The organism is Caulobacter sp. GW821-FHT05F04 (assembly GCF_059419665.1).
Window position 1 is genome coordinate 282,217 of the sequence record NZ_JBWKSF010000006.1, and the last position, 54,094, is coordinate 336,310.

Genomic DNA, 54,094 nt, shown 5'->3' on the forward strand with positions numbered 1-54,094 from the left:
GCCGCCGCGGCCGGCGTGAAGGTCAGCGAGATCGGCGAGTTCGTGGAAGGCGAGGGGGTCTCGGCCTACTACAAGGGTCGCGACGTTACACCTTCGCGCCTGGGCTGGCTGCACGGCTGATCCCGCCCGAGGCCCCTGCAAGGAGCCGGTTAGGTCAATATCAAGCCCTGTCGGTTATGGATGATGGCCATGATCGATCTTGCCACACCCTCGCGCCGTATCCTGCTCGCGGCCGCCTTCGCCGCCCCCTTCGCCATCGGGGCCGCGCCGGCCTTCGCCAATAGCGGCAAGAAGGAGAAGAAGGAGGGCGAGGGCCAGGCGCTCGACCCGACGTACAAGCTGGGCTCGATGACCATTCCGATCATCGCCAACGGCCGGATCGTCAACTACGTCTTCGTCGCCATGACCCTGAAGCTGAAGGAGGGCGCCGACGCCGCGGCCCTGAAGGACCAGGAGCCGATGCTGCGCGATGCGATCGTACGCGCCGCCTACAAGACTCCGTTCACGCGCGCCGACACCTGGAAGGAGGTCGACGGTCCGCGCCTGACCAGCTTCGTTCTGAGCCAATGCGGCGTACTGATGGGCAAGGGCAAGGTCGCCTCGGTCGAGATCGTCAAGCAGATCCCCCGCCAGCAGCTGATGCCGCCCAAATCCAGCGCCGCCAAGCCGGTCGGCCAGGGCGAACTGCACCCCTGATTCCATGCCCCGCGCCAAGCTTTGCCGCTGCAAAGGCTTGCGCCGACGCGGGTTGCGCGCCCCCCGACCATCTGACAGTCTCTTTCGGATGACGCCGTTCGGCTGTCATTTTGGGAGCATCGAGGGGGCACGAGGCCAAAGGCCCGCCCGTCGATCCGGGCGGCGGTTTGACGTGCGTCATTACCTCCAGCCGCCGGGACCGGCATCCCCCTCGTGATTGGAAGCGCGAAGGGGCGAAGAACCTAATGAGTCTTTGGCTTTATCTGGCCATCGGGGCCGGGCTGCTGGCGGTGCTGTACGGCGCCGTGCAGACGGCCAGTCTGATGCGGGCGTCGCCCGGCAATGCGAGGATGCAGGAGATCGCCGCGGCGATCCAGGAAGGGGCGCAAGCCTACCTGCGTCGGCAGTACCTCACTATCTCGGTCGTTGGCGCGGTCATTCTCGTCGCCGTCTACCTGCTGATCGGCCAGTGGGCCGCTCTGGGCTTCCTCGTCGGCTCCGTGCTTTCGGGCGCGGCCGGCTTCGCGGGCATGCTGATCTCGGTCCGCGCCAACGTCCGCACGGCCCAGGCCGCTTCCGAGGGGCTGGCCAGGGGGCTGTCGCTGGCCTTCACCTCCGGCGCCATCACCGGCATGCTGGTGGCTGGCTTCGCTCTGCTGGGCGTGGCGGGCTACTACTGGGTGCTGACGGGCCCGCTGGGCCTGGAACCAACCGGCCGCGGCGTCGTCGACGCCCTGGTCGCCCTGGGCTTCGGCGCCTCGTTGATCTCGATCTTCGCCCGTCTGGGCGGCGGCATCTTCACCAAGGGCGCCGACGTGGGCGGCGATCTGGTGGGCAAGGTGGAAGCCGGCATCCCGGAGGATGACCCCCGCAACGCCGCCACCATCGCCGACAACGTCGGCGACAATGTCGGCGACTGCGCCGGCATGGCCGCCGACCTGTTCGAGACCTATGCGGTGACCACGGTCGCCACCATGGTCCTGGCCGCCATCTTCTTCCGTGGCACGGAAGCCGTGGGCGCCATGATGCTGCTGCCGCTGGCCATCTGCGCGGTCTGCATCGTCACCTCGATCATCGGCGCGTTCTTCGTTCGCCTGGGCAAGAGCCAGAACATCATGGGGGCCCTCTACAAGGGCCTGATCGTGACGGGCCTGCTGTCGATCCCGGCCGTCTGGTACGTGCTGCACGACTTGATCCCGGCTCCGGTCGTGACGGCCGCGCGCACCTATACCGCCGATGGCCTGTTCTATTGCGGCTTGGTCGGTCTGGCGGTCACCGCCGCCATCGTCATGATCACCGAGTACTACACGGGCACCAACTTCCGCCCGGTGAAGTCGGTGGCGCAGGCGTCGGTCTCGGGTCACGGCACGAACGTGATCCAGGGTCTGGCCATGTCGCTGGAATCCACGGCCCTGCCGGCCCTGACCATCATCGTCGGCATCCTGGTGACCTATAATCTGGCGGGTCTGTTCGGCATCGCCATCGCCACCACGACCATGCTGTCGCTGGCCGGCTTCATCGTCGCCCTGGACGCCTTCGGTCCGGTCACCGACAACGCCGGCGGCATCGCCGAGATGGCGGGCCTGCCGCCGGAAGTCCGCGTCACCACCGACGCGCTGGACGCCGTGGGCAACACCACCAAGGCCGTGACCAAGGGCTACGCCATCGGTTCGGCCGGACTGGGCGCCCTGGTGCTGTTCGCCGCCTATACCGAGGACCTGAAGTTCTTCTCGGCCAATGCGACGCCGGGCAGCTTCTTCGACGGCATGGGGCCGGTGACCTTCGACCTGTCGAACCCCTATGTCGTGGTCGGCCTGCTGTTCGGCGGCCTGCTGCCGTTCCTGTTCGGCGGCATGGCGATGACCGCCGTCGGTCGCGCGGCCGAGTCGGTCGTCGCCGAGGTGCGTCGTCAGTTCCGCGAGAACCCGGGCATCATGACCGGCGAGGTCAAGCCCGAGTACGGCAAGGCCGTGGACATCCTGACCAAGGCGGCCATCCGCGAGATGATCGTGCCCAGCCTGCTGCCGGTCGTCTCGCCGGTGGTGCTGTTCTTCGTGATCAAGGCCATCGCCGGCAAGGTCGACGCGTTCGCCTCGTTGGGCGCCATGCTGATGGGCGTGATCGTCACCGGCCTGTTCGTCGCCATCTCGATGACCAGCGGCGGCGGCGCCTGGGACAACGCCAAGAAGGTCATCGAAGAAGGCTTCACCGACAAGAATGGCGTCCTGCACACCAAGGGCGGCGACACCCACAAGGCCGCCGTCACCGGCGACACCGTCGGCGACCCCTACAAGGACACCTCGGGTCCGGCCGTGAACCCGATGATCAAGATCACCAACATCGTGGCCCTGCTGCTGCTGGCGGTGCTGGCCCACGGCTAATCTTTCGAGAGCAGCCTGAAACTGGAACGCCCCGGAGTTTCCTCCGGGGCGTTTTTGTCTTCGGGGCCTGCCGTCGAGGACCTCAGTACACGTCCTCGGGGTCCATCTGGGACAGGGCGTCCGTGATCTCGTCCGGCTGGCCTCCCCGGCGTTCGACGCCGGAGAATTCATGGTCGATCCGGCGACGCCGACAGGGGCCGAAATACTCGCTGGCCCGCACGAACGGTCTGGGGTTGTTCACGATCTCGTTGATCCGGTGCATGACCCCGCGCGCGGTTAGTGGCTTGGCCAGGAACTCGGTGACGCCGGCCATGCGCGCGGCGGTCAGCGTGCGCTGGGTGGCGTGGCCGGTCATCATGATGATCGGCACGTACGGATTGGGGCTGGCGCTCGATGTGCGGATCCAGCGGATGAAGGCCAGGCCGTCGACCGGATGCATCATCAGGTCGGTGAAGACGATGTCGATCTCTTGCGTCTGAAAGATCTTGAGCGCGTCGAGGCCATCGCCGGCCTCGCGGATCCTGCGAACGCCGGCGGCCTTCAGGATTTCGGCCACGAGCTTGCGCATGTTCGCGTTGTCGTCGACCAGAAGCACCGATACGTCACGAAGGTCCATGCCTTCCACAGTGCGTCTCCCACCGTCGTCGAGAATTCGCCACGCCACGACTTGGGTGGCTTGAGTCGAGTGTGACCCGTTTTGGGTTTATGAAGTGTTTAGGGGTGAGTATTCTATCCGAATTGGGACGGTGAATATCGAATTCACAGTAAATCGGAGAAATTTACTTTACCGTGTCGGGCGGCGGCGCGGGGTTCGGCGTCTGGCGCGCGAAAAAGCCGCCCACCTTGCAGTGGACGGCTTTCTTGATCTGTCGAGCTGTCGACTTACTCTGGAGCGCTTTCCGATCCGACTGGATCGGTGAACTGCTCCAGTTTCCTGCTCTTACGCATTTTTTCGACGGCGAGCCGGCGGCCACTCCGTCGGAAAATGCCCTAGCGACCGCCGGGGCGCTGGCCCGGGGCCTCGTCGTCCTGCGGGAGCATGCCGCCGCGACCGACGTTGCCGAGCAGCTGTTCGAGGATGGTCATCTCGCGGCCGCGGGTCGGAGTCTCACGGCCGTTGTAGGCGATGACCTTGCCGTCCTTCAGCGTATAGGTGTTCACCGAGGCGACCTTTTCGTCGGCCTGGTTGAATTTGATGGCTACGACGTCGCGCTTGATCACGCGCGGCATGTAGAAGGCCACACGGTCGGTCGTCTGCGAGATGTAGTACCAGGTGTTGTTGTCGAAGGTCGAAACCGCCGACGGCGAACCCAGCTTTTCCATCAGGGTCGACTTGCTGTCCTCGCCGACCTTCATGTCGGCGGGCTTGGCCTCGATGGCCTGAAAGCCGGAGTAGCTGGTCAGCGGCGTACAGGCGGACGTGGCGATCGCCAGGCCCAGAATGGCGGCGGCGAAAACGGCGGGGCGAGACATCAAGGCTCCGAACCGGAAAAATGCAGACTTTGACCTATCGCCCGCGGGAGCTTAGTTCAATGCCCGCGTGAAAGCGGACCCCGCGTCTAGCGGGATGTCGCGGCGAAATCGAGGCGTTTCATGTTTCTGGATCGGTGGCTCAAGCCCAGGCCCGCCAAGGCGGCGGGAGCCAAGCTCTATGCGGGCGCGGTGGCTCAGGCGCGGTCCGCGATCTTTTATCGTGACTTCGGCGTCCGCGACTCGATGGAAGGCCGCTTTGAACTCTTCAGCCTGCATGTGATCTTCCTGATCGAGCGACTGAAGGGGCAGGGCGACGCGGCGGCGGAGACCTCGCAGGCGGTTTTCGACTCGTATGTGAAGGGTCTGGACGACGCCTTCCGCGAGATCGGCGTGTCGGACACGGCGGTCGGCAAGAAGATGAAGAAGCTGGCCGGTGCCTTCTACGGCCGTCTGAAGGCCTATGACGAAGCCGTCGCCACCCTGCCGGATCTCGCGGGCATGACCGGCTTCCTGGCCCGCACCGCATTCGAGGAGCGCGGCGAGGGCGACATCGCGGCCCTGGCCGCCTATGTGATCAAGACGCGCGAAGCCCTGGCGGAACAGCCGCTGCAGGGCCTGCTACAAGGAGACGTGACATGGCCGAACCCGTGACCGCGCCCTGGCCGTGTGAGATTTCGCTGGCCCAGGTCGACCGTGGCGCCGTCAAGCTGCGCCTGGAACCCTCGGCCGACCAGCGCAAGGCGATCGCCAAGCAACTGGATCTGGTGAGCCTGGAAGAACTGAGCGCCGAGGTGTTCCTGACCTCGTGGCTGGACGGGGCCGAGGTCTCGGGCATCTTGCGCGCCCGCGTGGTCCAGACCTGCAGCGCGACGGCCGACGACTTCGAAACGCCGATCGACGCGCGCTTCGACTTGCGCGTTCTGCCGGCCAACAGCAAGAACGCACCGCAGGACGAGGACAGCGGCGACCTGGGCGTCGACCCGGACGCCGACGATCCGCCGGACGTGCTGGACGGCGACAAGATCGACGTCTCGGGTTACGTGATCGAGCACTTGGCCCTGGAACTGGATCCGTTCCCCCGCAAGCCGGGCGCGGTGTTCGTCCAACCGCCCGAGCCGGTCGAACTTTCCCCGTTCGCGGCGCTAAAGGGCCTCAGAGGCGACAGCGAGTAGGGCGAAAGCGCCCGACTCGACCGCTTGCGTGATATTCACGCGGATGTATCGTCCGCCGCCCGGCGAGACCGCCTCTCGGAGCTCACAGCGCCACGTGTCCCAATCCGTAGTCATCTCGGTCGACGCCATGGGCGGCGACCACGGCCCCTCCATCGTCGTGCCCGGCGTCGCGCAAGCGGCCCAGGCGCTCCCGGGTGTGCGGTTCCTGCTGCATGGCGACGGCGCGAAGGTCGAGGCTGAACTGGCCAAGCATCCCTCCGCCAAGAGCGTGAGCGAGGTGCGCCACACCGACAAGGCCATCGGCATGGACGAAAAGCCCGCCCAGGCCATGCGCCGGGGCAAGGGCTCGTCGATGTGGAACGCCATCGAGGCGTTGCGCGAGAATCAGGCCCAGGCCTGCGTCTCGGCCGGCAACACCGGCGCCCTGATGGCGATCTCCAAGCTGATCCTGCGCATGGGCGCGGACCTGGAGCGCCCGGCCATCGTCGCCAACTGGCCCAACATGAAGGGCGTGACAACGGTCCTGGACGTCGGCGCCAATGTCGAGAGTGACGCGGCCCAGCTGGTCGAGTTCGCGATCATGGGCGCGGCCTTCCACCACGCCGTGCATGGCTCCAAGCGCCCGACCGTAGGGCTGCTGAACGTCGGTTCCGAGGACGAGAAGGGCCACGAGGAGGTCCGGGAGGCTCACGCCGTCCTGCGCGATACCAAGCTCGATTTCGACTATCACGGCTTCGTCGAGGGCAATGACATCGCGTACGGCACGGTTGACGTCGTCGTCACGGACGGCTTCACCGGTAATGTGGCCCTGAAGACCGCCGAGGGCATGGCGCGGTTCTTCTCGAACGAGATCAGGGCCACCCTGACCTCCGGACCGATGGCCATGCTCGGCGCCCTGATCGCCTCCGGCGCGCTGAAGAAAATGCGCCAGCGGCTGGATCCGAGCCGGGTGAACGGAGCCCCGTTGCTGGGTCTCAATGGAATCGTGGTCAAGAGCCACGGCGGCGCGGACGCCAACGGCTTCGCCGCGGCCGTCCGGGTCGCCACCAACCTCGCACGCAGCGATTTCCGCGCCGAGGTCGATAGAAATCTGAAGCGTCTGACCGCCGTGGCGGCCAAGAGCGAAGCCCCGGAGCAGGGGCAGGGAGCGGCCGAGTGAGCGTAACTCGCAGTGCAGTGACTGGCGTCGGCGCGTATCTGCCGCCGAAGATCGTGACCAATGATGACCTGGCCAAGTTCGTTGACACCAGCGACGCCTGGATCGTCGAGCGCACCGGTATCCACCAGCGCCACCAGGCCGCCGACGACCAGCCGGTCTCGGATCTGGCTGTCGAGGCCGCCAAGGAGGCCCTGCAGGCCGCTGGCAAGTCCGCCGCCGACGTCGATCTGATCATCGTGGCCACCACCACGGCCGACCTGACCTTTCCCGCCGTCGCCACCATCGTTCAGCGCAAGCTGGGCGCGCCCGTCGGCATCGCCTTCGACGTCCAGGCCGTCTGCTCGGGCTTCGTCTACGCCCTGAGCGTCGCCGACGGCTTTGTCGCGCGCGGTCACGCTAAGTGCGCCCTGGTGATCGGCGCCGAGACCATGACACGCCTGATGGACTGGAGCGACCGCGGCACCTGCGTGCTGTTCGGCGACGGCGCCGGCGCGGTCGTCCTCGAGCCGAAGGAAGGCGAGGGGACCACCGGCGACCAAGGCCTGCTGGGCTTCGCCTTGCGCGCCGACGGGACCAAACAGGACCTGCTCTATGTCGACGGCGGCGTCTCGACGACCGGCACGGTCGGCAAGCTGCGGATGCTGGGCAACCAGGTCTTCAAGCATGCCGTGATCAACATCTCCGAAGCCATCCACGCGGCCGCCGCCAATGCCGGCGTCGCGGTGGCGGACGTCGACTGGTTCATCCCGCACCAGGCCAACCAGCGCATCCTCGCCGGCGTCGCCCACCGTTGCGGCATCGACGAGGAAAAGGTGATCTCGACGGTCGCGACCCACGCCAACACCTCGGCCGCCTCGATCCCGCTGGCCCTCGCGCACGGCGTGAAGGACGGTCGAATCAAGAAAGGCGATCTGCTGCTGCTGGAAGCCATGGGCGGCGGCCTGACCTGGGGCGCCTGCGTTCTGCGCCTTTAAGGCGCAGCTTGCGCGATCTTCTCGTCGGGCATGAACTCCTGACGTTGAGCCTTTGACTTCATGCGATAATCACGGCATGAGGTCGTCGGTGAATTTTGGGCGCGGTCCGTTGAGGGCGGTCGCGGCATACTCAGGTTCGCCGCGAGTGCTCCATCGGAGGTGGTCTTTCTGACCGCCAAGATACGCGTGAAGGGGGTTGCATGAAGGGCGCTACTTTGACCCGGGCCGACCTGTGTGAGGCGGTCCATGAAGAGGTCGGATTGACCCGTCAGGACTGCGCCGGCCTGGTCGAGCGCACCCTGGATCTCGTGGCCGAGGCGCTCGAAGAGGGCGAGACGGTCAAGCTTTCCGGTTTCGGCGTCTTTCAGGTCCGCGCCAAGCGCGCCCGCATGGGGCGCAATCCCAAGACTGGCGAACCGGCCGAGATCGAACCCCGTCGGGTGATCGGCTTCCGCGCCTCCCAGGTCATGAAGGCGCGAATCGACCGCGCCTTGGGCGACTAGGGAATCGATGCGGTGGCGAAGGGGCCGAACGCCTTCCGCACGATTTCAGAGGCCGCCGATGAGCTGGGCGTGCCGCAGCACGTGCTGCGCTTCTGGGAAACCAAGTTCTCCTTTATTCGCCCGATGAAACGGGCCGGCGGGCGGCGCTTCTATCGCCCGCAGGACGTGGCCGTGCTGAACGGCGTCCGCACCCTGCTGCACAGCGAAGGCCTGACTATCAAAGGCGTGCAGAAGCTGCACCGCGATCAGGGCTTGGCCCAGGTGATCGCCGCCGGCATAGGCTCGAACGGCTCCGCCAGCCTGGATCCCAATTTCGACTATGAGATTTCGGATGCGCCCGCCAAGCGTCTCGACGCGCATGCGCGCGATCGTCTGGCCTTCGCGCTGGACGACCTGACGGCCATCAAATCACGCCTGGACGGTCTTCTCGTCAGGGGGTGAATTTCGTCCGAAATCGCTGTTGCCCAATGGGGGAGCGGCGCCTATAAGAGCGCCTCTTCCGTCGGAGCGTGGCGCAGCCTGGTAGCGCACTTGACTGGGGGTCAAGGGGTCGCAGGTTCAAATCCTGTCGCTCCGACCATTTCCTTCGGGAACCCTTTTCCTTCGGGAATTGGGCGGAAGACGAAAGGCCGCCCTTCGGGGCGGCCTTTTTCGTTCCGGGATCAACGCTGGCCCCCAACTATCTTTGGCCCACATCCAGCGGCTTGTCGGCCTTGCCCATCCACGAGATCAGCGGGATCACCGGCAGCACCCAGCCCATGCCCAGGACCACGAAGTAGACGAGGTGCACGAAGCGGTTCCGCGGCAGGTGGTCGTAGAGGCTGGTGAAGGCCCAGATCCAGGCGAACAGGACCGCCATCACGGCGAACGCGCCGATCAGCTTGCGCACTCTTGCGGGGATCTGGCGGGCCGGGATCATGGGAGCGCTCACGCGGTTCTCCGGAAGAGGCCGAGCACGGCCAGGAACAGGATCGCGCCCACGCTGGAGACGATCAGCTCGCCGACGAAGCCGGCCAGGTGCAGATCGATGCGCGAGGCGATGAAGGCTCCGATGAACGAGCCGATCACGCCGATCAAGAGCTTGATGAACAGCGAGTGGTGGCGACCCAGCACGATGTCGGCGATCCAGCCGGCGAGGATGCCGATCACCGCCGCCGCGAATACGCCCATGCCGCTCATTGTTCTCTCCGCCTCGCCCAAGACGCTTGTTTCTCGCACGAACCCGCGGCGCCGTCATGCCGAGCCACAGAAACATTGATGCGGGCCAGCGTCGGGCGTAGGGAGGTCTCGCCGCATTTCGGCCCAGTAGTGACGCTTTTCAGGCCCCATGACGTCCTTCCTGCGTTCCGACCGTTCGCGCCCCGTCGCGATCTGGCTTTTCATCGTCGCCGCCATGGTGTTCGCCATGGTGGTCGTGGGCGGCGCGACCCGCCTGACCGACTCGGGCCTTTCGATCACCCAGTGGAAGCCGATCATGGGCGCGTTGCCGCCCCTGTCCGAGCAGGCCTGGCGCGAGAGTTTCGAACTCTACAAGAAAATCCCCCAGTTCCAGCTGGTGAACCCGGACATGACCCTGGAAGGGTACAAGGGCATCTTCTGGTGGGAGTGGGCGCACCGCCTGCTGGGCCGGACCGTGGGCGTGGCGTTCGCCATCCCGTTCGCTGTCTTCCTGATCCGCCGCGACATTCCGCGTCGCCTGATCTGGCGCTGCGCCGTCATGCTGGGCCTGGGCGGCCTGCAAGGGCTGGTCGGCTGGTGGATGGTCTCCAGCGGTCTCTCCGAGCGGGTCTCGGTCGCGCCCGAGCGGCTGATGACCCACCTGGGCCTGGCGCTGGCCCTGTTCGTCGTCTTGATCTGGACCGCGCTGGACGCCTGGAATGGCTCGCCGCGGGTCGAGGAGCGCTCGGCCTGGCGTGGCTGGGCCTTGGCCTTCCTGGGCGCGGTGTTCTTCCAGAGCCTGCTGGGCGCGCTGGTCGCCGGCAACGACGCGGGCCTCGTCTATAACGACTGGCCGCTGATGAACGGCGGCTTCTTCCCGGCCGAATATCTGGGCAAGGGTTTGTGGGGCACGCTGGCGCACAGCCAGGGCGCCGTGCAGTTGCACCACCGGCTGATGGCCTACGCCCTGTTCGCGGCCGGCCTGGCGATCGCCTTCCTGGCGCGGCGCGACCGTCCGCTGGCGGCGGGCAGCAAGGCCGCGGCCTTGACGGTGGCGGTCGTGGTCACCCTGCAGGCGGGCCTGGGGATCTGGACCCTGATGGCCAGCGTGCCGATCGCGTTGGGCGTGCTGCACCAGGCCGGCGCCGCCGTGCTACTGGCGACGGCGACCGTCTTCGCGTGGCGGGTGCGCAGGCCTTGAATCTCGGCGGCTGAAACAAAGTCCCCGAACAACTGTCACACGCCAGGCGCAAATCGGGCCGATTCCTCATGGAGCTTGGCCTTGATCCGCCCCCTTGTTCTCGCGCTGGTCGCGTCCGTCGCCATTCCCGCTCTCGCCTTCGCCCAGAATCCTATCGAGACCCCGAACGCCGCCGTCAGCGCCGCTGACGCGTACTACAAGGCCGGCGAGGCCGCCCTGGCCAAGCAGATCGCCGTGGTCCCGAACACGGGCAAGGCCAAGAACGTCATCCTGTTCCTGGGCGACGGCATGGGCATCTCGACGGTCACGGCTGGCCGCATCTATGACGGCCAGCTGAAGGGCGTCGACGGCGAGTCCAATTCGCTGGCCTTCGAGAAGCTGGCCTATTCGGCGCTGTCCAAGACCTACAGCCACGACACCCAGGTCACCGACAGCGCCGCCGGCATCACCGCGATCATGACCGGCGTGAAGACCCGCAACAAGATCATCGGCCTGACCGGCGCGGCGCTCGGCGAGAAGTGCGAGACCGAGAAGGGCAATGGCGTCGACACCCTGGCCGAGCTGGCCAAGGCGCGCGGCAAGGCCGCCGGCGTCGTCACCACCACCCGCGTCACTCACGCCACCCCGGCCGGCGCCTACGCCCACACCGCCTATCGCGATTGGGAAGGCGATGGCGACATGCCGGTCGAGGCTATCCGGGCCGGTTGCAAGGACATCGCCCGCCAGTTGATCGAGGCTCCGGACGCCCTGCGGCTGGACGTCGTCATGGGCGGCGGCCGCTCGCGCTTCCTGCCCGAGGACAAGGACGGCAAGCGCGCCGACGGCCGCGACCTGACCGCCGAGTGGCTGAAGGCCGAAGGCGCGGGCTCGTCCTATGTCGTCACCGCCGACCAGCTGAAGGCCATCCCGGCCGACACCAAGCATGTGCTGGGCCTCTTCGCGCCCGAGCACTTGCCGTACGAGGTGGAGCGCGCGGTGCTGGGGCAGGGCGTCCCGACCCTGGCCGAGATGGCGACCTCGGCCGTCGACGTCCTGTCCAAGAACCCGAACGGCTACTTCCTGATGGTCGAGGGCGGCAAGATCGACATGGGCAGCCACCTGGGCAACGCCAAGCGCACGCTCAGCGAGACGGTCGAGTTCTCCAAGGCCATCGCCGCCGTGCTGGCCAAGGTCGACCTTAAGGACACCCTGGTCGTCGTCACCGCCGACCACAGCCACGGTCTGGTGATCTCAGGCTACGCCGTCCGCAATTCGCCGATCCTGGGCATGGCCGGCAACGAGGGCGACCCCGCCATCGCCGGCGATGGCAAGGCCTATACGACCCTGATGTTCGCCACCGGCCCGGGCGGGCCGACGGGCAACAACACGCGTAACGACCCGGCCAAGGAAGACCTGGACGACGTCGACTATCACCAGCAGGCCACGGTGAACCTCGCCAGCGCCGCCCACGCCGGCGAGGACGTGGGGGTGTTCGCCGACGGCCCGCAGGCCTTCCTGCTGCGCGGCGTGGTCGAGGAAAGCTACATCTTCCAGGTCATGCGCCACGCCTTCGGCTTCGACGCCCCGGCGATCGCGCCTGCCGCCGCCCCGTCGGCCGAGGCGCCCAAGACCAAGAAATCGTGGTTCAAGCGCGGCTAGGGAAGATCGCGTGATACGGTATCTGAATACCGTATCACGCAAGCCTTTGTAAAGTAAGGGTTTGTGTACTTTCTTGCTTCCGCATTGTTGACAGCGCGCGAACCCTCCCGTACATGCCGCGCCTCACACGGACGAAACCGGATTTCTCGGGGTCGGACGCCTAGAAATTACGGATCAATCCCATGCAAAAGATCACGGCTTCGTTGAAGCCGGCCGAGGTCGAGAAGAAGTGGATCGTGGTCGACGCCCAGGACGCCGTTGTCGGCCGTCTGGCGACGTTCATCGCCATGCGTCTTCGCGGCAAGCACCGTCCTGACTACACCCCGCACGTCGATTGCGGTGACTTCGTCGTCGTCATCAACGCCGACAAGGTGAGGTTCACCGGCAAGAAGATGGACGACAAGGTGTACTACCGTCACACCGGTCACCCGGGCGGCGTCAAGGAAACCACCCCGCGCAAGGTGCTGGGCGGCAAGTTCCCGGAACGCGTCCTGGAGAAGGCCGTCGAGCGCATGCTGCCGAAGGAGAGCCCGCTGGCTCGCAAGCAGCTCACGCACCTGCTCATCTACAACAACGGCGAGCACCCGCACCAAGCGCAAAGCCCTGAAGTCGTCGACTTCGCGGCCCGCAACGCCAAGAACACCCGGAGCCTCTAAGCCATGACCGACGCACAAGGCTTTGAAGCGCTGGCCAGCCTGTCCAGCAACCCGGAAGCTGCCGCTCCGGTCGAACCCAAGATCGACGCCCAAGGCCGCTCGTACGCGACCGGCAAGCGCAAGAACGCGATCGCTCGCGTCTGGATCAAGCCGGGCAAGGGCTCGATCACGATCAATGGTCGTGACCAGGAAGTCTACTTCGCCCGTCCGGTGCTGCGCATGATGATCGCCCAGCCGCTGGAAGTGACCGACCGTCTGGGTCAATTCGACGTCATCGTGACCGTCGAAGGCTCGGGTCTGTCGGGTCAAGCCGGCGCCATCCGTCACGGCCTGTCCAAGGCTCTGACCTACTACGAACCCGGCCTGCGCCCGGTCCTGAAGCCGCACGGCTTCCTGACCCGCGACAGCCGCGTCGTCGAGCGTAAGAAGTACGGCAAGGCCAAGGCCCGCCGCAGCTTCCAGTTCTCGAAGCGCTAATCGCGACGATTACGTCTTACGGGAAGGGGCGCTTCGGTCAGGCCGAAGCGCCCCTTTTCATTTCTGTCTCTGTTTTCTGCTTCCTCTGGCTAGAGCCAGGATCGGAGTCCGCATGACCAGCGCCCCCAAGGTCTTCATCGACGGCGAAGCCGGCACCACCGGCCTGCAGATCCGCGAGCGCCTGACCGGCCGCACCGACCTGCAGCTGGTCTCGATCGACCCCGACAAGCGCAAGGACGCCGACGCCCGCGGCGAGATGCTGAACGGCGCCGACGCCGTGATCCTGTGCCTGCCCGACGATGCGGCCAAGGAGGCCGTGGCGCTGGTCGCCAATCCGAACACGGTGATCATCGACGCCTCGACCGCCTATCGCACCGCCGAGGGCTGGGCCTACGGTTTCCCCGAACTGGACAAGCAGCAGCGCGGCAAGATCGCCAAGGCCAAGCGCATCTCCAACCCGGGCTGCTACCCGACCGGCGCCATCGCCCTGACGCGGCCGCTGGTCAGCGCCGGCATCCTGCCGCCGGAACTGCCGGTCTCGTACAACGCCGTCTCAGGCTACAGCGGCGGCGGCAAGGCCATGATCGCCGAGTTCGAGGACGAAAGCATCGGAGGCTTCACCAAGGCCCCGTACCGGATCTACGGCCTGTCGATGGGCCACAAGCACGTGCCGGAAATGCAGATGCACGGCGGTCTATTGAGCCGGCCGATCTTCATGCCGGCCGTCGGCCGCTATCGCCAGGGCATGCTCGTCGAGATGCCGCTGCACTTCTCGACGCTGAACGGCGCGCCGTCGCTGGGCGACATCCACGCCGCCCTTCACAAGCACTACAAGGGCGAGAAATTCGTCGAGGTCGCCTCGCTCGAGGAAGCCAAGAGCCTGACGACCCTGGACCCGGAAGGCTTGAACGGCACCAATCGCCTGAAACTGTTCGTATTCGGCTCCGACAGCAGCGGTCAGGCGCGTCTGGTGGCGTTGCTGGACAATCTGGGCAAGGGCGCTTCGGGCGCGGCCGTTCAGAACATGAACATCGCGCTAGGCCTCAAGGAAGACGCCGGTCTCTGATCGGCGTCATACCCGCCAGCGATAGTGCCCGGCGGGCTTGTGCAGCTTGAACATCCAGAGGGGCTCCTCGCGGACGCCCTCGCCGATATTGTGCGTTACGCGGACATGCTGCGGGCCGTCGACCACGACGCCGAGGTGCGGACGGCCGCCAGCCAGCCGCCAGGTCAGGACGTCGCCGGGCAGCGGCGATTCGAACCCGTCGCCGCCGAAGGGGCGCCGGGCGGGCAGGGGCAGGCTGGCGCCTTGCCGCGTCAGGAAGGTCTCCAGGTTCAGCACCCGCCGGTGGTCGATATTGGCGTCAGGCTTGGTCAGACCCCATTCGCGGCGTGACGGATAGGCCGAGAAGGCCTTGAGCATGTCCTCGTGCACCTGCCGCTGCAGGTCGATGTCCCAGGCGTCGCGGGCGGCGCGGATCAGGACGTCGGAACAGACGCCGCTGGTGCGCAGCACGTCGCCGTTGGGATAGCCGATATTGCGGTAGCTGGGGTCGTAGTCGACCGTGACCCCGACTTGCTGGCGGGCCGCCGCGGCCAGCTTGCGGCCGGCGTCGGGAATCAGCGCGTGACTGACGTCGCTCGCCGCCGCGAAGGGCGCGACGACGGCCATCCCCAGAACGGTGCGGCGATCCAGCGTGAGCATGGCGCGGAAGCTTCGCCACGATCGCGGCGGCATTTGGGCGAACGTGGGTCTTGAAGGCCTCAGTCGTCGATCAAAACGCGCTGGGCGCCAACACGCGCGCTCTAGTCGTCGGACCTGACCAGGACGAACGAGCCCGGCGCTTCCTCCAGCGGCTTCAGAGGGCCCTTGGTCGGGTCACGAGCCGGGACCTGATCGCCCGAGCGCGCCTTCAGCCAGGCCGCCCAGTGCGGCCACCAAGAGCCCGGATGCTCCTGCGCGCCCGCGATCCATTCACTGACGTCGCCGGGCAGGCTCTCGTTGGTCCAGTGCTGGTACTTCTTGGCGTCCGGATGGTTGATCACGCCCGCGATATGGCCCGAACCGGCCATGGTGAAGGTCACGGGGCCGCCGAACGCCTTGGCCCCGCGATAGACGCTGCGATAGGGCGCGATGTGGTCGTCCTTGGACGACTGGACGTAGATGGGGATCTTCACTTTCGACAGGTCCAGGCGCTCGCCGCCCAGCGACAGCTTGCCCGTCGTCAGGGCGTTGTCCTTGTAGAAGTTGCGCAGATAGAACAGGTGCAGCGCCTTGGGCATCCGCGTCTGGTCGGCGTTCCAGAACAGCAGGTCGAACGGCCGCGGCTCCTTGCCCATCAGATAGTTGCTGACGAAGAACGACCAGATCAGGTCGTTGCCGCGCAGGGCGTTGAAGGTGTCGGCCATCGATTGGCTGGGCAGGAAGCCGCCGGCCTGGTCCATCTGCTGCTCGATCGACTGCAGCCATTCCTCGTTGGTGAACAGCAGAAGGTCGCCGGCTTCGGCGAAGTCCTGCTGGGCGGCGAAGAAGGTGGCCGAATTGATCCGCTTGTCGCCCCGCGCGGCCATGTGGGCCAGGGCGACCGACAGCAGGGTGCCGCCGATGCAGTAGCCGACCGTGTTGACCCGATCGACGCCGCACTGGGTCATGACCTGTTGAGTGGCGTCGTAGATACCTTCGAGCATGTAGTCCTCGAAGGTCTTGGCCGCGAGCTTCTGGTCCGGATTGACCCACGAGGCGACGAACACCGTGAAGCCCTGGCCGGTCAGCCAGCGGATCATCGAGTTCTCGGGCCGCAGGTCCATGATGTAGAACTTGTTGATCCACGGCGGGAAGATCAGCAGCGGGATCTCGCAGACCGTTTCCGTGGTCGGATCGAACTGCAGCAGTTGCAGGATGTCGTTCTGGTAGACGACCTTGCCGGGCGCCGTGGCGACGTTCTCGCCGACCTTGAACTTGGCCAGATCCGTCTGGCTGATCGCCAGCTGGCCGCCGCCGCGCTCCAGGTCGGCGGCGAAATTCTCCATGCCGCGCACCAGGCTCTGGCCCTGGGTCTGCACCACCTCGCGCAGGGCGGCGGGGTTGGAGATCAGGAAGTTCGACGGCGAGAAGGCGTCGGTCAGCATCTTGGTGAAGAACTCGACCCGGCGCTTGGCGCTAGGATCGACGCCCTCGACCTCGGCGATCAGGCCGTTCAGCCAGTTCGATGACAGCAGGTACGACTGCTTCATCAGGTCGAACATCGGGTTTGACGCCCAGTCCGGGTCGTTGAAGCGCTTGTCGCCGGCGGCGGGGGCGACAATGGGGGTGACCGCCTCGCCGGCGGCGCGGCGAGCGGTCGACTGCCACAGGTCCATGTACTGGCTGAAGAGGTCGGCCTGAGCCCGCATCAGCCGGTCGGGCTGGGCGGCCAGGCGGGTCATCACCTCGTTCAGGGCGGGCGCGACATGAAACGGGTCGGGGGTTAGGGCGGCGGGGCGATCGGCCTGGCGCAGCGCGGCTTCGGCGATCGCGCCCTGGGCGGTGACGGCGGCGCGGGCCAGGTTGGCCGAGAGGGTCTCGACCATCTTCAGCTGGTCGGCGGAGAGCACCTTTTCGAACGGCGGGAAGGGTGGGGGAGTCTGGCCGCCCTGGAAGCCCTCGGAAGTCTTGCCAGCCGATTCGGTTTTGGGCGGCGCCTCGGGAGCTTCTGGCCTGGACTTGGCCTTGCTTGCCTTCGGCGCGGCCTTGGCCTTGGGGGGGGCGATCTCGTCCTTGGGGGAAGCTTTCTTCCGGGCCTTGGGAGCCGCCTTCGCCGTGGCCATGAGGTTTCCTCCGCGTGCTATTGTCTTGTTCGCGAAAAGCGGCGCCGAACGCCTTTCGCTCGCCGCGATCATCGCATAAGACCAGAACCAATGAACGGCGAAACCCGCAAAATCGTACGTGTCGCTCTGATCGTCGGCCTGACGGCCGGCGTGGCCGCGTGCGCGACGCCGTTCTCGACCGCCAAGGTCGATCCCAGTTCGCCGATCGCCGCCCGCGCCACCGCCGCGGCCAAGGCCAAGGGCGAGCGCCGCAAGTTCTCGGACATCCCGGCGATCCCCACGGACGTACCGACCGCCGACCAGGTGCGCGCGGCCGTGGTGCAGCAGCAACGCGCCGGCGACGCCCTGACCACGGCCACCGCGCCCGGCACCTGGGAACTCAAGGACAGCGAGACCTACGCGGCCAAGGCCCGTCGCGACGCCAAGCCGCCCGCCTTCGAGGCGCCGACCGACGCCGATCGCGCCGCCACCGAAGCCTTCGCCCGTGACGCACGCGGCCGAGCTAGCGCGCCTCCGTCCCAGCCGAAATAGGCCGACGGAGGCATAATCTCCCTTGAACTGGCTTGGCGTGGCCCCGCTCGGGGTCTATCCATGCCCGACTTTTCGCTCCCAGAGCGCCGACGCGGCGCATAGAGCCCCCATGAGCACCGATTTTCACCGTATCCGCCGCCTCCCGCCTTACGTCTTCGAAGAGGTCAACAAGATCAAGGCGCGCCTCCGCGCCGAGGGGACCGACATCATCGACTTCGGCATGGGCAATCCGGACATGCCCACGCCCCAGCACATCGTCGACAAGCTGATCGAGACGGCGCGCGACCCCAAGGCGGGCCGCTATTCCGCCTCCAAGGGCATCCCTGGCCTGCGCAAGGCCATGGCCAACTATTACGGCCGCCGTTTCGGCGTGAAGCTGAACCCCGACACCGAGGTGATCGCCACGCTCGGGTCCAAGGAAGGCTTCGCCAACCTCGCCCAGGCCCTGACCGGTCCGGGCGACGTGATCATCTGTCCGAACCCGGCCTATCCGATCCACGCCTTCGGCTTCATCATGGCCGGCGGCATCATCCGCCATGTGCCGGCCCTGTCGCCGGAGGAGTACCTCTCCAACATCAGCCGCGCGGTGAAGCACTCCGTGCCGCCGCCCAGCGTGCTGATCCTGTCCTATCCGTCGAACCCGACCGCCCAGTGGGTGGATCTGGACTTCTATAAGGACGCCGTGGCGCTGGCCAAGAAGCACGACCTGCTGGTGATCAGCGACGTGGCCTATGGCGAGATCTATTTCGAGAACAATCCGCCGCCGTCGATCCTGCAGGTGGATGGGGCCAAGGACATCGCGGTCGAGGTCAACTCGCTGTCGAAGACCTACGCCATGGCCGGCTGGCGGGTGGGCATGGTGGTCGGCAACGCCCGCATCTGCGCGGCCCTGGCCCGCGTGAAGTCGTACCTGGATTACGGCGCCTATACCCCGGTGCAGGTGGCCGCGGCCACGGCGCTGAACGGCCCGCAGGATTGCGTCGACGAGATCCGCGGCATCTACAAGAGCCGCCGCGACACCCTGATCAAGTCGATGAAGGGCGCTGGCTGGGATATCCCCAATCCGCCGGCCTCGATGTTCGCCTGGGCCAAGATTCCAGAGGCCTATCGCGAGGCCGGCTCGATGCTGTTCTCGCGCCTGCTGATCGAGGAGGCCGGCGTCGCCGTCGCCCCGGGGATCGGCTTCGGCGAGTATGGCGAGGGCTATGTCCGGATCGGCCTGGTCGAGAACGAGCACCGCATCCGCCAGGCCGCGCGCAATGTGAAGAAATTCATCGCCAACGCCGACTCCATCCTGGCCAAGGCTCACAACAAGATGGAACAGGCCTGAGGGCTGGTTTCGACTCCAAGGACTCGAAGATGACGAAGAAGACCTGGCGCGTCGGCGTCGCGGGCCTCGGCACCGTCGGCGGCGGACTTCTGCAATTCCTGGCCGAGCGCCCGGACTTCGCGCCGGCCGGCGACCGGGCGGTGGTCACCGCCGTCTCGGCCCGCAACAAGACCCGCGCCCGTCCGGTCGACATCTCGAACCTGGCCTGGTTCGACGACCCGGTGGCCCTGGCCGCCTCGCCGGACGTCGACCTGTTCGTCGAACTGATCGGCGGCAGCGACGGCCCGGCCAAGGCCGCCGTCGAGACCGCGCTGAAGGCCGGCAAGCCGGTCGTCACCGCCAACAAGGCCCTGGTCGCGGTGCACGGCGCCGAACTGGCCGCCCTGGCCGAATCCCAGGGCGTGCCGCTGCTGTTCGAGGCGGCCGTGATGGGCGGCACCCCGGCTGTGAAGATGCTGCGCGAGGCCATGGTCGGCGACGACGTCGTCTCGGTCGCGGGCATCCTCAACGGCACCTGCAACTTCATCCTCACCGAGATGGAGAAGACCGGCCGCTCGTTCGCCGACGTGCTGCGCGAAGCTCAAGGCCTGGGCTATGCCGAGGCCGATCCGACCACGGACGTCGGCGGTTTCGACGCTGGCCACAAGATCAGCATCCTGGCCGCCCTGGCCTTCGGCTGCGCCCCGAACTTCGAAGCCGCCGAGATCGAGGGCATCAGCGATGTCGAGCTGCTCGACATCAAGCTGGCCAAGGATCTGGGCTACCGGATCAAGCTGGTCGCCAGCGCCGCCAAGACCGACGACGGCGTGGCCGTGAAGGTGCATCCCTCGCTAACCCCGCTGGACCATCCGCTGGCCCAGGCGGGCGGCGCGCTCAACGCGCTGTTCATCGAGGGCAAGCGCATCGGCCGGATCTTCATCCAGGGGCCGGGCGCGGGCGCGGGTCCCACCGCCGCCGCCGTGGCCGCCGACATCGCCGACGTGATGACCAAGGCCGTCCGCCCCGTGTTCCAGGCTCCGGCCGGCGCTCTGGCCCCGTTCATCGCCATCGATCCGGCCCGCGCGGTGGGCAAGGCGTATCTGCGGATCATGGTCAAGGATCAGCCGGGCGTGATCGCCGCCATCTCCGAGACCCTGGCCGAATGTGGCGTTTCGATCGACAGCTTCCTGCAAAAGCCCGTCGAAGGAGCGGGCGGCGTGCCGATCGTGCTCGTTACCCATGCGACGCCGGAATCGAAACTTCTGGACGCGATTAGCCGCATCGAAAAATTGCAGACCGTGCTAGAGCGTCCCCGCCTTCTGCGCGTCGCGCGCATCTAGACGACCCAGAAAACTGAGCGTTGAAGGCGACATTGGGAACAAGGCCGCCTTCTTCCGGGGCGGTCGGGAGAGACGGATGAGTTCGAACACCCTGGACCGCTCGCTGGTCCTGGACGCCGTTCGCGTAACCGAAGCCGCCGCCATCGCGTCGTGGACGATGCTGGGTCGTGGCGACGAGATGGCCGCCGACCAGGCCGCCGTCGACGCGATGCGCAACGCCTTGAACACGCTGGATATCGACGGCGAAATCGTCATCGGCGAAGGTGAGCGCGACGAGGCGCCGATGCTGTACATCGGTGAGAAGGTCGGCACGGGGAAGGGGCCCAAGGTCGATATCGCCCTGGATCCGCTAGAAGGCACGACCCTGGCGGCCAAGGCCCAGCCCAATGCTCTTACGGTCATGGCCTGGGCGCCCAAGGGCACGTTGTTGAACGCGCCCGACACCTACATGGACAAGATCGCCTGCGGTCCGGGCCTGCCCGCCGGGGTGATCGACCTGGACCGCTCGCCGGCCGAGAACATCAAGGCGATCGCCGACGCCAAGGGCGTGGCGGAGACCGAGATCACCGTCTGCGTCCTGGATCGTCCGCGTCACGCCGATATCATCGCCAAGGTCCGCGCCGCCGGCGCTCGCATCCATCTGATCACGGACGGTGACGTGGCCGGGGTGATCAACACCACCGATCCTTCGACCGGCATCGACCTATATCTGGGCTCGGGCGGCGCGCCGGAAGGCGTCCTGGCTTGCGCGGCGCTGAAGTGCGTCGGCGGACAGTTTCAGGGTCGCCTGCTGTTCCGCAACGCCGACGAGCGCGCCCGCGCCGCGCGCTGGGGCGTGACGGATCTCGACAAGAAGTACGACCTGCACGAGATCGTCCGGGACGAGGCGATCTTCGCCGCCACCGGCGTGACGCGCGGCGGGCTGCTGGACGGCGTCGTCTTCCGTGACGGCTGCGTCCACACCCATACGCTGGTGATGAACTCCTCGACGGGCACCGTCCGCGAGGTCCGCATGAAGCGGAAGGTCTGAGACCTTTCTGTCATGGCTGTCCTATAGGGCGGCCGTTCTGCTTTCGATTTCGAGGATTCCAGATGACCGCCTTTGTCGACCTGGCCGCCCGGCTCGCGGCCGAGCCGGCCGACGCCGCTCTCAAGGACGTGGTCCAGACGATCGCCGCGACCTGCGCGCGGATCAGCCGCGTCGTCGCTTCCGGCGCGCTCTCGGGCAGCCTGGGCGCCGCGGGCAGCACCAACGTCCAGGATGAGGAGCAGAAGAAGCTCGACGTCATCACCAACGACATGCTCAGCGACGCCCTGAAGGCCTGCGCCGCCGTCGCCGGCCTGGCCTCTGAAGAGCTGGAAGAAGTCGAGCCGACCGGCCGTGTGGGCGGCTATCTGGTGACCTTCGACCCGCTGGACGGCTCCAGCAATATCGACGTCAACGTCTCGGTCGGGACGATCTTCTCGGTGCTGCCCGCGCCAACGGGCCACGCGCCGACGGAAGCTGACTTCCTTCTATCGGGCAGAAACCAGGTCGCCGCCGGTTACGCCGTCTACGGCCCGCAGACCATGCTGGTCCTGACGCTGTCGGGCGGCGTCGACGGCTTCACGCTCAGCGCCGACGGCCAGTGGCTGCTGACCCACCCGAATCTGGCGATCAAGGCCGACTCGGCCGAGTTCGCGATCAACATGTCCAACCAGCGCCACTGGGCGCCGCCGGTGCGCCGCTACATCGACGGCTGCCTGGCGGGCAAGGACGGCCTGCGGGGCAAGAACTTCAACATGCGCTGGGTGGCTTCGATGGTCGCCGACGTCCACCGCATCCTGATGCGCGGCGGGATCTTTCTGTACCCGTGGGACGCCCGCGAACCGGCCAAGCCGGGCAAGCTGCGTCTGATGTATGAAGCCAACCCGATGAGCCTGCTGATCGAGCGGGCGGGCGGCAAGTCGATCGAGGGCTTGGCCGACATACTCGACATCCAGCCGACCAAGCTGCACCAGCGCGTGCCGGTGGTGCTGGGTTCGGCCAACGAGGTCGAGCAGGTTCGCAGCGAGGTTCAGGCGGGCTAAGCGATAGCCGAAAGTGGTCGCCGGTTTTGGCGGCCATCGCGCGCCAAGCAAAGACTCCCTGCGTCCGGGCCTGTCGTCTCGGCGCCGCATGGTCCGAATCCACGTGACCAGCTACTCTCCAGCGATGCCCGCCGATGGTGTCACCGATATTTCCGCCAGCGCCTTGCCCAGCGCTTTTCTGGGCGTCGAACGCTCGCTGAGCGGCCGCGCCTGGCGCGAGCGGCCGGCCGACATGGCCGTGGTGCGCGACATCCAGCAGCGTCACGGCCTGACCGAGCCCCTGGCCCGGGCCCTGGCCTCGCGCGGCGTCTCGCTGGAGCAGGCTGAGCACTATCTGCGTCCGACCCTGAAGGCGCTGTTTCCGGACCCGTCCAGTTTCACCGACATGGACCGGGCCGCCGAGATCCTGATCGACGCCCTGGAGCGAGGCCGCCCGACCATGGTCTTCGCCGACTACGATGTCGACGGGGCCACCAGCGCCGCCCAACTGGTCCGCTGGTTCCGGTATATGGGCGTCGAACTGCCTATCTATATTCCCGACCGCCTGACCGAGGGCTATGGCCCCAGCCCGGCGGCGTTCAAGACGATCCGTGACGGCGGGGCCGAGCTGGTCGTGACCCTGGACTGCGGCGCGGCGGCCTATGACGCCATCGCCAGCGCCGCCGAAATCGGCCTGGAGGTCGTGGTTATCGACCACCACCTGATGCGCGAGGATCCGCCAGCCGCCGCCGCCGTGGTCAACCCGAACCGTCCCGGTTGCCAGAGCGGGCAGGGGGTCTTGGCCGCCGCCGGGGTGACCTTCGTGCTGCTGGCCGCCCTGAACCGCGAGGCCCGCAAGCGCGGCCTGTTCTCCGATGAGCGGCCGCAACCGGACCTGCGCCAGTGGCTCGACCTCGTGGCCCTGGGCGAGGTCTGCGACGTCACCCAGCTGGTCGGCTTCAACCGCGCCCTGACGGCGCTGGGCCTGCGGACCATGGGCGCCTGGGCCAATCCAGGGCTGAAGGCCTTGTTCGAGGTCGGCAAGGGCTCGGGCGAGCCGTCCGTGTTCCACGCCGGCTTCATCCTGGGGCCGCGTATCAACGCCGGCGGCCGCATCGGGCGCTCGGACCTCGGCGCCAAGCTGCTGTCGACCGACGATCCTCTGGAAGCCGCCGCCCTGGCCGAGGAGCTGGACGGTCTCAACACCGAGCGCAAGGCTGTCGAGGCGGCCGTGGTCGAAGAGGCCGCGGCCGTGCTGGAGCGCGGCAACTTCAACACCGACGCGCCCGTCATCGTGGTGGCCGGCGAGGACTGGCATCCCGGCGTCATCGGTATTGTCGCGGGCCGTTTGCGCGAACGCTATCGCAAGCCGGTGGTGGTCATCGGCGTCGACCGCGCCGCCAATGTCGGCAAGGGCTCGGGCCGCTCGCAGCCCGGCGTCAATCTGGGCCGCGCCATCCAGGCCGCTTTCGAGGCGGGTCTGCTGATGGCCGGCGGCGGCCACGCCATGGCGGCCGGCCTGTCGATCCGTCCCGAGATGATTCCAGAGTTCCGCGCCTTCCTGGAGGAACGCTTGGCCGGTGAGATGGAGGCTGTGGGCGTCGAGTCGGTCGAGATCGACGCCCTCGTGCAGCCGCGCGCGGCGAATCGGGCGCTGCTCGACGACTTCCAGCGCCTGGCCCCGTTCGGCCCCGGCAATCCCGAGCCGATGTTCGCGCTTACCCAGGTGAGGCCCGACCGGGTCTCGGCGCTGAAAGGCGGCCACGTGCGCATGGACCTCGTGGGCCCCACGGGCGACCGCATCAAGGCCATCAGCTGGCGCAGCGCCGAAACGCCGCTGGGCCAGCGTCTGCTGGCGGGCGGCGGCGCGCTGGATGTCGTCGGCAAGCTGAAGCCGGACGATTACATGGGCCGCAACGGCGTCCAGTTGGAGATCGAGGACGCCCATGATCCCAGAGCGCGATACTCAGAATAGACCCTTTGCCACAGGCGTCGTGGGCGGACTGAAAAAATGACTTTCGCCCGCTTGCGCACCCCTAAGGTCGCGGCTATACACCCGCTTCCTCGCGGGGCCGTGGTCCCTTCGTCTATCGGTTAGGACGCCAGATTTTCAATCTGGAGAGAGGGGTTCGACTCCCCTAGGGACTGCCACCCGCGAGGCTATATATCGGCTATGTTCCGCTTCGGCGACGATGTGGTCCCTTCGTCTATCGGTTAGGACGCCAGATTTTCAATCTGGAGAGAGGGGTTCGACTCCCCTAGGGACTGCCACTTTCGGCTGTATTTCAGAATTGTTTCTGTGTTGTTTCTGCGACGAAATGTCGCGGAACGCCTTTGTGCGCCGTTTTGACGTGATTTCGTCATTGACGGCTCTCCTCACGCGAGAACACTGTTCTCGTAGTGCTCGCTCCGATGGGCTGATTGGGCGAGCCAGAGGGGTGGGATGTCTGGTTTCGATTTTGAGGACGCTGCGGCGCACGAAGAGTTCGTGCGCATCAGCGGGAGGGTGAAGTGGTTCGACGCCGGCAAGGGTTACGGGTTCATCGTACCGGATGATCCGGGCCAGACCGGGCTTAAGGACGTGCTTCTGCATGTGACGTCGCTGCGCAACTGCGGGCGCGAAACCGCCATGGAGGGGGCGGTGATCGTGTGCGACGTGGTGCGAAGGCCCAAGGGCTGGCAGGTCAGCGAGGTCGTCAATCTCGACGAAAGCTGCGCGGCCCCGCCGATCGAGCGGCAGAGGCGCACCTTCGCCGACGGGCCGCCGCGCCGCGATCCCCTGCGGGAGGGCCATGGGCGTCACGCCCTGGAGCCCGAAGGGCCGGCCGAGCACGCCAAGGTCAAGTGGTTCAACCGCACCAAGGGCTACGGCTTCGTCATTCGCGACGCCGAGCCCGGGGACATCTTCGTGCATATCGAGACGCTCCGCCGAGGCGGGCTCGAGGACCTGCAACCGGGCGACGACGTCCTGGTGCGGTTCGCGCGGGGCCCCAAGGGCTTGGTGGTCGCGGAAATCACCGCCGGCGACGCCTGACTTTCGCCATCTCGGGGGGAAGGCTAGTCTCGACCGAGATTGGCTTTTCCCGAGGTGATGCGTGGCGGAACGGATGATCGGAAGGCGGGCGCTGCTCGCCGGGCTGATGCTGGGCGTCAGCGCGGGCGCCAACGCTTGGGCCGCGCCTGGGAGTAAGCTGGAGACGGTGGAAATCGTCACCCTGCGCGGTCGCCAACGCTTCCAGGTCGAGATCGCCGCCACCCGCGCCCAGCAGGAGCGGGGGCTGATGTTCCGCAAGAGCCTGGCGCCCGACCACGGGATGCTCTTCACCTACGCCAAGCCCCAGCGCGTGGCCTACTGGATGAAGAACACCCTGATTCCGCTCGACATCATCTACATCGCGCCGAACGGCAAGATCCTGTCGATCGCCCGCAACGCCCGGCCGCATGACGAGACGCCGCTGGCGTCCGGGGGGCTGGTTCTGGGCGTTCTGGAGCTGGCCGGCGGTCGCGCGGCGCAGCTGGGCATCCTGCCCGGCGACCGGGTTTTGCATCGAATCTTCCCGAAGGGGTGAATTGCGGCGTCCGGATCGTTGATCCGCGCTTCGAACCCCTGTAGAGCACGCGCCTGCCGATGTTTCGGAGCGTAGCGCAGTCTGGTAGCGCGCCTGGTTTGGGACCAGGATGTCGCAGGTTCAAATCCTGCCGCTCCGACCATCGGTAAGGTATTCTGGGAGAGGTCCATGCTGGCCCGCATCTATCGCCCCGCCAAGAACGCCATGCAGTCCGGCAAGGCCAAGACCAAGGACTGGGTGCTGGAGTTCGAGCCGGCCTCGGCCCGCAAGCCCGATCCCCTGATGGGCTGGACCACGTCCAGCGACATGAACGGCCAGATCCGCCTGACCTTCGAGACCCGCGACGAGGCGGTGGCCTACGCCCAGCGCCACGAGATCGCCTTCCAGCTCTTCGAGCCGAAGACTCCCAAGCGGATCATCAAGGCCTATGCCGACAACTTCGCCGCCAACCGCAAGCAGCCCTGGACCCACTAGGGCCGCCGCGGACCAGGCCGGACAGCGCGCGCCCTTAGCTCAGCTGGATAGAGCACTCGCCTTCTAAGCGAGCGGTCGCTGGTTCGAATCCAGCAGGGCGCGCCATTCCCGGACAAAACCCGGCACGACTAGAGCCGCCGATTCTACGCCGTTGTTGACGGCGAGCGTTCTGAGCAATTCCACTCTCGATCCGCATATCTTCGCTTCGTGTGGCGATAGCAATTCCACCTTCTGCGCAACGGCGCGTATCAGGTCGCGGCGATAGGCGCCGTTCTCGGCCCGCAACATTTCGCGCGTAGCGTCTGAGAAACGGCGCAACAGCTCCGGCGTCAGAGCCGGCGTAATGTTTTCGATCGCCTTGGCTGCGCGTTCGGCGTCGCCAGCCGCCTTGTCTCGCAATGACCGAAGTTGCGTGATCCGTTGCTTGAGCGAGGGATCACTGGGGTCCACGACGCCTTCTTCGATCGAGGTGTAGAGGCGCTGAAGCCGCTGCTCGGATTCGGTCGCCCGCTTGCGCAAGTCGGCGACATGCCGGTGGCGCTTCCCGATCCACTCCGATCTGCGGTCGATGATGTTGTCCATCATGGACGCCAGTCGCTCCGGATTGAGCAACCGATTTTCCAAATGGTCGATGACGGAGGCATCCAGCAAATCCATGCGGACGCTCATGCCTTCGCATCCGCTGACGCCCTGCCGCGCCTTCGTGCAGCACGTGTAGTAGCGATAAGCGCTGCTCTTGCCGGTGCGCAGGGTCATCGCCGCGCCGCACAGGCCGCAAAAGCAGATTCCACCGAGCAAGATAGGGCTGTTTACGAAGCGAGGCGCCATGGCGGCCGGATTGCGCAGCGACATCGCCCGCTGGACAGCGTCGAAGGTATCGCGGTCGACCAGTGGCGGAACGGCCATGATGACGTGTTCAGATTCGTCTTTGGGTTCTTGGCTAGCGTAGTGACGGCTATTGAAAGGGTGCTCCCCGATGTAGGTGGTGCGTGTCAGGGTGTAATGGACCGTGCCGTTGCTCCACCGACCGCCTCCGCGCGTGGTGTGATGGTTGGCGTTGAGGTAAGTCGCGATGGCCTTGACGCCCATCGGGCCGCTGTTGTCGACGCCATGCAGCGCTAGTCGGTAGATCAACCGCACCGTCTCGGCCCCGATCGGCTCGATCTCCAGCTTCTTCTTAATCCGCTCGCCTCGCTGTTCGGCGGCGACCACGCGATAGCCGAGCGGAGGATGGGATCCGTTCCAGAATCCTTGGCGCGCGTTCTCCTTCATCGCCCGCAAGGTGTGCTTGGCGTTCTCCCGTGACTGGTACTCGTCGAAGAGGTTCATCATCTGCCGGACCATCACGCCCATGGGGTCGTCTCCGACCTCCTGGGTGACCGAGACGATGCGCACCCCGTTCTTGGCTAGCTTGCGGGTGTAGAACTCGAACAGGAACTGGTCGCGGAAGAACCGCGAGAACGAGTGGACAAGGACGACCTGGAACGGCGGAGGCTTGGCCGAAGCCGCGTCGATCATCTGCTGGAACGCTGGCCGGCGATCGTCCGTGGCGGAGTTGCCGGGCTCGACGAACTCCTCGGCGACGGGCCAGCCCTTGGCCTGGCAATAGGCCCGTAGCTGGCGCCCCTGGTCGGGAATGGAAAGGTCGCTCTCGGCCTGGCGGCCGGTCGAGACCCGGAGATAGAGCGCCGCGCTCGGCACGGCGGGTGGGGGAGGTGTCTTACGCTTGGCCATCTATTTTCCCTGCGGATCAGGGCAGGGGTCCGAGCAATTCGGCCAGCACCTTCTCCAAATACGCCTCGGTGATCCGCAGCTCGGCCTCGGTGATCGGCACGAATTCGGGCCAGTCGTCCGAAACCGAAGGCGCTATCGCCGCTCGGCGCGAAGGTGGGACGAACGAGCGGGCTGGTGTTGGTAGTTGCGTCGGCAAATAATCGTAGAGGTCGGCGAGGGCGTCGGGGTTCACCTTCGGTCGAGCGCGGGTCATGAACCATGGACGCGCCGCAAGGCGTTGTCGGGCAAGGCTCGGCGGCGGCTCGTCGTAGGAAAGCGTACAATCGGCGGACATTGGCGGGAGTGTTGGGTCGTGGCGTTTCGGCGCGGGGAAGTCGAAATGGACGGAGTGGTCAGCCGAAGGGCGTCCTTGAAGGCTGGCTTGGCGCTGGCGACGACGCCAGCCATCGGCTGGGCGGATGTGTCTCCACGTCGGCTCAGCAATCCCAAGGCCTCGGCCGAGGCGCGCGCGCTCTACGCCTATCTATGGTCGCTTTACGGTCGGAAGACCCTGACGGGTCAGCAGGAAGGCGTGGCCAAACCCGGCGTCGAGTTGGACTACATCGACAAGGTGACCGGGCGTTTGCCGGCGATCCTGGGGCTGGACTACATCGAGCCGCGGCTGAACGTCGGGGTCAACGAGCGGGCCACGGCCTGGCATCGCTCGGGCGGAATCGTCACCCTCTGCTGGCATTGGGGTGCGCCCGACATCGGCACGGGCTACGAAAATTCCAAGAAAGACTTCGACCTTCTCACCGCCCTACGACCGGGGTCGCCGCAGAACCTCGCCCTACATCGCGATCTCGCCCAGATAGCCGACTTGCTGACCGTGCTGCGGGATCGAAGGGTGCCGGTTCTCTGGCGGCCGCTGCACGAGTTCAGCGGGGACTGGTTCTGGTGGGGCAAGCACGGCCCCCAGGCGTTCAAGGCGCTCTGGGCGCTGATGTACGACACGTTCACCCGCCAGCGTGGCCTGGACAATCTGATCTGGGTGGCCGGCTGGGCCGGTCAGAATGTCGATCCGGCCTGGCACCCGGGCCGCGATCGGATCGACGTCGCCGGCGCCGACATCTATGCCGACGACCATGGCGCGCTGGCCCCGATGTTCCATGCGGTGAAGACGATCGTGGGCGAGACCGTGCCCATCTGCCTACACGAGAACGGTCCTATACCTGATCCCGCGCTGCTGGGTCCCGAGGCCGACTGGCTCTGGTTCATGACCTGGCATACGCGCTGGCTGATGGATCCGGGCCAGAACGATCCCCAGCGGCTGAAGGCCTACTATGCGTCGGAGCGGTTTCTGACGAAGTACGAGTTGAAGCGCTCGATCTAGAGGTCGTCGTGGCTCTCGGCGGCTTGCTTGGCCTTGCGCTCTGCGATTCTGGTCAGGGAGCGGGTCAGATAGTCCTCGGTCGAATGGTCGGGCGTGGCGTGCGCGGGGACGAGCTTCAGCTCTTTGCGGAGCGTCTGCGCCACACCGAGGGCTTGAAGACCAAGCTTCACGGAGGTTTCGGCGATGAGCTGAGAATGGTCCCACTGGTCAGCGAACTCGGCGTCGGCGGTGATCATGGGGCCGGCGTCGGACCGCGCGACGCGGAAGTGCAAAACCTTGGTGGCCATTGCCGTGCCTAGGGCCTGCCAGGCGATATCTCCCAGATAGTCCTGCAGTTTGGGCAGGCCGCTGGGCAGTGCTCCCGCGCCACCACGTGACGATCGGTAGGTATCGAAGTCGCCGTAAGTGATTGCGCAGTCGCCAGCGAACTCTTCGAGCATCAGGGCCAAGCGCAGCGCGGAGAAGGCCGCGACTTTGTCGTTCGCCAACTTTTCGCGCCACCACGGTGCGCCCTGAGCGATCAGGCCGCTAATCACGCCGCCGATGACGGAAGAGCCCAGGAGCAGGCCGATGATGGTTTTCAGGTCCATGTCGGAATCCTAGCGAGACAGCCAAGTGGCAGCCAATGGAGCAGGGGCAAGATCGCCGCTGCTTGCCTTATGGCCGAGCATCGACGGCTACGGGCCTGGTCATGACGTGCTGAAGCGCAGTGGTGATGTCGGGTTTGAAAAACCACAAGGCCAGAGCAACAACGGCGAATACGCCAATGATCCCCAGGCCTTGCCCACTGATTTCAGGTGGCCAAGCACGCACCGTAATGGCGTGGGCCGCTTTGTCGTCTTTCGATTGTTGGGAGGTCATCGACACAGCCTTTCATTTAAGGAAACGAAAGACCGAAGGTTTTGTCGTGCCGTTCTTGAGACGCGTCAAACGGAAAACTTGCGTCCGAGCGCGGATATTTCTGTTGAACCGCGAGCGCCCCTCGCCCCGCAAGGGTTTTGTCCCTCGTGCCCGCGCTCGACCTTGACGCACCTGGCCGGTTCAAATGACCGCGTCGACATCGATCTGGCCCTCGCGCCCCCGCGCGCCGCATCGGCTGCAGCGGAGTTTTCCGCGGATCGTGTGGGGCTGGGTGTGACCGCCGAGATTGGCCACGGCTTTCTCGCGCGACCAGACCACGCGGTTGCCGCAGCGTCGGCAGATGATGGTCAGGGGCGACTTGATGCGGGCCAGGATGGGCCAGATGGCGGCCATGGTCAGCGGCGACCTGGCCAGCCATAGCCATAGTCGGTCGGATTGAGGCCGGCATCGATCAAGGTCTCGATCAGCGCCCATCTGGCTCGATCGGGATCGGCCGGCGTCATCAGGCCCGAGAACGAGAGCGCCGGCATCCGGCCCGGGCAGCGCGGGCAGCTCACCTTGGCCTGGACCTGCGGCATGGTCAGGTTCAGCAGCTTGCGGGCACGGCCCAGAATGACGTCGCGCCGCCAGGTCTTGCTCGACCCACAGTACTGGCAGCGGAAGGTGATCTCCCAGCCGCGCTCCAGGGCGTCGACCAGACGCGCCTTGTCGAACGGCGCGGCGATCTGGGCGGCCTTGCGGCGGTCGGCGTCGCTGGGCTCAGGCACGGGGCGGCTCGACCTGGCGCACCGCGCGCCAGTAGGGCCAGGGCTTGGCGATCACCAGCTCGACCAGGAACCAAGCCTCGTCGCCGTCGAACGGCGGCACGTGTTCGGGATTGAGGAAGGTGACGCTGGACCTGCGGGTCTTGCGGCCGCCTGGAAAGGTGAAGTGCAGCGTGCGGCGAACCTTCTTGCCGTCGATGACATCGTTGAAGGTATGGCGCGTCAGCTTCTCCACGGCCTGGCGATGGATGCGTTCAAGTTTCGGGGGCGGTGCGTGCGGCATGGCGTGATCCGGGCGCAGGGGCTCGATCCCGGCCGGGAGCGTTCCGGGCAGGCGACGGGCGATGGCAATTAAATGTTCTCTAAATGTTCTCGTTTCGCCGAGCGGCTTCGTCAATCGTCCGCAGGTCGAGCCGTCGGCGACGTCCACAGGCCGTCCACGGATTTCGGAGACCGGATTGGCGGCTAGGCGACCTTGCGGACCGCAGGCTGATCGGCCAGGGCGGTAACCTTGCGCAGGCACGGATGATCGGCGGTCAGGCGCGGGACAGCGGGAGCAGGGCGGTCAGCACACGGGCGTCGCGGGCGCACAGTTCGGCGGTCAGGTGGACGACCAGCGCCGGGTCCGGTGCGGCCATGCGGCGGCGTTGTTCGATTAGCCGGTTCAGATAGCGGGCGCCGCCGTACCGCGGATAGCTGGCGATGACCGCATCGATCTCCAGGGCCAGCTCGGCGAGCCGCCGCGCGACCCCGGCGGCGTGGGCCGCACGGATGAAGGTCTCCAGGTCCTTGGACATGGACCTGGCTCTAGGAGGAGGGAGCTTAAGGCTAAGTTTCCCCTACGGCAGGTCGGCCAAAAATGGGGACGGGCTACAGACTCTATAAGGTGAGCCACCGGCGGGCGCGCTCGGTCCCGCCGCGCGCCCTGGCGGGCGCCGCCTTCGCTCGCGGCTCCTGCGGGCGCGCCCCTGCGGGCAGGCTTTGGCCTGCCGCCGGCGCCTCGGCGCCGCTTCCCGACACGCGCTTTGCGCGGTCTCCTTGCAGTCTCCATCATCATGGGCGCTCGCTGACGCGCGCGCGCAGGACGTCGCGCCGAAGCCGTAGACGTGACCAGGTCGGCCCGCCACTATCGGCGCGACCAGGAGGGGCGCATGGACATCACGGTTTTGGCTTCGACGGATGAGGTGCGCCGCGTCCTGGAAGAAGAGCTTGGTCCCGACGCCCTGGCGGAACTGGCCATCAGCGATGCGCCGCAGGATCCGTTCGCGCCGGCCGAGCGGGGCGAGGCCCTGACCCTGACGGCCCTGGTGACCTGGACCGCCGGCGCCGTCGCTGGCGGGGTGGTCGGCAACGCCGCCTATGACGCCCTCAAGGCCGCCGCGGCGGCTCTCATCAAGCGCTTCGGGGCCCAACGTGTGGTCGTGGAAGAAGAACCCGAAGCCTGATCCGTTCGAGCCGCAGCCGCGCCGCGAGGACACCCACGGCGCGCGCTACTGGCCCGACACCCTGTTCGTCGACATGTCGGCCTATCCCGAAGAGGTCCAGGCCTTCGACGGATCGGCGCGGGACCTGGTCGAGACCGGTGAGCTGGGCATCTTCGTCGCCATCGCCGCGCGCATGCACGAGCAGACCCACTGGGTCCAAACCATCGGTTCGACCTTCGGCCGGTTCCTGGCCCGCAACCGCGTCCTGACCGGCGACCTGGCCTCGGCGATCCTGACCACGGCCACGCCGCGCGAGCTGGACTTGCTGCGCGCGGCCCGCCGCTCGGGCGTGGCCCCGGCCGAACGCAGTCGCCAGGGCCAGCTCAAGCACAGCCTCGGCTATTCCACGACGTTGCAGTCGTTGTTCGATCACTGGTGGGCCAGCGTGGCCTTGGAGCACTTCCTGGTCGACGGCGGCCAGGATCTGCTAGGGCCGATCCCGCCGGCGTTCCTGGTCGGCCTTGGCTTGCGCTACGCCGCCTGCGGTGACGACTTGGCCAGCGTCTTCAACGCGCCCGACGATGGGTTCATGCCCGCGACCCGCGCCATGGGACCGACGGGGGAACTGATCCTGGACAGATCGCGCGATGGCCTGACCGTGCGCCATATCGAAGAGGGCGCGGCGATGGTGGTCCAGCACCTCTTCACCGCCCGCCAGAAGGACCGGCTACCGCAGGCGCGCTACACGGCCTTCGCCAGCCAAGCCCTGGCCTGGACGCTGACGCGCTTTCTGGATCAGCGGCACAGCCTCTATACCGAGGCCGTCACCCAGTTCCTCCGCGCTGGCGTGCGGGGCGATGACCAGCGCGCCCTCGAACTCTTCCTGCTGGTCTGCGACCTCGCCCTCAATCCGGCCATCCCCGACGATGGCGCCGGCTTGGGTGCGGACTGGGAAGACTTCCATCCGGTGCGGCGCTTCCAGCGCCTGGTCGCAGTCCTGAAAGCCTATACGCCGGACCAGGCCGTCACCGACGGCGCCCCGCCGGCCGACTGGTGGACGACGGAGCGGGCGCGGCTGATCGCCATGACGGGGATGTCGGATGGCGCGGGCTCGGGTGTGTTCAGCCAGGGCGGCACGGACGCGGTCAATCCACTCGGCGAGCCCGGCCGCTTCCAGCGACGCTTCCTGGGCGAGGCGGGCTCGCGGCTCGACACCCTGCGCCGCGTCTATCCCGCCGCCGGCGCCAGTCCACTGCATGCGGCCGATCCGGACGAAGTCGGGTTCATGGCCATGCTCGATGCGGGCGAGGGACCTGGTTACGACCCGCCCTTGCTGATCAAGACTGGGGGCAACGGCGAGCCGTCTTCGATCTCCGAAGCGCTGTTCGCTCGCGCGACCCTGGCCGGCGCCTCGCGCCGCGCCCTCCACAGCTGGATCGCTCGGCCAGGGCCATTGGTGTTCCTGGGGCTGCCCAGCGACGAACCCGGCCAGCGCGCCCGCGACCTGGCGACCCAGCGTCTGGCCGAGGCTTTCGGCGTCGAGGTCTGAGCATTCGCGCGGGGCATCCGACCGTTCCTGACGTAGGTCGCCGTCACCTTTGCGACCGGGGCGCGACTCATGGACATGAAGGGCGTCGCTCCGTGCGAGGATCGTTATGACGCCTGAAGCCTTCACCGATCTTGCCGGCCGCCTGGGGCCTGGCGTCCAGGTCCGGCCCGTGCTCGACGCCGTCCAGTTCCGCATCGGCGACAAGGCCTTCGCCACCCTAGGCTGGCCAGCCGCCGGCTGGGCGGTGGTCAAGCTCAGCCGAAAGGACCAGGCCAAGGCCATCGCCCAGAGCGACGCGGTCACGGTCGAGCCGGGGCGTCGGCGGACCACCGGCGTGACGCTGGTGCGTCTGCAAGGCGTGGATGAGGGGCTGATGGCCGAGATGCTGGCCGCGGCGTTCGGCGAGGTCTACCGGCAGGCGGGGCGGGGAAGGCGAGGCGTCGAAGATCGGTCGGCGGTGGCCGGACGGAGTTAGCGCCGGCGGATTCGAAGAAGCGGGAGGCTCGGATGATCGAAAGGACTCTGGACGACATCGACGCCGCCGACCTGACGCGTCTCGTCGAAGTCGGGCGACCGGAAGGTCGGCGATTGGATTACAAGCTGACGCTTCCGGGACGCGGCGACACCGACACCAAGGAATTCCTGGCCGACATCACCGCTCTGGCCAACACCGATGGCGGCGACCTGATTTACGGCGTGCGCGACGTCGATGGGGTCGCGACTGAGGTTGTGGGTCTGTCCAGCGAAGGGCTGGATGGTGAAATTCTTCGTCTGGAGAACCTGGTGCGCGACGGCGTCGATCCGCGCGTCCCGCGTGTGCGCTTCCACGTCACGCCGCTGGCCGAAGATAGAGTGGCGCTGATCGCGCGGGTCGGCGCCAGCCTCGTCGCGCCCCATCGGGTCACGCTCAAGGGCACGAGCCGGTTCTACGCACGCAACAGCCGGGGCAAGTACGAGATGGACACGGGAGAACTGCGTCTGGCCTTCGCGGCGTCCGACCAGACGCCGCGCAAGCTGCGCGATCTGCACGCGGCGGCGGTGCAGGCCATCGCCGGTGAGAACCTGCCGTGCCGCCTGGAAGACGGTCCGACCCTGGTCCTGACACTGGCGCCGCTGTCCACCCTGCGCGAGCAGCGCGATCTGCCGGTAACGCGGGAAAACGCGCTTCTTCCGCCGCTACGGGGCGGTGGCTACGACGCGGCGGTCGGACTGGATGGCGTCATCGCCTTCTGTCCGATCGACCGCACCAGCAAGTCCACGCCCGGCTGGGCCATCAATCACCGCCGGGGTTATATCGATGTGGCGACGATCATCGGCGGCACGAGGGACGGGCAGGGGCGTGTCTGGCCGAAATACTTTCGGGACGCGCTTTTCGGGAGCGTGCGTCACGGCCTTACGCGATTGAGGGATCATGGCGTCGAAGGGCCCTGGACCCTGATGGCGACGGTTCTGGGCGTGCGCGACTTCGTCCTGATCGGCGGTGATGGCTACTATGCCGGACCCGCTTTCCAGAACGTCGCCTATCTGGGCGAGGTGCTGGACGACACGCTGGCCAACGACAGTCTCGAACCCTTGTGGGCGGCGTTCCTTCGGCTGTTCGGGATTGACGACCCTCGGATGTGGAAGGTCGACTAGGCCGACCATTGCCGCCGGCCAGCGGGCCTAGTGCTAGGTGGGCAGGTCCGTGGTCGGTGTCGCCGGCTGAGGCGGCGGCGGCGGCGCCGTCGGCGCGTCTGGGGCTGTGGGAGCGGGCGTTGCCGCAGCTGGCGTCTGCGCCGCCAACTGAGCCGCGGCCAGGGCCGCTGCATTCGCCGCCGCCTGTGCGGCAGCCTGAGCGGCGACCGCTTCGGCCTGTTTGGCGACCAGATAGGGGATCGGGCCTTCGGGCATCGGCTTGGTGTCGGGGGGGAACTGCAGCAGCATATCGTTTGCGCCCAGGTCCATCGCCCGCTCGATGAGGCTCGTCCATGACGCCTCGGTCAGGCCAGGCGTCTTGGCCACGTCGTGATGGTAGCGAAGGATGATGTGCGGGTTCCAGACGATCGCGTGGCTCATCGCCCCGGACTTACCCGCCTTGATGTCGATGAAGTGCAGCTCCTGGAGCTTCTTCATCCGGCCGATCCACGTGTGTTCCCCACGCTGGCCACTGAAGCCGGACGCCAGGGCCATCTCGATCGGCTTGGCGATCGGCGCGTAGGCGTTGTCCCAGGTGTGGCACCAGAGTGTGAGATAGGTGGCCGAGACCGGCGCGCCTTTTGTCATCTCGTCCATGATCTTCAGGATCAGCGGCAGGGTCTTTGGGATGGTCGCGAAGCCCTTGTTGATCTTCCGGTTCCAAAGGAACGGTGCATGGCCCGGCCACAGGTTCTCACGCAGGGCCAGCTGCTTGGTGGCGATCGCGTTGGCTTCTCGGACGCTTGGCATAAGGATCTCCGGGTTAGGGCAGGGGCGGGTTTGGACGCCGCCCCTTTCTTCGAGATGGAACCGGTGCGGGGTTGGACGCCCGCACCGGGTGAAGCGGGGGTGGAAGCCGCCTCAAGGATCCGAAGGCTTCGCGCCCTTATGGAAGGGGCACTCCGATCTCCGAACTGAATTCAATCTAAATAGAAAGTTCAGTAAAATCAAAAACTTAGATATAAACTCGCCGACCCTCAGATTGCGTCAACAATACAGCTCGAAATCTGAGTTTGAGGGATATGTTGCAACTTAAGCATCGGGTTGTGAAGTCTGCTGCCGCGGAGGTGGGAATAATTAAGTAAAATCAATAAGTTGAGTTGCTTATTGCTGTGCTCGCTGTGCTCACGGTCCTCAACCGTGCTCCGGGTACTCGTGGTGCTCACGGGATGGGGTGGGAAGGGGTTGGCGCCAAAACGCCCCTGACGGTGGTCGCGATAGGCGTGAAACCGACGTCTTGATGGCGACCGCCTGCGCGGTCGCGTGCTTAGGGCTCCGCCCCCAGCGCGCTTCGGACCGGCTTCCGCCCAGCTTCGAACGGCCCTTGGCCGTCCTGCAGCCGGGTCCCCGCGAAGCCGGCCGCTCCGCTTCACCCCCGCTCTCGCCGAGGGGCAAGGGTTCGATGTCGAACCCCTGCCTTGAGGATGAGGACGATGGGACAAGCCGCTGATGATCTTGAGCCCCGCATCTACGTGGCCTGTCTGGCCGCCTACAACAACGGTGTGCTGCACGGCGCCTGGATCGAGGTCGGGGACGATGCCGACGCGGTGTGGTCTGAAATCCGCGCCATGATGGCGGCTTCTCCCGTGCCGATGGCCGAGGAGTTCGCGATCCACGACTACGAGGGCTTCGGTGGCGTGGAGATCGCCGAGTACGCCGGTATCGCGCGGGTGGTCGAGATCGCCGCCTTCCTGCGCGAGCGAGGCGAATTGGGGGCTTTGGTGCTCGCCGAGTTGGGCGGGGACCTCGACGCCGCAGGCGCCGCGCTGGACGACCAGTATCACGGAGCCTTCGCCAGCCTGCCCGACTGCTTCCAGGAGATGACCGAAGAGAGCACGGCCATTCCGGAGAACCTGCGCCTCTATATCGATTACGAAGCCATGGCCCGCGACGCGCGCCTGAACGGAGAGGTGTTCACGGTCGAGGTCGGCGGCCAAGTACATGTGTTCTGGAGCCGATGAGGGCAAGGCCTTGGCGGCGGCGCAGGAGGGCGAGAAGGCGCCGTCGCTCTTAGAGCTCAAGCCTGGAATGGTGGCGCTTGGCGCCGCGCGCCGCCGCTTTGGCGGCGGCGCGAAGGTCAACAACTTCGCCGTTAAGCGGTCTTGGCGGACCTGCGGACGAGCGTCTTCCTGGGCGATTTGACCGGCTTCTTGGCCGACGTCTTCGGCTTGTCTGGCACAGGAACCGTCAGCTTCAACGGTGTCTTGGCCTTCGCCACCTTCCGGCCTGTCACCAGGTCGCCGGCCTCCTTCCAGCGCGCGCTGTCGATCAGGTGAGACCGCTGGACGCTGAGGTTTTCGCAGCCCGGAATGGCCTTGATCGTCTCGATGACGCTTTCGGCGATCGACTTGGGCAGCCAGGGATTCAGGTAGATCCGGCCGATCAGCTCAACAGGCAGCTGGATGCTGCGAGCCGCGGCCTGGGGTTCGTTCGACGCCAGGATGATCCGGTACTCATCCTCGGCGGTGAAACCGAAGCGCTTGACGAAGGGGAGGCGCTCCACGTCGGCGGACGTCAGCTCCTCGACCTTGTCCAGGATCAGGTATTCCACTTCGCCACAGGTGACTTCGGGAATGTCACGGAGCGCGGCTTCGAGAGGCTTGCGGCGCAGCTCCAGGCAGGCGCCGTCGGCGCCGCCGGTATAAACGCGCCAATGGTGGTAGGTCTCGCTGCAACGGGCCGTACACAGGGCGTAGAGGCCGTTCAGCTTCTTGGCCTCCTTGTACCGGGCCATGAAGTAGCTGTCGTTGCGGTCATCCCAGGATTCCGGGTTCAGCAGGGGGAGGGCCCCTCGACGAAGAATGTCCAAAGTCGCCGAGATCGTCGTGTAGCGCCGGATGACAGTGCGCGAGATGGTAAGGGTGTTCTTTTTTGTCATGGCTCAGAACAAGGCCTCGGACCGGTAGTCGCGCTCGCCCTCCAGCAGGGTCTTCAGCGACGGAATGGGGGCGCTGGTGTCATAGGCGGCCCCGTGCTTGGCCATGATGGCGTCGACCAGGTCGGGAGCATCGCTGAGTTTGGTCGTCTGCTCGATCTCCAGATCGTCCAGCGCCACCCTGTCGAATAGCGCCACGCACCGCTCGTCGTCGTTGTGGCTCGAGCGATAGGCGAGGCCATCGACCTGGGGGAATTGCTCGAACAGCGCCAAGGCGAAAGCGCGGCTGGTGGGATAGTCGAGCCCGGCGCTGATCGCGGGCGGGGCCTGGTGGTGCAGAAGGCCAGGACCGTGCAGCTTCGCCAAGGTGAGCGGGCGGCGTGAGTGGAAGGTCGAAAACGATCGGGCTTCGAGATACGCCCGGCGAACGATGCGGCCTGCAGGGCGATGCAGGACGGTCTCGACGAAGGCGCCCGTCAGGTCGAACGCCGCATAGAGCGTGCGGTACTGACCGTCGGGCGCCTCAAACCGGCCGCCGGGCGCGACACCTGGCGCTGGCCCAAACCAGAGCGGGCTGCGGTCGCTCTGGTGGATGCGGATGAGGGTTTCGCCGGGCGGCAGGACCTCCGACAAAAGCTTGCCGTTGAATTCAAAACCGCCCCCGGCCATCTCTAGCCCTCATCGAGCGAGAGATAGGCCCGTGCCGCGCTTTCGACCGCCTTGGCTTTGCCGGCGCGCAACGCCGCGATCGGAGTGCCCACGAGGTTGGGATCCGGTTCGACGAGGAACTGCAGCGCCGACCAGTCGCCGGCCTGCGCCTGGCGGAACAGTGCGATGATCCGGCCAAGGCCCGTCACCGTCTTGGACTTCACGCCGAACTGTTCGAACTGGCAGCACGGGATAGCCAGGGACCGGCCGCGCATCACGCCCAGCACCGTGCCCTTGATAACGCGCTTGTGCAGGGCCTGGCGCGAGATGCCCAAGGCGTCGGCCGCGTCGCTCAGCGACCAGGTCGCGCCGGCCTTGGCCAGGATCGCCGCTTGCACGTCGTCCAGCGGCGGAGGCTTGGGAACCTCCTCGGCGCCATCGGCCACCAGCAAGCGCGCCGTGACCGCGATCTCCTCGGCGATTGGATCAAGCAGGTGGACGAGTTCCGACCGCGCCCTGGCCGGGTCGCTGACGTGAATCTCCACCAACTTCTCCTTGGCGGAGGTCAGGTCCGCCAGGATCAGGAATGCTTCGGAGGCGAGAACGTCGGCCTCGGGCGTGGGGGTCCAGGCGTGGACCAGGGCGTTGCGTACATCGCGGAAGCGGTCCAGCGAGGTGTTCACGACCTGGGCATACCAAAGATCAGCGGCGCTGGCTGGCCGCAGGCTCGCCTTGCGCGACACCGTCTTGAAATCGGTCACCGCGGCTTCGGCGAACGCGCAGCTCATCAGGACGGCTGCACTTTCCACACGGCTTTGGAAAATCGATAGCCGGCGAAGCGGCGCATCCATCGCCTGCACAGCCCTGGCGGCGTCATGGGCTGCGGCGAAGGTGTTCTTGGCTTCGCCAGGGTAGAGGAGCCCGTTTTGCGCGGACACCGTAGCCGAAATCAGGGCGTAGCTATTGAGGCGATCAGCCAACAATGAGTCGCGCAGGCCGATCGCCTTGATCGCATTCCCGACAGCAGGGTCAGCCAAGTACCTCGAAACGAGGGCCGACACTCCGCCTAGGTCCACTGGTGTTGTGTAGATCACAGATATCGCCTGGAGCGCGTCTCGCGTTTGCTCATAGGCCTTGAGCACGCTCGCGAAAATGACGTCCGGCGTGACGCCATGTCGCGCAGCGACTTCCGTCAACGATTCCGCATGATCAGCTTCATCGGTCCACGAGTTGTCAGGAGGCGGCGCGGCCGGCGCTGCCTCTGCTTCCTCGTCCGAACCGGGGGGCGGTTTCTTGGGCATGGTGAAACAATGCCACGCAAGGGTTGACGGTTCACTAGAATGTGGTGGTTGACGGCACATTGTCAACCAGAGTGACGTCAACCGCCGCCGAAGCCGGCCATCTGCCGCCGACGTCTGCGGGTTCACGGGATGCGTGGCCACGTTCCGTCGAAATCTGACTTACGCGGCCCGACAAACGGCTATGGTTCGGCCATGGCCCCATCTGTCAGTTTCACCTTCGTCTGCCTCGCCGAAAACCAGGTGGCCACGCACGTTGATGTGCAGGAGCTTGAGCCGTCTGGAGTTCGCCAGCACGCACTCCAGCTTCTGCGAGAACACGCCAGCGCCGCCACGATCGAAGTGTGGCGCGACGACGCGGTCTGGGAAGTGCTCGGCCGTGACGGCGTGCGGGCGGTCGCCGCCGGGCGAGAGGCCGCCGAGCCGGCGTCGGACGAGACGACATCCGCCGCGGCGTCCGTCTGACCTGAATACGCCTGCCATCGACGAGACGCGCCGCCGATACGGTCCGGCCACTCACTAATCCATCTTCGTGATCGGCGCGCTCGCTGGCGAGCGCGTCTTCCTTGACGGCCGGCCTTCTGGCCGGCCGGCGTGCTGGGGCTCTGCCCCTAGCGCACTTCGGATCGGCTTCCGCCCAGCTTCGGGCGTGCGGCGGCGATCGGGCAGGTCGGCAGGAACGCCCTGCAGCCGGGTCCCCGCGAAGCCGCCCCTCCGTTTGCCCCCCGGTCTCGCCGACAGGCGCCGGGTTCGAGCGCGCCCTTTGCGCTCGAACCCGTCAGCCCAGGAGGCTAAAATGACGACCTCACAGACCGCCGCCGTCGCCCAGCAAGGCGAAGTGCGAGACATCCCCCTCAACCGCCTGAAGGCCTCGCCCAAGAACGTGCGGCGCGTGGGCCACCCGCCCGAAGTAATCGAGGAGCGCGCCGCCTCGATCAAGGCCAAGGGCGTGCTGCAACCGCTCGTGGTCGAGCCCGAGACCAAGGGCGGCCAGGAGACGGGCTACTATCTCGTCAGCATCGGGGAGGGGCGCCGCCAAGCCCTGCGCCTGCTGGCCAAGCGCAAGGTTCTGGCCCGGACCGTGCCGGTGCGCTGCGTGGTCGATACGGTCAACGACCCGTCCGAGGTCTCCTTGGACGAGAACATCAGCCGCGAGTCCATGCACCCCGCTGACCAGTTCGAAGCGTTCAAGGACCTCGCCGAGCGCAAAGGCTGGAGCGCCGAGGAGATCAGCATCCGGTTCGGTCCCAGCCCTGAGACGGTCCGTCGTCACCTGCGCCTGGGCGCCGTCGCCCCGGCGCTGCTCGATATCTACCGCGAGGGCGGCCTGACCCTGGAGCAGGTCGTGGCCTTCGCGGTCAATCCCGATCCCGAGCGGCAGATGCAGGTGTTCGCTCAGCTTCCGGTCGGGCAGCGCGAGCCGCGCACCATCCGCCGGGCAATGACCGACACCAAAGTCGCCGCCGAGGAGCGCAGGGCCGTGTTCTTGGGGCTGGACGCCTATGTGGCGGCGGGCGGGCCCGTGCTGCGTGACCTCTTCACCGAGGCCGGTGAGGGCTGGCTGGAAGACGTCGTCCTGCTGGACCGGCTGGTGGCCGAGAAGCTGGCGGCCATCGCCGGGGAGGTGCGCGACGCTGAGGGCTGGAAGTGGAGTGCGGCCTATCTGGACCTTCCCGACGCCATCGACTGTTCGCGCGTCTGGGAGCGGATGCGCCAACGCTCGCCCGAGGACATCGAGGCGATCAACGCCTTGCACGTCGAGGAGAGCGAACTGACGGACCAGTGGGCGGACATCGACCCGCCGCCTGCCGAAGTCGCCGCGCGCTTCGAGGAGATCGAAGCGGCCCTTGAAGCTTTCGGTGAAGACTACGGCTTCGATCCCGACGACAAGGCTCGCGCCGGGATCGTCGTCTGGCTGCAAGCCAACGGCCAAGCCCGGATCGAGCGGGGCTACGTGCGCCCCGAGGACGAGCTTCAGCCTGATCCCGAGCCCGAGGTCGAAGACGAGGCGGTCGACGACGCCGACTTCCTGGACGGTCAGGTCGGGCAGGACGCCGACGAGGACGACACCGATGGCGACGAGCCGGAGGAGGTCGAGGAGGTCGTCACGCCCGATGTCGGCGCGCCGCTGTCGCCACGCATCCAGGGCGATCTCACCGCCCACCGGAGCGCGGCCCTGCGCTGCGCCCTGGCCGAGAACCCCGATATGGCCTTGGTGGCGCTGGTCCACGTCCTGGCCCTTCGGGTGTTTGGCCGGGGGTCTCCGATCCCGTCGTGCCTGGACGTGCGGATGGGGTCGCGCACCCTGTCCAACGACGGCGACGGCATCGAGGACAGCCGGGCCGGGTTGGCCAACGCCGAGCGCCACGCGACCTGGGCGCGGCAGATGCCCGTGGACCCGACCCGGTTCTGGGCCTTCATCCTGGAAATGGACGGCGACAGCCGCCTGTCGCTGCTGGCCCACTGCCTCAGCCAGACGGTGGACGCGGTGCATAACTGGGAGAACCGGCCCGGCGTCTGGCTGCATGCCGACCAGCTGGCGGCGGCCCTGGACCTGGACATGCGCGACTGGTGGAGCCCGACCCGGCGCCGCTATCTCGATGCGGTGACCAAGGCCCACATCCTGGGCGCGGTGGCGCAGGCCTCCAAGCCCGAGGACGCCGAGCGCATGGCCAAGCTCAAGAAGGAGCAGATGATCGAAATCGCCGAGCCGATGCTGGTCGCCGCCCGGTGGTTGCCGCCGCTGCTGCGCAACCCGCTGGCCGTCGGCGTCGATCAGCCGTCGGGCGCTGTCGAAGCGTCGGGTGCGCTCGACCAGATCGGAGAGGGCGACCTGTCCGACCCGGCCCAGGACGGGGTCGGGCAAGCGGCTCTTGGCGAGGCCGAGTCCGAGGACGAGGTGTTGCTCACGGCTCTGGGCGAGGCGCAGTCCGATGACCAACCGCCGCTCACGGCTCTGAGCGAGGCGGTGTCCGAGCCGGTCGAACTGACCGACCAGGACGAGGCCGACGTGGCGGCCATGCTGACGGCGGCCGAATAGTCTGAGGGCGGGCGGCCTCCGGGCCGCCCGCCTGATCGTTTCATGTCTTGGCGCGGCCGATCCTTTGGGATCGGCCGCTTTTCGTTGCAGCAGGCGCGCGCGCCGCCCGTTTAGGCCGCTTCGGGGACGGGCTTGGGCGGGGTGTCGATCACCTGCAGGTCTTCGTCGGGTAACGGGACCTGGAGCGCACGCGCGTCCTTCCACGGTGCTGTCAGCCAGGTCTCTATGTCGGCGGCCGTGCGCAGGAACACCGGCATCGCCTTCTTGTGATACGGCGCGACCACGGCGTTGGGCTTGGTGGTCACGAAGCCGTAGACCTCCATCTCCTCCCAGCCGGCCTTGATCGTTTTGACGCAGCCGTGTGGCGTCCACACGCCCGCGAAGTAGGCCAGCGACGGGTGGTCGTTCTGGGCGAACCAGATCGGCATCTTGGACTTGGTCAAGTCCTGGTCGGGCTCGCTGAACGCCGTCATCGGCACCAGGCAGCGGTTCTCGACCGCCTGCCAGCGCCCCCAGTGCGGATTGTTCAGGTCGCGCAGATTGGTCACGCCGGGATCGGGCTCGACCTTCAACAGCGCATCGAAATCGTAAGGCTTGCCCTGCTGTTCGAGGCGGGCGATCCGTTTATCGACCAGCTCGTTCATGCGCTCGCGCGACGAGGGCATGCCCCAGCGCGCGAAGTGAACCTCGTGCTCTCCGTTCGGTCCCAGGCGCACCGTCGGCGCCCGGTAGTTCGGGTAGAGATAATGCGGATAGTTCAGGTCGATATTGGCCGCCGAGAACGGCACGCCGCCGGGCAGGGTCAGATTGCGGCGCGTCAGGTCTTCGTGCGCCTTGGCCCAACCGAACAGGTCGAACTTCAGTTCGTAAATGTTACACATCGGCGGGGCGTCCTCCCATCCGTCTGACATCGCAACGCTATGTCATTGGCGGGGTGACGCAAGACCAGGACGTCGAGCGCCCTACGCAATGGGAGGGGGCGCTACCGCGCCCGTCGCGGCTGGGCGCCCGGCGCCCAAGCCCCGCGACCCGCCGCCCGCGCTTCGGCCTCGGCCTTGGCGTAGGCGCCCTTGCTGTAGGCGCGCCATTCGGTGGCCAGGCCCGAGCGGATCATCGCCGCGTTGATGTCGGGCGTGGCGCTCGACCAGCAGCGCGCGACGTGTCGGCCATAGCGATCCTCGGCGACCACCCGGCAGCCGACGCGACCGCGCGTCAGGCTCTGCAAGAGGTCGCGCGCCTCATAGGCCAGGGGCTCGGCCGCGGTCTTGCCGCGTCGCACCTCCGGCGCATCGACCCCGAACAAGCGGATGCGATCGGCCCCGCACCGAAGGGTGTCGCCATCGTGGACGGTCGGCGCGGTGCAAGCGATGACGCTGGCGGCGAGAAGGGCAGAGGCGGTCATGGCGCGGGTATAGCCTGCGTCGCCCTGGTCGAAAGGCCGTGCTGTCGTGCCTGAAGGCCCGCGTTCGAACGAGCGATGGCCGCTCCGCCGATGGAAAGAGCGACCGGTCGGTCAGTCGTTGCGCGGCTGGGGGCGCGACCAGACCAGGGTGTGGACACCGTCGATCTGAACCAGGGCGGCGTTGACCGCGTCGGCGCCGACGCCGTCCAGCTTATGAGACGGCCGCGTTCGCGACCTTGCTGATCTTCTTCCAGCGGCCCCGAACTTGACCCGGCCGGCGAACACCCTGACGTCGGGGCCGCGTTCACCGGACTTCCCGACCAGGCGAATGGCCGGCCTTGACGCCGAGGCTGGGCGCGGATCGCGCCGCCGAACAAATCGTCCGCATGACCGCTTCAGCGCCTTCGGGCGCCATCCTGGTCTCTGCAGGATCTTCCAGGCCACGCCGGACACGGCCTCTCAAGGGCTTGATCTGGCTGGATCCGGTCGTCTTCCGCAACCGACAGCGGCGCCTTTCTTCCCCGGGCGGCGAGCCGCCCTTCCTCGCGAGACAAGAAACTTGCCGCCTTTGATCCTCCGCCAGGCTTCGGGAGCGCCGCGCGCGGCGCCCTGCGGGGACGACTTCGGTCCAGCCGGACGATCGCCATCGAGGCCGCGATCGGCGCGGCCCGGAAAGATCGGAGAGACCAAAATGGCTACCCTCGGCACCTTCACGGCCAATGCGAACGGCTCGTTCAGCGGCGCGATCCGCACCCTGAGCCTCAACGTCAAGTCCGTGACCATCCGCCCGGTTGAGAAGTCCGGTGAACGCGGCCCCGACTATCGGGTGTTCGCTGGCGGGGTCGAGTTCGGCGCCGGCTGGAAGAAGATCAGCAAGGACGAGAACGAGTACATCTCGCTGAAGCTGGACGACATCGGCTTCGCCGACGCGGTCAACGCCGCCCTGGTCCAGATCGAAGGCGTCCACACCCTGGTCTGGTCGCGCCCCCAGCCGCGCAACGACTGACGGCCGGCCGCCCCGCCCATCGGCGGGGCGGCCATAGCCCGTTCGAGCGTGGGGCCGCCTAGAGACCGGGGAACTCGTCCTCGACTAGCTGGCTGAACTGCGTGTTCTCCGAATTGAAGTAGTTGAACTCGGCCTGGACGGCCTTGGACAGGGCCATGTCCTCGGCGTCCCAGTCGCGCATGTCGGCATACATGAAGTCCTCGGACCCCGCGCCGCTGGCATTGGGGGCGTCAATGGCGATGCCCAGCGCAATCTCGCAATCCGCGCGCGCTGCATGCAGGGCTTGGATGCGGCCGGCCAGTTCGTACTGACGCTGCTCGCGATAGGCCGCATAGCTGAGGCGTGGATCGTGGTCGGCGATCATCAGGACATAGTAGACGCCGGCCTGGCCTGGTGAGGCAAGCAGTCGGCTGACCTTGCCGCCGATCGCATCGCCGGCGCGTTCCATGATGGCCTTGGCCAGGACCCGGCGGCTGAACCGGCTCTCGGAGGCCATCAGTCGCATCATCGGCTCAAACTGCGAGGTGTTGACGTCGTTGCCGTCTACCAGCTGTCGGTCGATGTGCAACTGGGTGACCTTCTCGATCAGGAAGTCCCAGACGCCGCCGATCTCGTCGCGCGCGCGGCCTGCCTGGTACTGAGGATGAGCCTGCAGGCCTTCCCAAGCCCCGGACGCCACCGTCAGCGGACGGCCTTCAGTCGGGAAGCTGCGCTCATTGAGCACATAGGCGGCCAACAGGTCGCTTTCGGTGGCCGCCTCGGCAAGGCCGCCGTCCGACATCAGCTGCTCCTTTGCGTCGAGATAGGCAATGAAGTCCGGCGTCGTTGATAGTTCATGCAGGATGTCTCGAAGGCTGACCTCATCCAGGATGTGGACCCAGCCCTTGCATCCGGCGACCTGGCCGATCGTGAACGCCTCGGCGTCACCAACGACGGATGGGCGAATCCGAAGACCCGGCAGACCGGCGCGGGTCCACGCCGCTTCGGCGGCCGTCGGGGTCACACAGATGCGGTGGACCTTGCGGCGAGAGGCCGGAGGCAGGTCGAGCGGCAGGCGCTCCTGGCAGCGGGCGTCGAGGTAAATCTGGTCGGGGAAGCGGTTCAACCAGCCCTCGGCCCGATTGATCTGCTTGGCCGAGTCGCTGACGGCCCGGCGATAGAACCGCGTCCAGTCGAGGTCGGGCTTGTCGCTCTTGGGATAGGCCACCGCCTTGTCCGAGAAGATCAGCACATGGTCGCCGAAGACAACGAGCAGGTCCGTCAGCTCGCTGTTCTGCTTCATGTAGAGGTTGGGATAGGTCCACAGGCTGAGGAACGACTGGTCCGCCAGCTCCGCCAGGATCCGCTCGGAGCTGTTGAGCCCCCCGGCGCGATTGAAGCGGGGAGGGAGTACGTCGTCGGGCATGCCGCTCTTCAGCCGACCTGAGCGATCAGGGCATCCTCGATCTCGCGCTCGACCTCTGCCGCGTCGTCCGGATGCAGGGCCCAGCGGATCGGCGGGCACTCGACGCCGGCGGCCGTTTCGCCGGGCGTCTGCTGTGAGCCGGCCAGGTGGACCAGGATCTCGTTCATGCCCTGGCTGACGGCGTAGTCCCAACGTGGATGGGACACGGTGGCCACGCGGCTGATGTCCTGGGCCAGTTCAATGCTGTGCAGGATCGTATGGCCGCCGTCGGCATCTCGGCGAGCGAGCGCGAAGAGCCCAGCGCCGCGCACCATCTTCCCGTCGTGGTGCCATAGGCTCATGAACGCCACGCCGTCGATCTCAACGTCCCTGTCCATTGGCTCGCCCTTCAAAATGAGAACAATATGAGAACATATTGCCCGGCAGGAGTCGATCCCACCGCGCGGTCGAGCTTCACGGATTCGCCGATTCTACGACAGAGCCTGTCTTTGTACGACGCGCGGCCTGGACGGCTTGAGCCGTGCAAACGCTTGCCGGACAACGGTTTTCGCGGATGACATGCAAGACGCTCCCACCCCCGCCTGAGCCGTCTTCGCACTCCCGCAGCTCGTCGCCGGGCCATGCCGGCGGCGGGCCGAGGCGGCGGCCGACCCCTGGCGTTCTCCCCCCACGCCACGCTGGTCGCCGCCTCATCGTCCCCCCTGGCGGGTGAGAGCATCGAACATGAGCACGATCGGATACTTCCGTCGCGAGGGCGACGGATTCAGCGGCCGGCTGGCCACCCTGGCGCTCGCCGTCGACCTGCGGCTGGTCCCGGCCGACAAGTTCTCCAGCAAGGCGCCGGACTACCTGGCGATGGTCGGCGACGACGAGGTCGGGGTCGGCTGGAAACTCAGCGACGTCTCTGGCGCGCTGCTCAGCCTCAAGCTCGACGATCCGACCTGGGCCGAGCCGATCAATGCGCGGCTGATGGCCGCCGAGGACGGTACGTTTCCGCTGGTCTGGATTCGCCGGAGCGACCCGCCGCCCGCGCCCACACCCAGTCCGCCACCCGCCTAGTCGGGTTCGGGCTCAGGCTCATTGTCTGGGCCGGCATAGATATCCGCCCAGGCCTTGTCGAGATAGCTTTCGGCACTGGCCGCATGGCGGTTCAACCAGTCCTTGATGTCATCGGTAATGCGACGCATGCCGCCAAGGAGCAGGGCGGGCGGTACGATATTGAGCTGCTCGCCCACCGCGTCGCGAAGTTCGCACAGCGTGATCCAGAACGTCATTGGCAACTTGCTGTCCAAGGTCAGCAGGGCGATCTCCGGCATGGCGAAGAACACCGCCAGCAGGATGCCGACCGGATCCGAGCGCGTGGCCTTGGCGAACAGGCGGATCTTGTTGAGGTCAAGGTCGCCTCGCCCGGCCTCGAAATCCTGATAAGTCCGCAGGGCGATGCCCATGCCGTCGGCGACCTCGCGGGCTTTCAAGCGCCGCTCGTTACGCACCAGCTTGAGCGTCTGGGACAGAACCTGGGCCTGGCGCGCCAGCGGCGCCGTCGGCGAGCCAGACATGCGACGCTCCACGCAAACGGACAACCTTAGATCACATTAGCCTTGCAAATCTCGTCAACACTATAATCCGCCTTAAGACGATTAGATTTTCCTGGGACGCGCCATGCGCGTGCTGGTGGCCCTGGCGATAACCATCATCGCGGGGTTTGCGCGGCGTTTGCGGGGGTGTTGCGCGGTCAATCGGAATGATGAGCGCCAAACGCCGCGCGAAACACAGTTCAGGTTCCACTCAAGCGCGGTGCGCGGGCCCGGCCGCGTCGAAGGCTCGACGGCGGTCTGGCCGGCCTTTCAGACTCCGCCGCTCGCCAAGGAGCCATGCGTGGGCCGCGACCGCGATCCCTTTGACCGAACTCTCGACGCCCTGCGCCAGCGCCTGGAAGCGGCCGGGCCGCTGCAGGGCCGTCCCCTGGCGATCAACGCGCTGGCCAAGCAGTTGGACGTCAGCCATACGCCCGTGCGCGAGGTGCTGGCCCGGCTGAACGGGGAGGGGCTCGTCGAGCGCACGGCCACGGGTTACGCCGGCACCACCTACGACGCCGCGCGCCTGGCCGAACTTTACGATCTTTGCCGGGTTTTGGCCCTGACCGGGGTCGCGCGGGTGGCCTCGGTGACGACGCGTGATGGTGAGGGCGCCGCGTCCTTGCTGCAGCGCCTGGTGACGGCCGGCGGTCCGGTGTTGGGCGAGGCCTTCGATCGCGCCCAGGGCGCCTTGGCGCCGTTCAAGGTCGCCGAGATGAGGATCTGCGGCGGCGACGACCTGGCCGGAGCGCGGATCGCTGAAGGCCTGCGGGCCGGCGCTGCCGAGGCCGCCCGCGCTATCCGTGGCCACTATAGCCGGCGCATCGCTCGTGCTCGAGAAATCCTGGCAACGGCGCTGCTTCCGGAAGTTTGAATATAGCTTTGAATATACTCAGAAAACGACGCCCCATGGTGACGCCGCGATCCGCGGTGAACCCTCAAGGAGACGACCATGTCCATCCAACTGCTGCGCCTCGGCGACGCCAAGGTTCTGACCCAAGCCGGCGGTCTGCCGATCGTTCCGGAAGACAGCTCGCCCACCCGCTACGACGGCCAGGGCTGAGCTGACGACGGCGGCCGCCGCGTTGGCGCGGCGGCCGCTTATCCGTGGGTTCCGGCGGGTCAAATATAGATTTGAATATACGAGATCCCGCCCGTCCCATGGAGACCGCCGCAACGATGCGGCGAACGCTGAAGGGATCTCATCATGCCCAAGACCTTCACCCTGATCCGCCTGGGTCAGGCCTCCAGCAAGACGTGCTCGGGTGGCGGAACGCTGCTGCTCGAGGAGAACATGATCTTCCATTACGACCCCATCTGAGCCCTTGCGCCGCCGGCTCGGCCGGCGGCGCATACGCCTCGTGAGCCCAAGCATGCGCCTTGCTCTCGCCGCCGACGTCCATGGCGTCATGATCGATGACGACGCCGTCTTTCTCGACGTCGCCGCCAACGCCTATTTCTGCCTGCCGGCGATCGGCGCGGTCATGAACCTGGCCGGCGCCCAGATCGAGACGACGGAAGAGGCATTGGTCGAGGGGCTGTGCGCGGCGGGCCTGGTGCGATCCGACGCCCAGATCTTCACGCCGGCTGATGATCGGCGAGCGCCGCCTCTGGCGCCGCGGCGCACCGCCCGCGCGCTGGTCGAAGGCCTGGGTGGCGCACCGTCCCGCCGGCACCTTCGCGCCCTGGCCGCCGGCTGGTGGGGCGCGGCGCGGCCAAGGGCCTTCCAGGCGCTGTTGCCTCCGGTCGGCCCGATCGCCCCTTCGCCCAGCGCGGGCCTGCTCGACGACATCGCCGTCTTCCGGCGCGTGGCGCCGTGGTTGCCGATCGACGGCGCGTGCCTCTTCCGCAGTGGATTTCTGCTCGGCTACCTTCAAGCGCTTGGCCATCGCGTGGACTGGGTGTTCGGGGTGCGCACCTGGCCGTTCCGAGCCCACTGCTGGCTTCAGGCCGGCGACGTCGCCCTCGACGACGAGGCCGAACGCCTGATCGCCTACCACCCGATCATGGTGCGCTGACATGGCCTGGCTGGTTGTCGTCCACGCGCCGGGTCAGCCCAGCCAGGCGGCCGAGCGCATCTTGGACGAGCTGGTCGAGGACGGCTGGATCCTTCAGCTCCGCGCCTTCTGCCTGGCGGTCCTGGTCAGAGGCGGCGCGCCGCCGACGATCACGCCCCTGACCGGCGCAGCCGGCGTAGGCGGCGTGATCGTCGGCCGGATCTTCGATCGCGCGGCCACCGATCGCGGCGAGGTCGCCGCGCCGGGGCTGGCCGGACTGATCGACGGCGACCCCCAGGACGTGTGCGCTGGCCTGATCGAGGGGGCCTGGGGAAGCTATGTGGCGGTGATGGCGCGCGATCGATCCAAATCGCCGACGGTGCTGCGCGACCCGTCCGGCGCCATGGAGGCGTTCCTCTGGAGGCGCGAGGACATCACCTTCATCGGCTCGGAGATGCCTTTCGGAACCGAGCCGCCAGAGCTGGCCATAGACTGGCGCAGGCTCAGCGATGTCCTGGCCTCGCCCGCGCGCGGCGCGGGCCTGACGCCCCTGGTCGGTGTCCGCTCGGTCGAGCCGGGAACTTGCCGCTGGGGGCGGGGCGGGACCGAAGAGACCGTCCTGTGGGACCCTGCCAGCCTGGTCCGCGCCGCGGGGCGCCGGCGCGGACCTGATCCGGCGACCTTGCGGGCCTGCGTCGACGCCTGTGTCGCCGCCCACGCCTCCGGGGCGGAGCGGATCCTCTGCGAGATATCCGGCGGACTGGACTCGGCGATCGTCGCCGGGACCCTGGCGGCGGTGGGCCGTCCGGCCAGCCGGGCGGTAAACTTCTACCGCGCCCAGCCGGAGGCGGATGAGCGGGCCTACGCCCAGGCCGCCGCTGACCGCCTGGCCGTGCCCCTCAGCACCGTCTCACGGAAGGTGACGCCGCTGGACGCGTCGGCCTTCGAGGTCAGCTCCCAGTCGTTGCGCCCAAACTTCAATGCCGCCGACCCCGGCTATGATGACGGTCTATGCACGGCGCTCAAGGACGCCGAGGCCGACGTGCTCTTCACGGGTCATGGCGGCGACGTCGTCTTCCTGCAGGTGGGCGCCGCGGCCTTGGCGCGCGAGCTTCTGGCGGGACGGCCGTGCGCGGGCTCTCGCATCGCCGCCCTGGCAGACGTCGCCCGGCGGGTCAGACGCTCCATCTGGAGCCTGGCCTGGGAAGCGATCACCACGCGGGCCAGCCGCTGGACCCGCGATGCGGTCGAGCGGCCGCGACTGGTCGCGGTCAAGCCGAACCCGGCTGTACACCCGTGGATCGCCGATCTGCGCGGCGTGCCGCCGGCCAAGCAGGCGCAGGTCCACGGCCTGGTCATGGGTCTGATCTTGATGGGCGCTACCCGCCGCGCCGAGGTCGCGCGTTTGGCCCATCCTCTGCTCAGCCAGCCGGTCATCGAACTCTGTCTGTCCATCCCGGCTCCCATCCTCTGTTCGGGCGAAATGGACCGCAGCTTGGCGAGATCCGTTTTCGCCGATCGCCTGCCGGCCAACATCGTCGAGCGGCGTTCGAAGGGCGACATCAGCGTCTTCCTCGGGCGCAAGCTGGCCGCCAGTATCGACTTCTTCCGGCCGTTGCTCCTGGGCGGCCGGCTCGTGGCCGAAGGGCTGCTGGACCGCGCCGCCGTCGATGCCGCCCTGTCGCCCGACGCGATGATCTGGCAAGACTCCACGGTCGATATCCTGGCGGCCGCCACCGTTGAGACCTGGCTGCGTCACTGGGAGGGCAGGATTTCCGCAGCGCGCGAGGCCTCGGGCGCTGAGCCCATCGCCGTCGCCAGAAAAGAGAAGGCCCGCCTGTAGACGTCCCGCACATTGTCCGGGCCCAGGATGATGTGGCTTTCGCCGCGATAGATCACCAGCTCGGCGTCCTTGCCCTGGCGGCGCAGGCTGGTGAACACCGCCATGGCCTGGATCGGATTGAAGTCCAGATCGCCGTAGAGGATCAGCACGGGCGCGGTGATCTTGTCGGTCTGGTAGCGGGGGCTGTTGCGGATGTATCGGTCCAGCGCGGTCCAGGGCAGCCCATTGATGCGGGCTTGCCCGGTTTCGGTATAGGCCTGGGATGCTGGAGCCGAGAACGACACGGCGGGATCGGCGATGGCGGCCAGGTTCTGCTCACCATGGATCGCCACGAAATCGGTGAGCGGCGCGGCGGCGACGATCGCTGAAAAGCGCTTGGATTGGGTGGCGGCCATCAGCCCGGCCCAGCCCCCGAAACTGCTGTTCCAGATGGCGGGCCGGTCCGCCGCCAGACCAGGCTGCTGCGCGCCGGCCGCGTCCACCGCGGCCAGGATCGCCTGAGCCAGGCCCGGCGCGGGCTCTTGGTCCATCGGCATCGGCAGGCTGGGCACGAGCACCGCGTAACCGGCCCCGACCAGCACCGGCGTCGAGGTGTCAAGCCGTGTGGAGTCCGGGCGGCGGTCTGAGGGCGGTGCGGAGTAGACGTCACCGGGATAGGGCGAGACGATCAGCCGGCGATGGTCGCTCGGCTTGTGATCGGGTGGCAGGTAGAGCCAGCTGGTCAGGGTCTCGCCCCGCAGCCCGGTGTGATGGATGGGGATCGGTGGGCGTGTCGCCACCTGCGCCAGCCACGGATTGAGGGTCAGCAACGGGCGATCGGAGCCACGCGGACCGCGTAGGCTGAGATCGGTGACGCCGTTGTCGTGGCGGCGGGCCACGACCGCCCAGCCGCCGCGCGGGTCAATGGCCAGAGCGTCCGTGCCGTCCTCGATCGTGGCGCCAAGACCATCATCACCGCTGACGGACACGATGCGTCCGCTCGACGAGAACGAGGCCAGGACCGCGTCGGGCGCTTCTCCCTTGAGCGGGAGATTGATGCTGAGCTTGGCGCCCGCGCC

The 54,094-nt window shown here is 66.9% G+C and carries 59 protein-coding genes and 5 tRNA genes (2 of these 64 running past the window's edge); 41 read left to right on the plus strand and 23 right to left on the minus strand.

Features of this window, described 5'->3' with window-relative positions; genetic code table 11:
- The 3 genes from thiL to AC07R7_RS17470 form a co-directional block, all read left to right on the plus strand.
- Positions 1–120 carry the end of a thiamine-phosphate kinase gene (thiL, locus tag AC07R7_RS17460; RefSeq protein WP_492884280.1) on the plus strand. It extends 942 nt beyond the left edge of the window, so 120 of the gene's 1,062 nt are visible here — the last part of the coding sequence; its start codon lies off the left edge, out of view; its stop codon occupies positions 118–120.
- A 69-nt stretch (positions 121–189) separates the two neighbouring features.
- On the plus strand, positions 190–696 hold the full coding sequence (locus tag AC07R7_RS17465) for a hypothetical protein (RefSeq protein WP_492884282.1): 507 nt from the start codon (positions 190–192) through the stop codon (positions 694–696).
- Between the two features lie 245 nt (positions 697–941).
- Positions 942–3,077 carry a sodium-translocating pyrophosphatase gene (locus AC07R7_RS17470; protein WP_494636045.1) on the plus strand — a complete coding sequence of 712 codons (2,136 nt, stop codon included), beginning with the start codon at positions 942–944 and terminating at the stop codon, positions 3,075–3,077.
- An 82-nt stretch (positions 3,078–3,159) separates the two neighbouring features.
- On the opposite strand, the gene AC07R7_RS17475 is transcribed toward AC07R7_RS17470, so the two are convergent.
- On the minus strand, positions 3,160–3,702 hold the full coding sequence (locus AC07R7_RS17475; RefSeq protein ID WP_492840072.1) for a response regulator: 543 nt from the start codon (positions 3,700–3,702) through the stop codon (positions 3,160–3,162).
- A gap of 365 nt (positions 3,703–4,067) precedes the next feature.
- On the minus strand, positions 4,068–4,550 hold the full coding sequence (locus AC07R7_RS17480) for an outer membrane protein assembly factor BamE (protein ID WP_492840071.1): 483 nt from the start codon (positions 4,548–4,550) through the stop codon (positions 4,068–4,070).
- Positions 4,551–4,670: 120 nt separating this feature from the next.
- Here AC07R7_RS17480 and AC07R7_RS17485 point away from each other — a divergent pair, with 120 nt between their 5' ends.
- The 7 genes from AC07R7_RS17485 to AC07R7_RS17515 all read left to right on the plus strand — a co-directional run bounded on the left by AC07R7_RS17485 (position 4,671) and on the right by AC07R7_RS17515 (position 8,938).
- Positions 4,671–5,201, plus strand: a complete 531-nt coding sequence (locus AC07R7_RS17485; RefSeq protein WP_492884286.1) for a ubiquinol-cytochrome C chaperone family protein — start codon at positions 4,671–4,673, stop codon at positions 5,199–5,201.
- The gene (locus AC07R7_RS17490) at positions 5,186–5,722 is read left to right on the plus strand and encodes a YceD family protein (protein WP_494636046.1); all 537 of its coding nucleotides are present in this window, start codon (positions 5,186–5,188) and stop codon (positions 5,720–5,722) included. Before AC07R7_RS17485 ends, AC07R7_RS17490 begins: the two co-directional genes overlap by 16 nt.
- Before the next feature lie 94 nt (positions 5,723–5,816).
- Positions 5,817–6,881: a phosphate acyltransferase PlsX gene (gene plsX / locus AC07R7_RS17495; RefSeq protein ID WP_492884290.1), complete on the plus strand. Its 1,065-nt coding sequence runs from the start codon at positions 5,817–5,819 to the stop codon at positions 6,879–6,881.
- Positions 6,878–7,855, plus strand: coding sequence for a beta-ketoacyl-ACP synthase III (locus tag AC07R7_RS17500; RefSeq protein ID WP_494636047.1), 978 nt, complete (start codon positions 6,878–6,880; stop codon positions 7,853–7,855). The genes plsX and AC07R7_RS17500 overlap by 4 nt, the downstream gene beginning before the upstream one ends.
- Before the next feature lie 200 nt (positions 7,856–8,055).
- Positions 8,056–8,358, plus strand: coding sequence for an integration host factor subunit alpha (locus AC07R7_RS17505; protein WP_099578878.1), 303 nt, complete (start codon positions 8,056–8,058; stop codon positions 8,356–8,358).
- Between the two features lie 12 nt (positions 8,359–8,370).
- Positions 8,371–8,799 carry a MerR family transcriptional regulator gene (locus AC07R7_RS17510; protein ID WP_492884294.1) on the plus strand — a complete coding sequence of 143 codons (429 nt, stop codon included), beginning with the start codon at positions 8,371–8,373 and terminating at the stop codon, positions 8,797–8,799.
- A 62-nt stretch (positions 8,800–8,861) separates the two neighbouring features.
- Positions 8,862–8,938: transfer RNA gene (locus AC07R7_RS17515), tRNA-Pro, on the plus strand.
- A 99-nt stretch (positions 8,939–9,037) separates the two neighbouring features.
- On the opposite strand, the gene AC07R7_RS17520 is transcribed toward AC07R7_RS17515, so the two are convergent.
- A complete protein-coding gene (locus tag AC07R7_RS17520) occupies positions 9,038–9,277 on the minus strand; it encodes a DUF2842 domain-containing protein (protein ID WP_494636112.1) in 240 nt (79 codons plus the stop codon).
- Positions 9,278–9,285: 8 nt separating this feature from the next.
- Entirely contained in the window at positions 9,286–9,537 is a 252-nt protein-coding gene (locus AC07R7_RS17525; RefSeq protein ID WP_125158111.1) for a GlsB/YeaQ/YmgE family stress response membrane protein, read from the minus strand.
- Between the two features lie 148 nt (positions 9,538–9,685).
- Here AC07R7_RS17525 and AC07R7_RS17530 point away from each other — a divergent pair, with 148 nt between their 5' ends.
- The 5 genes from AC07R7_RS17530 (at position 9,686) to argC (ending at position 14,554) form a co-directional block, all read left to right on the plus strand.
- Positions 9,686–10,717 carry a COX15/CtaA family protein gene (locus tag AC07R7_RS17530; RefSeq protein WP_494636048.1) on the plus strand — a complete coding sequence of 344 codons (1,032 nt, stop codon included), beginning with the start codon at positions 9,686–9,688 and terminating at the stop codon, positions 10,715–10,717.
- A gap of 81 nt (positions 10,718–10,798) precedes the next feature.
- Positions 10,799–12,355 (plus strand): alkaline phosphatase, encoded by a 1,557-nt coding sequence (locus tag AC07R7_RS17535; protein WP_494636049.1) that lies wholly within the window; start codon positions 10,799–10,801, stop codon positions 12,353–12,355.
- 182 nt (positions 12,356–12,537) lie between these two features.
- A complete protein-coding gene (rplM, locus tag AC07R7_RS17540; RefSeq protein ID WP_494636050.1) occupies positions 12,538–13,011 on the plus strand; it encodes a 50S ribosomal protein L13 in 474 nt (157 codons plus the stop codon).
- A 3-nt stretch (positions 13,012–13,014) separates the two neighbouring features.
- Positions 13,015–13,488, plus strand: coding sequence for a 30S ribosomal protein S9 (gene rpsI, locus AC07R7_RS17545; protein WP_492840062.1), 474 nt, complete (start codon positions 13,015–13,017; stop codon positions 13,486–13,488).
- A 112-nt stretch (positions 13,489–13,600) separates the two neighbouring features.
- The gene (gene argC, locus AC07R7_RS17550) at positions 13,601–14,554 is read left to right on the plus strand and encodes an N-acetyl-gamma-glutamyl-phosphate reductase (protein ID WP_494636051.1); all 954 of its coding nucleotides are present in this window, start codon (positions 13,601–13,603) and stop codon (positions 14,552–14,554) included.
- Between the two features lie 6 nt (positions 14,555–14,560).
- Here the strand turns inward: argC and AC07R7_RS17555 are convergent, their stop codons facing one another.
- A complete protein-coding gene (locus AC07R7_RS17555; RefSeq protein WP_494636052.1) occupies positions 14,561–15,193 on the minus strand; it encodes a DUF1287 domain-containing protein in 633 nt (210 codons plus the stop codon).
- Positions 15,194–15,294: 101 nt separating this feature from the next.
- Entirely contained in the window at positions 15,295–17,058 is a 1,764-nt protein-coding gene (locus AC07R7_RS17560; protein WP_494636113.1) for a class I poly(R)-hydroxyalkanoic acid synthase, read from the minus strand.
- 327 nt (positions 17,059–17,385) lie between these two features.
- Here AC07R7_RS17560 and AC07R7_RS17565 point away from each other — a divergent pair, with 327 nt between their 5' ends.
- The 13 genes from AC07R7_RS17565 (at position 17,386) to AC07R7_RS17625 (ending at position 26,672) form a co-directional block, all read left to right on the plus strand.
- Complete coding sequence (locus AC07R7_RS17565; protein WP_494636053.1) at positions 17,386–17,826, plus strand: hypothetical protein; 441 nt, start codon at positions 17,386–17,388, stop codon at positions 17,824–17,826.
- Between the two features lie 109 nt (positions 17,827–17,935).
- On the plus strand, positions 17,936–19,156 hold the full coding sequence (locus AC07R7_RS17570; protein ID WP_125158118.1) for an LL-diaminopimelate aminotransferase: 1,221 nt from the start codon (positions 17,936–17,938) through the stop codon (positions 19,154–19,156).
- Between the two features lie 29 nt (positions 19,157–19,185).
- On the plus strand, positions 19,186–20,475 hold the full coding sequence (locus tag AC07R7_RS17575) for a homoserine dehydrogenase (protein ID WP_494636054.1): 1,290 nt from the start codon (positions 19,186–19,188) through the stop codon (positions 20,473–20,475).
- A gap of 76 nt (positions 20,476–20,551) precedes the next feature.
- The gene (glpX, locus tag AC07R7_RS17580) at positions 20,552–21,505 is read left to right on the plus strand and encodes a class II fructose-bisphosphatase (protein ID WP_492840056.1); all 954 of its coding nucleotides are present in this window, start codon (positions 20,552–20,554) and stop codon (positions 21,503–21,505) included.
- A 62-nt stretch (positions 21,506–21,567) separates the two neighbouring features.
- Positions 21,568–22,545 (plus strand): class 1 fructose-bisphosphatase, encoded by a 978-nt coding sequence (locus tag AC07R7_RS17585; protein ID WP_494636055.1) that lies wholly within the window; start codon positions 21,568–21,570, stop codon positions 22,543–22,545.
- Between the two features lie 124 nt (positions 22,546–22,669).
- Complete coding sequence (gene recJ / locus AC07R7_RS17590; RefSeq protein ID WP_492884402.1) at positions 22,670–24,499, plus strand: single-stranded-DNA-specific exonuclease RecJ; 1,830 nt, start codon at positions 22,670–22,672, stop codon at positions 24,497–24,499.
- A gap of 101 nt (positions 24,500–24,600) precedes the next feature.
- Positions 24,601–24,675, plus strand: a tRNA-Glu gene (locus tag AC07R7_RS17595).
- Positions 24,676–24,720: 45 nt separating this feature from the next.
- Positions 24,721–24,795, plus strand: a tRNA-Glu gene (locus AC07R7_RS17600).
- Positions 24,796–24,967: 172 nt separating this feature from the next.
- Positions 24,968–25,558, plus strand: a complete 591-nt coding sequence (gene cspD / locus AC07R7_RS17605; RefSeq protein ID WP_494636056.1) for a stationary phase survival cold shock domain protein CspD — start codon at positions 24,968–24,970, stop codon at positions 25,556–25,558.
- A 106-nt stretch (positions 25,559–25,664) separates the two neighbouring features.
- Positions 25,665–26,093: a DUF192 domain-containing protein gene (locus AC07R7_RS17610; protein WP_494636114.1), complete on the plus strand. Its 429-nt coding sequence runs from the start codon at positions 25,665–25,667 to the stop codon at positions 26,091–26,093.
- 65 nt (positions 26,094–26,158) lie between these two features.
- Positions 26,159–26,235: transfer RNA gene (locus AC07R7_RS17615), tRNA-Pro, on the plus strand.
- Positions 26,236–26,261: 26 nt separating this feature from the next.
- Positions 26,262–26,567: an ETC complex I subunit gene (locus tag AC07R7_RS17620; RefSeq protein WP_125158123.1), complete on the plus strand. Its 306-nt coding sequence runs from the start codon at positions 26,262–26,264 to the stop codon at positions 26,565–26,567.
- A 28-nt stretch (positions 26,568–26,595) separates the two neighbouring features.
- Positions 26,596–26,672: transfer RNA gene (locus AC07R7_RS17625), tRNA-Arg, on the plus strand.
- Here AC07R7_RS17625 and AC07R7_RS17630 read toward each other — a convergent pair.
- Both AC07R7_RS17630 and AC07R7_RS17635 read right to left on the minus strand, forming a co-directional pair.
- Entirely contained in the window at positions 26,631–28,301 is a 1,671-nt protein-coding gene (locus tag AC07R7_RS17630; RefSeq protein ID WP_494636115.1) for a recombinase family protein, read from the minus strand. The genes AC07R7_RS17625 and AC07R7_RS17630 overlap by 42 nt on opposite strands.
- Before the next feature lie 16 nt (positions 28,302–28,317).
- On the minus strand, positions 28,318–28,554 hold the full coding sequence (locus tag AC07R7_RS17635; protein ID WP_494636057.1) for a hypothetical protein: 237 nt from the start codon (positions 28,552–28,554) through the stop codon (positions 28,318–28,320).
- Between the two features lie 126 nt (positions 28,555–28,680).
- Here AC07R7_RS17635 and AC07R7_RS17640 point away from each other — a divergent pair, with 126 nt between their 5' ends.
- A complete protein-coding gene (locus AC07R7_RS17640) occupies positions 28,681–29,673 on the plus strand; it encodes a glycosyl hydrolase (RefSeq protein ID WP_494636058.1) in 993 nt (330 codons plus the stop codon).
- Here the strand turns inward: AC07R7_RS17640 and AC07R7_RS17645 are convergent.
- The 5 genes from AC07R7_RS17645 to AC07R7_RS17665 all read right to left on the minus strand — a co-directional run bounded on the left by AC07R7_RS17645 (position 29,670) and on the right by AC07R7_RS17665 (position 32,095).
- Positions 29,670–30,263 (minus strand): hypothetical protein, encoded by a 594-nt coding sequence (locus AC07R7_RS17645; RefSeq protein WP_494636059.1) that lies wholly within the window; start codon positions 30,261–30,263, stop codon positions 29,670–29,672. The genes AC07R7_RS17640 and AC07R7_RS17645 overlap by 4 nt on opposite strands.
- A 451-nt stretch (positions 30,264–30,714) precedes the next feature.
- Positions 30,715–30,927, minus strand: a complete 213-nt coding sequence (locus AC07R7_RS17650; protein ID WP_494636060.1) for a hypothetical protein — start codon at positions 30,925–30,927, stop codon at positions 30,715–30,717.
- 2 nt (positions 30,928–30,929) lie between these two features.
- Positions 30,930–31,301 (minus strand): hypothetical protein, encoded by a 372-nt coding sequence (locus AC07R7_RS17655; RefSeq protein WP_494636061.1) that lies wholly within the window; start codon positions 31,299–31,301, stop codon positions 30,930–30,932.
- The gene (locus AC07R7_RS17660) at positions 31,294–31,581 is read right to left on the minus strand and encodes a hypothetical protein (RefSeq protein WP_494636062.1); all 288 of its coding nucleotides are present in this window, start codon (positions 31,579–31,581) and stop codon (positions 31,294–31,296) included. The genes AC07R7_RS17655 and AC07R7_RS17660 overlap by 8 nt, the downstream gene beginning before the upstream one ends.
- Positions 31,582–31,834: 253 nt before the next feature.
- Entirely contained in the window at positions 31,835–32,095 is a 261-nt protein-coding gene (locus tag AC07R7_RS17665) for a hypothetical protein (protein ID WP_494636063.1), read from the minus strand.
- Positions 32,096–32,449: 354 nt separating this feature from the next.
- Here AC07R7_RS17665 and AC07R7_RS17670 point away from each other — a divergent pair, with 354 nt between their 5' ends.
- From AC07R7_RS17670 to AC07R7_RS17685, 4 genes are all read left to right on the plus strand, one after another.
- The gene (locus AC07R7_RS17670; RefSeq protein ID WP_494636064.1) at positions 32,450–32,743 is read left to right on the plus strand and encodes a hypothetical protein; all 294 of its coding nucleotides are present in this window, start codon (positions 32,450–32,452) and stop codon (positions 32,741–32,743) included.
- Positions 32,712–34,271 (plus strand): adenine nucleotide alpha hydrolase family protein, encoded by a 1,560-nt coding sequence (locus AC07R7_RS17675; RefSeq protein WP_494636065.1) that lies wholly within the window; start codon positions 32,712–32,714, stop codon positions 34,269–34,271. Before AC07R7_RS17670 ends, AC07R7_RS17675 begins: the two co-directional genes overlap by 32 nt.
- Before the next feature lie 106 nt (positions 34,272–34,377).
- Entirely contained in the window at positions 34,378–34,746 is a 369-nt protein-coding gene (locus AC07R7_RS17680; RefSeq protein WP_494636066.1) for an MmcQ/YjbR family DNA-binding protein, read from the plus strand.
- A 32-nt stretch (positions 34,747–34,778) separates the two neighbouring features.
- Positions 34,779–35,906 (plus strand): AlbA family DNA-binding domain-containing protein, encoded by a 1,128-nt coding sequence (locus AC07R7_RS17685; protein WP_494636067.1) that lies wholly within the window; start codon positions 34,779–34,781, stop codon positions 35,904–35,906.
- Positions 35,907–35,939: 33 nt separating this feature from the next.
- Here AC07R7_RS17685 and AC07R7_RS17690 read toward each other — a convergent pair whose 3' ends face one another.
- On the minus strand, positions 35,940–36,695 hold the full coding sequence (locus AC07R7_RS17690) for a hypothetical protein (protein ID WP_494636068.1): 756 nt from the start codon (positions 36,693–36,695) through the stop codon (positions 35,940–35,942).
- 683 nt (positions 36,696–37,378) lie between these two features.
- Between AC07R7_RS17690 and AC07R7_RS17695 the strand changes: the two genes are divergently transcribed.
- Complete coding sequence (locus tag AC07R7_RS17695) at positions 37,379–37,906, plus strand: antirestriction protein ArdA (protein ID WP_494636069.1); 528 nt, start codon at positions 37,379–37,381, stop codon at positions 37,904–37,906.
- Positions 37,907–38,037: 131 nt separating this feature from the next.
- On the opposite strand, the gene AC07R7_RS17700 is transcribed toward AC07R7_RS17695, so the two are convergent.
- The 3 genes from AC07R7_RS17700 to AC07R7_RS17710 are packed head-to-tail and all read right to left on the minus strand — an operon-like array spanning position 38,038 to position 40,769.
- On the minus strand, positions 38,038–38,823 hold the full coding sequence (locus AC07R7_RS17700) for a hypothetical protein (protein ID WP_494636070.1): 786 nt from the start codon (positions 38,821–38,823) through the stop codon (positions 38,038–38,040).
- A 3-nt stretch (positions 38,824–38,826) separates the two neighbouring features.
- On the minus strand, positions 38,827–39,489 hold the full coding sequence (locus AC07R7_RS17705) for an RES family NAD+ phosphorylase (protein ID WP_494636071.1): 663 nt from the start codon (positions 39,487–39,489) through the stop codon (positions 38,827–38,829).
- Positions 39,490–39,491: 2 nt separating this feature from the next.
- A complete protein-coding gene (locus tag AC07R7_RS17710) occupies positions 39,492–40,769 on the minus strand; it encodes an Rv2175c family DNA-binding protein (protein ID WP_494636072.1) in 1,278 nt (425 codons plus the stop codon).
- Between the two features lie 192 nt (positions 40,770–40,961).
- On the opposite strand from AC07R7_RS17710, the gene AC07R7_RS17715 reads away from it, so the two are divergent.
- Both AC07R7_RS17715 and AC07R7_RS17720 read left to right on the plus strand, forming a co-directional pair.
- Positions 40,962–41,231 carry a hypothetical protein gene (locus AC07R7_RS17715; RefSeq protein WP_494636073.1) on the plus strand — a complete coding sequence of 90 codons (270 nt, stop codon included), beginning with the start codon at positions 40,962–40,964 and terminating at the stop codon, positions 41,229–41,231.
- Between the two features lie 331 nt (positions 41,232–41,562).
- On the plus strand, positions 41,563–43,806 hold the full coding sequence (locus AC07R7_RS17720; RefSeq protein ID WP_494636074.1) for a ParB/RepB/Spo0J family partition protein: 2,244 nt from the start codon (positions 41,563–41,565) through the stop codon (positions 43,804–43,806).
- 110 nt (positions 43,807–43,916) lie between these two features.
- Here the strand turns inward: AC07R7_RS17720 and AC07R7_RS17725 are convergent, their stop codons facing one another.
- Both AC07R7_RS17725 and AC07R7_RS17730 read right to left on the minus strand, forming a co-directional pair.
- Positions 43,917–44,687: an SOS response-associated peptidase family protein gene (locus tag AC07R7_RS17725; protein WP_494636075.1), complete on the minus strand. Its 771-nt coding sequence runs from the start codon at positions 44,685–44,687 to the stop codon at positions 43,917–43,919.
- 101 nt (positions 44,688–44,788) lie between these two features.
- Positions 44,789–45,208 carry a thermonuclease family protein gene (locus tag AC07R7_RS17730; protein ID WP_494636076.1) on the minus strand — a complete coding sequence of 140 codons (420 nt, stop codon included), beginning with the start codon at positions 45,206–45,208 and terminating at the stop codon, positions 44,789–44,791.
- Between the two features lie 691 nt (positions 45,209–45,899).
- On the opposite strand from AC07R7_RS17730, the gene AC07R7_RS17735 reads away from it, so the two are divergent.
- The gene (locus AC07R7_RS17735) at positions 45,900–46,214 is read left to right on the plus strand and encodes a DUF736 domain-containing protein (protein WP_494636077.1); all 315 of its coding nucleotides are present in this window, start codon (positions 45,900–45,902) and stop codon (positions 46,212–46,214) included.
- Between the two features lie 58 nt (positions 46,215–46,272).
- On the opposite strand, the gene AC07R7_RS17740 is transcribed toward AC07R7_RS17735, so the two are convergent.
- A complete protein-coding gene (locus AC07R7_RS17740) occupies positions 46,273–47,619 on the minus strand; it encodes a hypothetical protein (RefSeq protein ID WP_494636078.1) in 1,347 nt (448 codons plus the stop codon).
- 8 nt (positions 47,620–47,627) lie between these two features.
- Complete coding sequence (locus tag AC07R7_RS17745) at positions 47,628–47,996, minus strand: hypothetical protein (protein ID WP_494636079.1); 369 nt, start codon at positions 47,994–47,996, stop codon at positions 47,628–47,630.
- Positions 47,997–48,342: 346 nt separating this feature from the next.
- Between AC07R7_RS17745 and AC07R7_RS17750 the strand changes: the two genes are divergently transcribed.
- Positions 48,343–48,678: a DUF736 domain-containing protein gene (locus AC07R7_RS17750; protein WP_494636080.1), complete on the plus strand. Its 336-nt coding sequence runs from the start codon at positions 48,343–48,345 to the stop codon at positions 48,676–48,678.
- On the opposite strand, the gene AC07R7_RS17755 is transcribed toward AC07R7_RS17750, so the two are convergent.
- Positions 48,675–49,178 (minus strand): helix-turn-helix domain-containing protein, encoded by a 504-nt coding sequence (locus AC07R7_RS17755; RefSeq protein ID WP_494636081.1) that lies wholly within the window; start codon positions 49,176–49,178, stop codon positions 48,675–48,677. The genes AC07R7_RS17750 and AC07R7_RS17755 overlap by 4 nt on opposite strands.
- Before the next feature lie 319 nt (positions 49,179–49,497).
- On the opposite strand from AC07R7_RS17755, the gene AC07R7_RS17760 reads away from it, so the two are divergent.
- From AC07R7_RS17760 to AC07R7_RS17770, 3 genes are all read left to right on the plus strand, one after another.
- On the plus strand, positions 49,498–50,070 hold the full coding sequence (locus AC07R7_RS17760) for a GntR family transcriptional regulator (RefSeq protein ID WP_494636082.1): 573 nt from the start codon (positions 49,498–49,500) through the stop codon (positions 50,068–50,070).
- Positions 50,071–50,569: 499 nt separating this feature from the next.
- On the plus strand, positions 50,570–51,214 hold the full coding sequence (locus AC07R7_RS17765) for a lasso peptide biosynthesis B2 protein (RefSeq protein WP_494636083.1): 645 nt from the start codon (positions 50,570–50,572) through the stop codon (positions 51,212–51,214).
- A 1-nt stretch (position 51,215) separates the two neighbouring features.
- Complete coding sequence (locus AC07R7_RS17770; protein WP_494636084.1) at positions 51,216–53,036, plus strand: asparagine synthase-related protein; 1,821 nt, start codon at positions 51,216–51,218, stop codon at positions 53,034–53,036.
- On the opposite strand, the gene AC07R7_RS17775 is transcribed toward AC07R7_RS17770, so the two are convergent.
- Positions 52,949–54,094: the 3' portion of an alpha/beta hydrolase family protein gene (locus AC07R7_RS17775; protein ID WP_494636085.1), read on the minus strand. The gene runs 1,275 nt beyond the window's last position; 1,146 of the gene's 2,421 nt are visible here — the last part of the coding sequence; the start codon falls outside the window, past its right edge — the gene reads right to left on this strand; the stop codon is at positions 52,949–52,951. The genes AC07R7_RS17770 and AC07R7_RS17775 overlap by 88 nt on opposite strands.

Coding starts and splice junctions, on each gene's coding strand:
- AC07R7_RS17575 (WP_494636054.1), top strand. CDS start 19,186: ATGACGAAGAAGACCTGGCGCGTCGGCGTCGCGGGCCTCGGCACCGTC.
- AC07R7_RS17695 (WP_494636069.1), top strand. CDS start 37,379: ATGGGACAAGCCGCTGATGATCTTGAGCCCCGCATCTACGTGGCCTGT.
- AC07R7_RS17745 (WP_494636079.1), bottom strand. CDS start 47,996: ATGGACAGGGACGTTGAGATCGACGGCGTGGCGTTCATGAGCCTATGG.
- AC07R7_RS17565 (WP_494636053.1), top strand. CDS start 17,386: ATGAACGGCGAAACCCGCAAAATCGTACGTGTCGCTCTGATCGTCGGC.
- AC07R7_RS17610 (WP_494636114.1), top strand. CDS start 25,665: ATGCTGGGCGTCAGCGCGGGCGCCAACGCTTGGGCCGCGCCTGGGAGT.
- AC07R7_RS17470 (WP_494636045.1), top strand. CDS start 942: ATGAGTCTTTGGCTTTATCTGGCCATCGGGGCCGGGCTGCTGGCGGTG.
- AC07R7_RS17530 (WP_494636048.1), top strand. CDS start 9,686: ATGACGTCCTTCCTGCGTTCCGACCGTTCGCGCCCCGTCGCGATCTGG.
- AC07R7_RS17665 (WP_494636063.1), bottom strand. CDS start 32,095: ATGTCCAAGGACCTGGAGACCTTCATCCGTGCGGCCCACGCCGCCGGG.
- AC07R7_RS17690 (WP_494636068.1), bottom strand. CDS start 36,695: ATGCCAAGCGTCCGAGAAGCCAACGCGATCGCCACCAAGCAGCTGGCC.
- AC07R7_RS17570 (WP_125158118.1), top strand. CDS start 17,936: ATGAGCACCGATTTTCACCGTATCCGCCGCCTCCCGCCTTACGTCTTC.
- AC07R7_RS17740 (WP_494636078.1), bottom strand. CDS start 47,619: ATGCCCGACGACGTACTCCCTCCCCGCTTCAATCGCGCCGGGGGGCTC.
- AC07R7_RS17525 (WP_125158111.1), bottom strand. CDS start 9,537: ATGAGCGGCATGGGCGTATTCGCGGCGGCGGTGATCGGCATCCTCGCC.
- AC07R7_RS17710 (WP_494636072.1), bottom strand. CDS start 40,769: ATGCCCAAGAAACCGCCCCCCGGTTCGGACGAGGAAGCAGAGGCAGCG.
- AC07R7_RS17725 (WP_494636075.1), bottom strand. CDS start 44,687: ATGTGTAACATTTACGAACTGAAGTTCGACCTGTTCGGTTGGGCCAAG.
- AC07R7_RS17700 (WP_494636070.1), bottom strand. CDS start 38,823: ATGACAAAAAAGAACACCCTTACCATCTCGCGCACTGTCATCCGGCGC.
- AC07R7_RS17770 (WP_494636084.1), top strand. CDS start 51,216: ATGGCCTGGCTGGTTGTCGTCCACGCGCCGGGTCAGCCCAGCCAGGCG.
- AC07R7_RS17635 (WP_494636057.1), bottom strand. CDS start 28,554: ATGACCCGCGCTCGACCGAAGGTGAACCCCGACGCCCTCGCCGACCTC.
- AC07R7_RS17630 (WP_494636115.1), bottom strand. CDS start 28,301: ATGGCCAAGCGTAAGACACCTCCCCCACCCGCCGTGCCGAGCGCGGCG.
- AC07R7_RS17720 (WP_494636074.1), top strand. CDS start 41,563: ATGACGACCTCACAGACCGCCGCCGTCGCCCAGCAAGGCGAAGTGCGA.
- AC07R7_RS17730 (WP_494636076.1), bottom strand. CDS start 45,208: ATGACCGCCTCTGCCCTTCTCGCCGCCAGCGTCATCGCTTGCACCGCG.
- AC07R7_RS17465 (WP_492884282.1), top strand. CDS start 190: ATGATCGATCTTGCCACACCCTCGCGCCGTATCCTGCTCGCGGCCGCC.
- AC07R7_RS17585 (WP_494636055.1), top strand. CDS start 21,568: ATGACCGCCTTTGTCGACCTGGCCGCCCGGCTCGCGGCCGAGCCGGCC.
- AC07R7_RS17560 (WP_494636113.1), bottom strand. CDS start 17,058: ATGGTCGAGACCCTCTCGGCCAACCTGGCCCGCGCCGCCGTCACCGCC.
- AC07R7_RS17520 (WP_494636112.1), bottom strand. CDS start 9,277: ATGATCCCGGCCCGCCAGATCCCCGCAAGAGTGCGCAAGCTGATCGGC.
- AC07R7_RS17670 (WP_494636064.1), top strand. CDS start 32,450: ATGGACATCACGGTTTTGGCTTCGACGGATGAGGTGCGCCGCGTCCTG.
- argC (WP_494636051.1), top strand. CDS start 13,601: ATGACCAGCGCCCCCAAGGTCTTCATCGACGGCGAAGCCGGCACCACC.
- AC07R7_RS17765 (WP_494636083.1), top strand. CDS start 50,570: ATGCGCCTTGCTCTCGCCGCCGACGTCCATGGCGTCATGATCGATGAC.
- AC07R7_RS17715 (WP_494636073.1), top strand. CDS start 40,962: ATGGCCCCATCTGTCAGTTTCACCTTCGTCTGCCTCGCCGAAAACCAG.
- AC07R7_RS17705 (WP_494636071.1), bottom strand. CDS start 39,489: ATGGCCGGGGGCGGTTTTGAATTCAACGGCAAGCTTTTGTCGGAGGTC.
- AC07R7_RS17650 (WP_494636060.1), bottom strand. CDS start 30,927: ATGGCCGCCATCTGGCCCATCCTGGCCCGCATCAAGTCGCCCCTGACC.
- AC07R7_RS17620 (WP_125158123.1), top strand. CDS start 26,262: ATGCTGGCCCGCATCTATCGCCCCGCCAAGAACGCCATGCAGTCCGGC.
- AC07R7_RS17685 (WP_494636067.1), top strand. CDS start 34,779: ATGATCGAAAGGACTCTGGACGACATCGACGCCGCCGACCTGACGCGT.
- AC07R7_RS17680 (WP_494636066.1), top strand. CDS start 34,378: ATGACGCCTGAAGCCTTCACCGATCTTGCCGGCCGCCTGGGGCCTGGC.
- AC07R7_RS17555 (WP_494636052.1), bottom strand. CDS start 15,193: ATGCTCACGCTGGATCGCCGCACCGTTCTGGGGATGGCCGTCGTCGCG.
- AC07R7_RS17490 (WP_494636046.1), top strand. CDS start 5,186: ATGGCCGAACCCGTGACCGCGCCCTGGCCGTGTGAGATTTCGCTGGCC.
- AC07R7_RS17485 (WP_492884286.1), top strand. CDS start 4,671: ATGTTTCTGGATCGGTGGCTCAAGCCCAGGCCCGCCAAGGCGGCGGGA.
- glpX (WP_492840056.1), top strand. CDS start 20,552: ATGAGTTCGAACACCCTGGACCGCTCGCTGGTCCTGGACGCCGTTCGC.
- AC07R7_RS17645 (WP_494636059.1), bottom strand. CDS start 30,263: ATGGACCTGAAAACCATCATCGGCCTGCTCCTGGGCTCTTCCGTCATC.
- rplM (WP_494636050.1), top strand. CDS start 12,538: ATGCAAAAGATCACGGCTTCGTTGAAGCCGGCCGAGGTCGAGAAGAAG.
- AC07R7_RS17755 (WP_494636081.1), bottom strand. CDS start 49,178: ATGTCTGGCTCGCCGACGGCGCCGCTGGCGCGCCAGGCCCAGGTTCTG.
- AC07R7_RS17640 (WP_494636058.1), top strand. CDS start 28,681: ATGGACGGAGTGGTCAGCCGAAGGGCGTCCTTGAAGGCTGGCTTGGCG.
- AC07R7_RS17750 (WP_494636080.1), top strand. CDS start 48,343: ATGAGCACGATCGGATACTTCCGTCGCGAGGGCGACGGATTCAGCGGC.
- AC07R7_RS17505 (WP_099578878.1), top strand. CDS start 8,056: ATGAAGGGCGCTACTTTGACCCGGGCCGACCTGTGTGAGGCGGTCCAT.
- AC07R7_RS17660 (WP_494636062.1), bottom strand. CDS start 31,581: ATGCCGCACGCACCGCCCCCGAAACTTGAACGCATCCATCGCCAGGCC.
- recJ (WP_492884402.1), top strand. CDS start 22,670: ATGCCCGCCGATGGTGTCACCGATATTTCCGCCAGCGCCTTGCCCAGC.
- cspD (WP_494636056.1), top strand. CDS start 24,968: ATGTCTGGTTTCGATTTTGAGGACGCTGCGGCGCACGAAGAGTTCGTG.
- rpsI (WP_492840062.1), top strand. CDS start 13,015: ATGACCGACGCACAAGGCTTTGAAGCGCTGGCCAGCCTGTCCAGCAAC.
- AC07R7_RS17735 (WP_494636077.1), top strand. CDS start 45,900: ATGGCTACCCTCGGCACCTTCACGGCCAATGCGAACGGCTCGTTCAGC.
- AC07R7_RS17480 (WP_492840071.1), bottom strand. CDS start 4,550: ATGTCTCGCCCCGCCGTTTTCGCCGCCGCCATTCTGGGCCTGGCGATC.